The sequence below is a fragment of the Nonomuraea monospora genome (assembly GCF_039531895.1).
GTDB classification, from domain to species: Bacteria; Actinomycetota; Actinomycetes; order Streptosporangiales; family Streptosporangiaceae; genus Nonomuraea; species Nonomuraea monospora.
This window is the reverse complement of the sequence record NZ_BAAAQX010000055.1, coordinates 1-57,671: the sequence shown is the minus strand read 5'-3', so window position 1 is coordinate 57,671 and position 57,671 is coordinate 1. Positions and strand designations below refer to the sequence as shown.

Sequence of the window (57,671 nt, the reverse complement as noted above, 5' to 3'; positions counted from 1 at the left end):
GGTCCGAAGGGCACGTTGTGGGCGTCCGGCACGCCTGCGCCGGTGCGAACGCGCAGGCCGTCTGCCTCCGCCAGCTTCGCCAGTTCGGCCAGGAGCCGGGATTTGCCCGATCCCGGTGCACCTTCGATCAGCACCGTGCCTCCTTGCCCTCGCCGCAGAGCATGCAGGTGGTCGCGGAGCAAAAGCAGTTCTTCGTCACGGCCGCGCAGCGGCGGTGTCAGAAGGCCGCGGCCCGTCCTGGGCACAGAGGATCCGGCGGAGTGGACCGCCGCGGTCATGCCATCACCGTTCATGATTTTCCTAAGGGGCATGTGCGTTACGAGCCGTTCGCCAGAAATCGCAGCAGAGTCCGGTTGAATCGCAGGGGGTGGGTGGCCTGGCAGCCGTGCGGTGCGCCCTGGACGACCTCCAGGGTGCTGCCCGCGATGAGCCGGTGAGCCTTTTCGCCGGTGGACGCGAGCGGGGTGATGACGTCGTGCTCACCGTGAATGAGCAGCGTCGGCAGAGCCGCCGCAGAGATCTCGCTACGCAGATCACTACGCGCCAAGGTGTCCAGTCCGGAGCTCAGCGCCTGTGGCGAGGCGTCCGTGCCCTGCACCCGGTAGTGGTCGCGGTGCGGATCGCTCAGCAGCAGTTCCTCTCCGGCCTGGAACATCCGGTTGACGTACGTGTTCAGCATGGCGAACCTGTCGGTGCTCAAGTGTGACTTCAGATGATCGGCCTGCCCGGAGGTCCAGGGGCCTTCCGGGTTGTCGTAGGAGCGATACAGGTAGGGCAGTGCCGCGCCTACGAGCACGACGGCCCTGATCCCGGCCGTCCCATGCCTGGTGAGGTAACGCACGACCTCCCCCGCGCCCATTCCGGCTCCCACCAGTGTCGCCTCACTCAGCTCCAGCCGCTCCATCACCACACGGAGGTCGTCCGCCAAAGTGTCGTAGTCATGACCGTTCCAGGGCCGTGAGGAGTCGCCGAAGCCTCGCCGGTCATAGGTGATCACCCGGTACCCGCTCTCGACCAGGGCGGGCAACTGAGCCGCCCACATGTGCCTGGACAAGGGCCAGTCATGAAGCAGGACGACCGGCCGGCCGTGGCCGTAGTCCTCGTAGTACAGCTCGACCGGGGTACGGCCGTGGTCGACGCCGACCGGCAGGCAAGCCATGTGACGGTCGCTCCTTTGTCACGTTCTGTTGCGCTCGGGGTTGTATGCAGGAGAATGAAAGCAAGCACAGGGGTTTGTGGCGAGGCAGAACAGGCAGAAGTAGCCAACCGATTCCGCCTCCCGCTGTATGAGGAGGCGCGGGGTTGAGCGAGGAGTCCGCTTTCGGCGTGCTGCTGCGGGACTTCCGGCGGGCGGCGGAGCTGACGATCGAGCAGCTCTCGCACGCCTCCGGGGTGAGCGTGCGGGCGATCGGCGACATGGAGCGCGGCGTGAGCCGTGGCCCGCAGCGCCGCACCGTCGCCGCCCTGGCCGAGGTGCTGCGCCTGTCACCGGAAGAGCACGACAGCCTCCTCGCCGCCGCCCGGGCCGGACGGCCCCGCCCCGCCGCCGCGGGCGGAGCCTGCGCGCTGCCACGCGGGATCGGCGACTTCACCGGCCGTGCGCATGAGCTCGGGCTGATGCGTGAGCTCGCGATCCGGCACTCCGGAGGGGAAGGCCCCGCCGTCACCGCGACCATCTGGGGACCGGCTGGGATGGGCAAGACCGCGCTGGCAGTGCACGCCGCCGACCGGCTGACCGAGCTGTTCCCCGATGGGCAGTTCTTCCTCGACCTGCGAGGACTGGACCCCGCGCCCCTGGCGAGCGGGAACGGCCTGGCACGGCTGCTCAAGGCTTTGGGAGTGGCGGAGCGGCGCATCCCCGCCGACGAGCAGGAGCGCGCCGGCCACTACCGGGATCTGCTACGTGAGCGGCGCTGCCTCATCGTGCTGGACAACGCCGCCAGCGAAACCCAGGTGCGGCCACTGCTGCCGGGTGGCGGGCCGAGCATGACGCTGATCACCAGCCGGCGCCCGCTGGCCGGCCTGGAGGGAGTGCACCCATTCCCGCTCTCGCAACTCACCGAGGCGGAAGCCGCCGGATTGCTGCAGGCCATCATGGGCGAGGCCCGCACCACGGCCGAACCGGACGCGGTTGAGGAACTCGCTCGGCTGTGCGGCCACCTACCGCTGGCCATGCGCATCGCCGGTAACCGGCTATTGAGCCGGCCAGGCTGGACGATCAAGCAACTCACCGGCCGGCTCGACGACGAGGAACGCCGCCTGGACGCGCTCGCCGCCGGGGATCTCCATGTCGCCGCCGCGTTCGCGCTGTCGTACGAACAGCTCAGCCCGACCGCGCGGCAGACCTTCCGGTGGCTCGCGCTGGCCGCCGGGCCGGACTTCGGGGCGCCGCTGGCCGCCGTGCTCGCCCGGCTCGACCTGTACGACGCCGAGGACGCTCTGGAGGAACTGGTCGAACTCGGCCTGCTGTCCTCCCCCTACGCGGGCCGCTACCGCTTCCACGACCTGGTCCGCCTGTTCGCCCGGGCCCGGCTGAGCGAGGAGGAGCCGCCGGCTGGCCGCCAGGAAGGCCTGCGGCGCATGAACCATTGGTTGCTGGAGGTCGCCACCGTGGCGGGCCGCTGGTTCGAGCCTGGCTATGGCGCGCCGGAGGCCGGCTGGAGCTCCCTCGTCCGCCTGGACAGCAAAGAGGAGGCGGTCGGCTGGCTGGAGGCGGAGAGCGCAGCCTGGCTGGCCGCGCTGAAGTGGGCCGCCGCCGAGGGCGAGCACGCGCGCGTGGTAGAGGTGGCGGAGTCGATGCACTGGTTCTCCGACCGCTGGACGCACTGGGGGCACTGGCAGGAGGTGTTCGAGCTTTCTCGCCGGGCCGCACAGGCTCTGAAGGAGCCCGGCCTGGAGGCCACCCACGCGAACTATCTGTCCTGGGCGTTGTCCACCTGCGAAGGCCGCCACGAGGAAGGCATCAGGGCTGCCTTGGAAGCGCTCGAGGTGGCGACGAAGGCCGGCGATGTACGCCAGCAGGGCTGGGCGCTGAACTATGCCGCGTGGGCGGCCAAAACCCTGCCGGACTTCGAGCGCGGAGCCGGCTACGCGAGCCGGGCCGCGACGCTGTTCCAGCAGGCGGGTGACATGGACGGCTATCCCCAGGCCATGGGCATCTGGGGAGAGTGCCTGCATCGCCTGGGCCGGCTGGACGAGGCCCTGTCGCAGCATCTGAAGCTGATCGCCACACTCCGGGATCCCGCCTACGGCGGTTCACCCGACGTGACGGAGTTCAGCCTGGGGCTGACACTGGGCCGGGTGGCCATGGTCCTTGGCGAGCTGAGGCGATGGAGGGAAGCAGTCGACCATCTCCGCGAAGCGCTCACGCTGCTGCGCAAGCACCGGCTGCTCGTCGGCATCAGGAACACGGCGCTGGAACTGGGCCGCGCCCTGGTGCAGCTCGATGCTCAGCTAGGAGGCGGCGCGCATCGTGCCGAGGCGCGGGCTGCCTTCCAGGAGGCGGTGACCCTGTCGGAGACGGTGGGCGACGACGAAGGACTGCTGGTGGCACGCCAGGAACTCGCAGCACTGGACGCCTGACCACATGTCATAGGTTCGCGTGATGTGAACCGTCGAACCCGTTGACAGGGTGTCCCCACCGCCTCCCGCCGGGGGAGGCCGACACCAGGGTGGGACTTCATGGCTGTCTGGTTCGTCACGGGCGCGGAGCGAGGCATCGGCCACCGCGTCGCCCGGGAGGCGCTACGGCGCGGACACCGCGTGGTCGCCACCGGCCGCGACCCGGCCGCGCTCTCGGATGCCTTCGTCCAGGCCCGAGGCGAGGTGCTGCTGCTCTCGTCGCAGCCGGATGAGGCGGTTGAGCGGGCGATGCGCCGCTTCGGTCGCATCGACGTGCTGGTCCACGACGCGGCCAGGACGGTGCGCGGAGCCTTGGCGGAGGCGACCGACGCGGAGGCGCGGGCCCTGTTCGACGACAACGTCTTCGATGTGCTCGCCATGACGAGGGCCGTATTGCCGGTGATGAGCGCGCAACAGGCGGGCCGGATCATCGTGACCGGCTCAGCGGCGGGCTTCGCCGCCCCCGCCGGTGCGGGCCTGTACGGGGCCTCCATGGCGGCCGTCGAAGCGTTGTGCGAGGCGCTCCGCGCCGAACTGGACGGGATCGGCGTCTGCGTGACCGTCGTCGAACTCGGCCGTTTCGCCACCGTGCCGGCCGCCTTCGCCCGCGGCCCACTGCCCGCGGGCGATCCGGGCAAGGCCGCGGCTGCGATCGTCGACCTGCTGGATGTCAACGATCCTCCCCTGCGGCTCCAGCTCGGCGCCGACGCCGTGGCCGTCGTGGAGACCAAGCTCGAACACGTGGCGCAGGAGCTGGACCTGTGGCGGCCGGTCTCGCTCAGCACCGCCTCCGACCATGACGCACCGGGACAGAACGGGCACCTGCCGCCAGGCTGACGTCAGGTGTTCATGTGATGTCGCCACTCCTCCGAGTCGGCACCGTATGCGGCGAAGGAGGAACCGATGAGTGAAGAATTCGACGTGATCGTGATCGGCGCGGGGCCCGCCGGGGAGAACGTGATCGCCCGCGCGGCCAGAGGCGGCCTGACCGCGGCGATCGTGGAGGAGAGCCTGGTGGGCGGCGAATGCTCCTACTTCGCCTGCATCCCCAGCAAGGCCCTGCTCCGGCCGGTCGAGCTGGCCGGCGAGGCCGCCCGCGCCCCGGGTCTGTCCCCCGGGCCCATCGACGCCGCCGCCGTGCTGGCCCGGCGCGACGAGGTCGTCTCCCACCTGGACGACACCCGCGCGGCGGGAGCGCTCAAGACCGTGCCCGCGACGTTGTACCGGGGCCGGGGCAGGATCGCCGGGCCCAAGCAGGTGGAGGTCGCACTGACGGACGGCGGTACCGCCCTGATCCGCGCCCGCCACGCCGTCGTGCTGGCCACCGGCAGCACTCCGATCGTGCCGCCGATTCCCGGGCTGGCCGAGGCCGAGCCGTGGACCAGCCACGAGGTGACCGCCGTGCGTACCGTGCCGCGCCGCTTCGCGGTGCTCGGCGGCGGCGCGGTGGCCTGCGAGATGGCACAGGCCCTGCACGGGCTGGGCGCCACCGAAACCACCATGATCCTGCGCGGCGGGTCACCGCTGCGGCGCATGGAGCCGTTCGCCGGGCGGCTCGTGGCAGATGCCTTCACCGCCTCGGGCATCGGCATGCGGACGAACACCCAGGTGACCAAGGTCGAGCGGCCGGTCCGCAACGGCGAGGTGACCATCCATCTGACCGACGGGCCGCCCGTGGTCGCCGACGAGCTGCTCGTAGCCACCGGCCGGGTAGCGGCCACCGCCGACCTCGGTGTGGAGGCGGCGGGGCTGGTCCCCGGAGAGCCGGTCGAGGTGGACGACAGCATGCGCGCCACCGGCGTCGAGGGCGGCTGGCTGTACGCGGTGAGCGACGTCAGCGGCCGGAACCTGCTCACCCACATGGGCAAGTACCAGGCGCGGCTGTGCGGCGACGTCCTCGTGGCGCGCGCCAAGGGTCAGCCGGAGGACCTGCCCGGCATGCGGGACACGGCCACGCGGTACGGAGCGCCCCAGGTGGTCTTCACCGACCCGCAGATCGGCACCGTGGGCCTCACGGAGGAGGAAGCCCGCTCGGCCGGCTACCACGTCCGGGCCGTGGAGTACGACCTGGGCGCCGTCTCCGGCGCGTACCTGCGCGAGCCCGGCTACCAGGGCCGAGCCAAGGCGGTCGTGGACGAGGCCCGCCAGGTGCTGCTCGGCGTGACCTTCGCCGGCCCAGGAGTGGCCGAGCTGGTGCACTCCGCCACGATCGCGGTCACCGCCGAGGTGCCGCTGGAGCGGCTCTGGCACGCCGTGCCGTCGTTCCCCACGGTCAGCGAGGTGTGGCTGCGGCTGCTGGAGACGTACGGGCTGTAGGACATGAGAACGGCCGGCCCTCATGAAGGGCCGGCCGTTTTCGCGTGCTCTCAGGCGAGGCCGAGCTGCTGCAGCATGCCGAGCTGGTCGCTGCTGCCCCACCGCTCGACGAGCTTGCCGTCGGCGAATCGGCTGATCTGCATGCCCCGGTAGCGCACCTTCTTGCCGGTGGCCGGATGCCCCATCAGGTCGCCCAGGTGGGTGCCGCTGATGGTGTAGGCGAAGGCCAGCTCGTCCTCGGTGCCGAGGAGGTGCTCGATCTCCACGTGCAGGTCCGGGAACGCGGCGCGCATCTCGGCGAACATCGCCTTGTAGCCCTCCGGACCCGGTCCCTGGATCGGAGCCGGGTCGTGGTCCACGGCTTCAGGAGCCACCACCTCGTCGAAGAGGGCGAAGTCGCCGCTCATCACGGCCATGGCGAAGCGCTCCTGCGCGGCGAGATTGGTCTCGTAGGTCATGTCATCTCCTCAGTCAGCGATGCCGAAGGGGCCCATGGAGCCGTAGTCGAGGCGCAGCGCCTCGGCCATCGCCCAGGCGTTGGGCAGGGTGAAGATGTCGGCGCCGCCCAACCGGTCGATCCAGCGCGGCACCAGTTCGTCGGCCGCCATCGCGGCCACCGCGTCCAGGTAGGTGCGGAACGTCATCCAGACGTTGGCAGGGTCGGTTCCGGCCATGATTTTCGGCAGGTCCACGGCCGACAGCGCGTGCTCGGTGGTGGCCTGCAGGTCTGCCATGTACTCCTGCTGCGTCACCACGTCCTGCCGGCTGCCGGGCCGGGTGACGTGCCCGCCGACGAACTTGTCGAAGTCGTAGGCCAGCACCTGGTCGTGGGCTTCGACGTAGCCCGGGATGTTGGCCGAGACGGCGAGGTTGGAGAACGGCACCCAGCCAGGGAAGATCACATCCACGAGCATGAGGACGCGCTGCTCGGGGGCGTGGATGAAGATGTTGCCCTCGGCGTGGTTGGGGCCGTGATAGTCCAGCCGCAGACCGTCGATCGTCAGCGTGTCGTCGAAGACTCGCGTGGGCAGCGGGCGGTTGGGGTCGGCCAGCCCCGCCAGCCGCTCGGCGGTGATGCGGTGGGCGTAGCGGGGCACGTCCCCGGGGTAGACCGAGACGGCCCCGACGTGGTCGGAGTGCTGGTGGCTGTAGACCACGTGGCTGATCTGCTTGCTCGTCACGCCGCGGATGGCGCGCAGGATGTTGTGACCCAGCGTGGGAGGCGCGTCCACGGCGATCACGCCGTCGCCCGTGACGAGGAACATCATCTGGTACGAGCCGTCGCTGACCCAGAAGATCCCGTCGGCGATCTCCTCCACCAGGTAGCCCGTGTCGGGGATCCGCGGTCCTCGGGCGATCTCGGGCACCGGTGCGGTGGGCTGCTCCCGCACCTGGCGGGCGGCTTCGCTGAAGTTCTGCATGCGTCGATCCGTTCTGTGAGGTGTCGGAGCCAACCTCGCAGCACGGTCGTGCGGCGACATCGCACGAAGTCACGATTCCGTGCGATGTCCGTGCGGAGCGGAACGGCTTGGCTGGCTGCGAAACAGCTCATCGAGGTGAGGAGAACACGTGGCCGACAACCAGGCACCGGCGCCGTACACGGGATTCGACCGCATGCCCATGGCGGGGCAATGGCGGCCGGGCTCCGGCTCCGTCATGGACGACGTCAACCCCTACAGCGGCGAGGTGATCACCAAGCTGGCGCTCGCCGACGCCTCCGACGTGGACCGCACCTATGACACCGCTCGTGAGGCGCAACGGGAGTGGGCGCGCACCCCGGCCGAGGAGAAGCGGCCGATCTTCAAGCGGGTGGCGCAGATCATGGGAGAGCGGCACGCCGAGGTGGCCGACTGGCTCGTCCGCGAGGCGGGCGCCACCCACGACCGCGCCGAGGTGGAGATCGGCATCGTCCGCTCCATCATCGCCGCCGCGGCGGCCAAGACCGAGGAGGTCATGCTCACGGTCGGATCCGACGTGCCCGGCAAGGAGAACCGCGTCTACCGGCGCCCGGCCGGCGTGGTCACCGTGATCAGCCCGTGGAACTGGCCGCTGCACCTGTCCAACCGCTCTGTCGCGCCCGCGCTCGCGCTGGGCAACGCGGTGGTGCTGAAGCCGTCGGAGGAGACCCCGGTCACCGGCGGACTGCTCCTGGCCAAGGTCTTCGAGGAGGCCGGGCTGCCCCCAGGCGTGCTGAGCGTGCTCGTGGGCCGCGGCGGTGAGATCGGCGACGCACTGGTCCAGCACCCCGTCCCCCGGGTGATCTCCTTCACCGGCTCCACCAGGGTGGGCCTGGGCATCACCACCAAGGCCGGGATCAAGCGGCTCTCCCTGGAGCTGGGCGGCAACGCCCCGCTGGTCGTACTGGACGACGCGGACCTGGAGCTGGCCGTGGAGCTGGCCGCGTTCGGCAGCTACTACCACCAGGGCCAGATCTGCATGGCGACCAACCGGGTCATTGTCGACGCCACGCTGCACGACGAGTTCGTCGAGCGTTTCGTGGAGACCGCCAGAGGGCTGCGCACCGGCGATCCCGCGCATCCGGCCACCCAGCTCGGCCCCGTGATCAACGACACCCAGCTCCGCACGATCCGCGAGAAGGTGTCGCGGGCGGTCTCCCAGGGCGCGGGCCTGCTGTTGTCCGGCGAGCCGTCCGGGCCGGCCGGGCACGTGCTCCCGCCGCAGGTCCTGCTCGGGAGCAACGAGGTCGCCACCGCCGCCGAGGAGGTGTTCGGCCCGGTCGCGACCATCATCAAGGCCGATGGCGAGGAGGACGCGCTGCGGCTGGCCAACGCCACCGAGTTCGGCCTGGCCAGCGGCGTGATCACGCGTGACGTCGAGCGCGGCGTGCGCTTCGCGCTGCGGGTGGAGGCCGGGATGACGCACGTCAACGACAGCACCGTGCAGGACGACGAGCACATCGCCTTCGGCGGCGAGAAGTCCTCGGGCGTCGGCAGGTTCGGCGGTCACTGGGTGATCGACGAGTTCACCACCCAGCACTGGGTGAGCGTTCAGCACGAGCGGCGCGCGCTCCACTACTGATCCCTCCGCCGCATCTCACGCCTTCGTGCGATGTCGCGCCGGCCCCGGCGGCCGAGGCTTGGAGACCGTCGGCACCCCCCTTTCACGAAGGAGATTCCCATGACCGCCATCCCCGTCCTGTTCATCCACGGCCTGTGGCTGCACGCCACCTCCTGGCAGCCATGGGCGGAGCTGTTCGAGCAGCACGGCTACACGCCCCTCATGCCCGGCTGGCCGGGCGAGCCGCCCACCGTCGAGCAGGCCCGCGCCAACCCGGACGCCGTCGCGGGCGTCGGCATCGACGACGTCGTCGAGCACTACCAGCGGCTCCTGTCCCGCCTGGAGCAGGCGCCGGTCCTGGTCGGCCACTCCTTCGGCGGGCTGATCGCCCAGAAGCTCCTCGGTCTCGGATACGGCCGCGCCGCCGTGGCCATCGACCCCGCCCAGATCAAGGGCGTCAAGCCGCTGCCCTTCGCCCAGCTCCGCTCCGGCTTCCCCGTACTCGGCAACCCCGCCAACCGAGGCCGGGCCGTCTCGCTGACCGCCGCCCAGTTCCGCTACGGCTTCGGCAACGCCATCCCCGAGAAGGAGTCCAACGACCTGTACGACCGCTGGACCATCCCCTCACCCGGACGCCCCCTCTTCGAAGCAGCCTTCGCCAACTTCACCCGCCAATCCCCCGCCGACGTCAACACCGGCAACGCCCGTCGCGGCCCGCTGCTGCTGATCTCCGGACAGCAGGATCACACCGTCCCGGACGTCGTCACCCGCGCCGCCTACAAGCTCTACCGCAACAACCCCGCCGACACTGAGCTCAAGCAGTTCGCCGACCGCGGACACTCGCTGACCATCGACAGCGGCTGGCGCGAGATCGCCGACCACACTCTGGCCTGGCTCGCCCGGCGGGATCTGGCCGGACACCCCGGCCACTGATGGGCGTGATCCGGGGCACCGCCCTGTACGTCGCGGCGATCGTCGGGCCCGGCATCCTGACGCTGCCGGCACTCGCCGCGGCCAAGGCGGGCCCCGCCTCGCTGATCGCCCTGGCCGGTCTGCTGGCGATCTCCGTTCCGATCGCGTTCACCTTCACCGCCCTGCACCGCGTCGTCCCCGGCCCGGGCGGGATCGTCGCCTATGCCCGCCAGGCCTTCGGCGAACGATACGGACTCGTCGTCGGCTACTGGTTCTATCTCGGCGTGCCCATCGGCGTGCCCGCTCTGGGACTGATCGCCGGCTCCTACACGGCCACCGCGCTGGGCGGTGGCAAGGCGGCCGAGGTGACCGTAGGGGCCCTGATCACCTCGGCCGCGTTGCTGCTCAACCGGCGCCGCACGCCCGGCGCCGGGCAGGCACAGCTCCTGCTGACCGGACTGCTCGCCGCGCTGATCCTGATCACGGCGACGGTGTCCCTGCCCCACGCCGACACCGGACATCTCTCGCCCTTCGCGCCGCACGGCTGGCTCGCGCTGGGGCCGGCCGTACTCGTCCTGGTGTGGGTGCTGACCGGCTGGGAGGCGGTCACCGCCTTCGCCCACGGGCTCGGCGACCAGCGCGCCGTCCGCCGGGTGACCGCCTGGACGCTGCTCGTCGTCGCGGTCCTGTACGCCGCGGTGGCCGTGCCGCAGATCCTCGTCCTGGGGCCGGACGCCACTGGGGCACCCGTCGCCGACCTGCTGCGCATCGGCATCGGCCCGGCTGCCGCCACGGTCGCGGCTGGGCTGGCGGTGGTCATCGCGCTGAACAACAGCGCGGCCTACATCGCCAGCCTGGCCGCTCTGAGGTCGGGCACGCCGTGGGCGGCGGCGCTCATCTCGGCGGGCGGATTGCTGGTCGCCGCGGTAACCGATGTGGGCACGGCCGAGTTCGTGGCCCTGTGCGCCGCCTCCCAGATCCCGGTGTATGTCAGTGGCCTGGCCGCGGGGGTCCGGCTGCTGCCGCGATGGAGCGCCTCGTGGTGGTGCGCGCTGGCCGCGACCGCCGCCACGGCGACGTTGCTGGTTCCCGCCGGCCTCTACCTGCTCGCTCCCGCCGTGATCGCCGCGGCCGTTGCGGTCCTCACCCGGACCTGCATTAACCGATAAATCCGGCTGCCAAATACCATATCGACCAAACGGCGCATTTCTCCTCCAAATGACGCCGTCGGCCGAGCGGAGGGCAGCATGAACGCGCGTGGCACGGAGAAGGACACAGCCGCCGAGTTCGGCCGGCACCGGCTGCGCGGGCGACAACCCGAGATCGCCGCTCTGCGGACCCGCCTGGCCGCACTGTCACGGGGGGCGGGCGACACGGTGCTCATCCAAGGCAGCCCCGGAATCGGCAAGACCCGCCTGCTCCACGAGGCCCGCCGCATGGCCGAGGAGACGGGGCTGCGTGTGCTGCACGGCGGAGGCGACCCGGAGGGCCAGACCATCCCCTTCGGCGTGTTGCTGGCAACGCTGCAAGCGATCCTGCCACCTGCCTCGATCCAGACCGTTCCCGCGACCTCCGCGGGCCGCTACTGGCTGTTGCAGGAGCTGCACGAGCAGCTCGAACGCGCCGCGCTGGCCGCACCGCTGGTGATCGTCATCGACGACCTCCAGTGGTGCGACGAGGGCACTCTGCTGGCACTGCGAACGCTGCCGCAGCGCCTGTCGATGCATCCCATCGCGTGGATCGTCTCCGCGCGGACCGGCCCGCTCACCCCGGACGTACGCGCCACGTTCTCCACCCTGGATCGGCCGGCCAGCCACCTTCTCACGCTGGCCCCGCTGTCGGACCAGGCCGTCGCGGCGGTGACCGCCGACCTGCTGGGCGCCACCCCCGACGCTGGGATCCTGCAGCTCGCGCAGCGCGCGGAAGGCCGCCCCCTGCTGCTGACCGAGCTGATCAACGGGGCGCTCGACGAAGGCGCGGTGACCATCGCGGACGGCGTCGCACGGTTGACTCAGCAGCGGATGCCCCTGCGTTTCCACGCCTCGATCCAGCACCGGCTGGATCAGATCTCCCCGCTGGCCAAGAAGGCCGCGCAGATAGCGTCGGTACTGGGCAGGACCGTCTCCATCGACCAGCTCGCCGAGCTCATCGGGGAATCCCCCATCGCCCTGCTGGAGCCGATGGAGGAGCTGCTGTCGGCGGACCTGCTCACCGAAGCCGGCGGCAGGCTCACCTTCAGCCACGACCTGATTCGCGAGGCCATCCAGACGGCCCTTCCCGCGACGCTGCGCAAGGCGCTCCGCCGCCAGGCCGTCGACCTGCGGCTCAACCACGGCGTCCCGGTCGCGCAAGTGGCTGCCGACCTCGCCGAGACCGCGGAGCCGGGCGACGACACGGCCATCGCCCTGCTGCGCCAGGCCGCCCGCGACCTGGCGCCCACCGCACCGTCGGCCGCGGTGGAGATGAACCGCCGCGCGATCGAGCTGTCCGCCCTCGACCCGCTGCGGCAGGCCGGCTTCATCGCCGAAGCTCTGCCGCTGTTCACCCAGACAGGCCGGACGAGCGAGGCACTGGCCCTGGCCGAGACCGCGTTGCGGCAGCCCTTGCCGGCCGAGGTCGAGGCCCGCATCAGGCTGGGCCTGACACTCGTGGCCAACCAGCACTCCTTCACCGAGGCCGTGCGCCAGAGCCGCGCCGGCGTCGCCCTGCCCGGCCTGCAACCCCGCATTCGCGCTCAGCTGATGGCCATGCTGGCCTTCAACCTCGCTCTGGTGGACGCCACGGAGATCGCCGAGGCCGAAGAGCTGCTTCCGGAGGCGCTGGCAGCGGCGGACCTCGCCGGGGATCAGGCCTCGCGGGCCACCTTGCTCAATGTGGCCTCCCTCGTGGCCGATCACCGGCTGGACGTCCGCGGCGCCCTCGACTTCGCCGACCAGGCCGTGGCCACGATGCGCGACATCTCCTACACCGACGTGCTGTGGCTGCCCGGCGTCTGGCAGGCCGTGCTGTTCAGCATGCTCGGGCGGGTGGATGAGGCGCTGACCCAAGCCCATGACGGCGTCCGCGCCGCACAGCACTACGGGCAGGCCAACCTGCTGCGGCTGTGGGGCATGGTGCGCTGCCGCGTCTACCTGGACGCGGGCCGGCTCGGCGACGCCCGGGCCGAGGCCGAAGCGGTCCTGGCCATGTCCGACGAACTCGGCCCCGGTAACTTCGACGACGTCACCGCCCGATACGTGCTCGGCCGCATCGCCCTGCACACCGGCGATCCCGCGGAACTGGCGCGGGGCCGTGCATTCGCCGCCGCCATCATGGAGGACGAGGCCGGCCAGATCCGCCGGGCGGGGGCGTGGCTGGCCGCGCAGTTCGCCGCCGACAGCGGAGACCACACCACCGCCATGGAACTGACCGCCGAGGGAGCCCGCACCTACTACCTGCCGGCCTCGACGCTGTCCTGCCCGGCCGACCCCGCCGACGAGCCCGTCCTCGTCCGCCTGGCACTGCAGGCAGGGGACCGCGCCCGCGCCACGCTGGTCACCGAGTTCGCCGAAACCCGCCACAAACTGAACCCCGACATCCCCCTCTACGCAGCCGCGGCCCTGCACGCCCGCGCCCTCCTCAACGGCGATCCCAGCCTGCTGGCCCAGGCCGTGGAGCTGTATCAGGACATCCCCCGGCCACTGGTCCTCGCCGGCGCGCTGGAGGACGCCGGCACGGTCGCCCACCTGGACACGGCGTTGCGACTGTACGAGCAGGCGGAGGCCGAGCACGACGCGGCCCGCGTGCGGAACCGCCTCAAGGGCATGGGTGAGCGCAGATCCCGGGCCACCTCCAGCAGGCCGACCGCGGGCTGGGACAGCCTCACCACCTCCGAGCTGCAGATCGTCCGGCTGGTCGCCGGCGGCGCCACCAACAAGCAGGTCGCCGACCAGCTCTTCCTGTCACCGCACACGGTCAGCACCCACCTGTGGCACGCCTTCACCAAGCTCGGCATCAGCTCCCGCGTCGAACTCACGCGGCTGGTCCTCGAACACGACTCACAGTGACCCGGCTTCACTCCGGCCAGGGCGACCCGAGGATCGTGTCGACGAAGTTGCCCCGCCAGAAGCCCGGCACGTAGCGTTCCAGCACATCGGCCTTGACGTTGCCGAAAGTGGTCTCCGGCTTGGGCGCGATGCCGTCGGCGAACGCCTGCAGAATCTGGTGCTTGAAGTCCGGCCGCGGATGCAGGGCGGTGATCTCAGCCCGCTGCTCCTCGGTGAGGTCGTGGTAGCCGATGCCCAGCACGTCGTACTCGACCCCGGCCGTGACCAGGGCCACCTCCGGCTCCATGAACTCGGGGATGCCTGGCGTCGTGTGCAGGGCGATCGCCGTCCACACCCGGCGGACGCTGTCCTCGGGCACCTGGTGCTCCTGCATGAACCGGCGGGCCGCGTCGGCTCCGTCCACCTCGAAGCGGCGCCCGCTGCCCCGATACTCCTCGTTCAGCCCGAGATCGTGGAACATCGCGCCGATGTAGAGCAGCTCGGGGTCGAAGCTCAATCCCCGGTTGCGGCCTTGCAGCGCACCCCAGAAGTAGACCCGCCGGGAATGGTGGTAGATCAGGTCGCTGGTCGCCTCGCGGACCAGCGTCGTCGCCTCGGCGGCGAGCTTGGTGTCGGGAACGGCGATCTCCATGGTGGACATCAGACTCTCCTTGCGCTGGTGAACATCATCAGAACCGGCTCGGACGGCGGCCCTGCGACCCGGAGCTTCCTCCGCCGCGGTACGCGGCCTCGCCGTACGGAACCGAGATGGCTCCGGTCGGCGTAGCACCACCCCCACCGGTCACCCGGCTCCAAGGAGGCGGTCACCGGATGCGCGGTGGCCGCCCAGTGAGCGGCGGCGTGCCGGCCGGGAGAGGAATCGCAGCAGCCCACGTGGCCGCAGGTCAGGCATTCACGCAGTTCCACCCACCGGCCCCCGGTCCGCAGGCACTCCTCACAACCGTCGGCGTACCCGGCCGGCACGGGTTGACGTGTTCCATGCACATGGGGACATCGGCCTGTGCGATCGCTGTTCATCACGAACCCCCTCCGCGAATTCGGTTCTGTGCATGAAAGGTTCTCCTTCCGCCTCGTCGCGGACATCGCACAAAGACTTGAGCTGTCCGTACCTCGCCGGCCCCGCGGCTGGCAGGTCCAGCCGACGTCCGCGCAGGGGCTGATCACATATCCATGCGATGTGGCCGCCCGCCGGCGCACGCCATGGTGAGGGCGTGTCCCTCGGCGTCCACGCCGTACCAGTGACCTAGGAGAGTCTGATGAGCATCACAAGTCCGTTGACCGACGACGAGAAGAAGACCACCGCGGACGCGCTGCAGCTGGTCCTCGTCGATCTGATCACCTTGGGGCTGCTGGCCAAACAAGCCCACTGGAACCTGGTCGGCCCCTCCTTCACCAGCCTCCACAGGCAGCTGGACGAACTCGCCGACGCGGCTCGCGAGCAGGCCGACACCATCGCCGAACGAGCGGTCACCATCGGCGCCACCCCGGATGGGCGCGTATCCGCTCTGTCCGGGGCGAAAACGCTTCCCGAACTCGACGGTGGCCATCTGACGGACGCCCAAGTCATCAAGACGTTCTGCGACATTCTCGCCGCAGTGGTGTCCTCGCTGCGTGAAGCCGTGCAGGCCACTGCTGAACCCGACCCGATTTCTCAGGACGTACTGATCACGGCTACAGGGACTCTTGAGAAGCAGTACTGGATGTTCCAAGCCCAGCTTTAGGCTGCGCTACACGCCGGACAACGGCCGGACCAGGCTTTCATAGGTCATGTCAGTCACGTCCCAGCGCAGCCTTGCCGATCTTCCGGTTGGCGGTCCGCAGCACCTTCAGCACCAGCGCGGTCGCCTGGGCGCTGTCATGAGACAACTGCGGCAGCACAGGGACGGGCATGTCGGCATCAGCGCGATGCCGACATGCCCCAGCGCGCCTTGTACCAGGCTGGCAGGAGCAAACGACGCATTTCCGCCGGTGAGGCCCGGGGCTCAAGTCGGCTTACGCTGGTCGGAACGACGACACAGCGAGGCCGGTCCGGATCTCGACGCCTTCTGCCGCGCTGATGAGCAGGGGATCGGGTTTCGTCACGGTTGCCGGCGAGGATCAGACGGCCTTTGACTCCGCCGCCGCCTCCCTGGCCGACCGGGACAACCTCGCTCGGGTGCTGCTGGAGGCCCGGCCGGGTAGGGGTGGGCTCCAACGGGCATTCGGGTCGGCGTCGACGCGCCGTACGAGCAGCCCAAGGCCGTGCTGCTCAACCTCATCGCCGAGGCCAACAGGTGCCGGGTGATCTGGTCGCAGGAGCTGAGGTTCGCCACCGTGCTGGGGTTCGGGGCGGACCTGACCTGGGTGGAAATGTTGTTCACCTCGCTCCTGGTACAGCACAGACCGCTCTGGTGAACACGGGCACCAAGAAGCACGGCACCGGCCGGTCGAAGAACAAGACGTTCCGCCAGTCGTTCCTGTCGGCGTTCGCCTCCAGGATCGGCGAGCGGCCCGCCGACCCCGCGGCGGCCGCGGTCGCGCAGGAGAGCGCCAGCCGGGGCGCCCACCTGGTGCCGGGGCCGGCGGCCCGCGAACAGGAGGTGGGGGCTTCCCCCTTGAACGCGGACACCGATTTCAGGCGGCGGACTTCAGGCAGGGGCGAGGCCACGCCCCCTTGGCAGACCTGCCAAGAAGCTCGCCAAACGGGCAAAACGTCTGCAAGAAGTCCTCGGCCGCCGTCAGGACGCCCTCGTCGCCCGGCAACAGCTCGCCACCCGCCCCAGCCTGATGGCCGACGACGCCTTCAGCCTCGGCCTGTTACCGGCCGAGGAACGCCACGAGACCGCCGAGGCGGACCACCCCCTTCGCCCCGCCTGGAAGCAGGCCGCCAAGCTCGACTCCTGGGCGCTCAACCCTAAGTTGAGCAGCATCGGGCCCTATTCGTAGATGGCGGCCGCGGTGAGCATCTCCCCGATCAGCCACCACGATGGCTGATCGGGTTCGTCTATTCCCTGGTTATGGAAGTAGGCGTCCATACTGCCGATCCAGGCGGCCAGCGACTCGAGAAAGGTCGCCAATGTACGGTTCTCCCAATCAAGGGTCTCCGTTGATCCGGCGGTTTCCGCCATGGCCGCGACGAGCCTGGCGAGGTCTTGACGAGTCACGACCTGGTCGGCCAGCTCGTACAGGTGCGCGTCCATGCGATATCCCATCAGTCGTCAACCGGGCCGGGGGCCGTGCCATTCGCCGCCGAGAATCTGAATGCCGACGCCCTGCGTCCTCGTTGTGAACTTGCGCCTGGTCTCCGCCGTGACTTCCGCGGGCGTCGCCATCCGGTAGGGCACGGACTCCAGCCCGGCCTTCTGGAAGGCGACAAGTCGACGGTGGTCCAAGGTGAACAGCTGGTCACCGCGCTCGTAGAGGCGGATGGTGGGCAGCTCGGCGGGGCTCAGCGTGCCGTTCCGCAAGGCTTCGGCGGTCTCTTCGATAGTCTGTCCGGTGCTGAATCGCGGACTGACGGTGTCCTGCGAGAAGAGTATCTCGTTGGGGTTGATCTCACCGCGAGCCGGATACGGGCTGAGCCCCAGAGGATCGAGCCAGGTTTCCGGGTTGATTACATAGGAGTACGGGTTCCAGCCGCCGGACAGCCCCAGGGGGTCGCTGGAGGTGTAGCGACCGCTCGCAGGGTCGTAATACCGGAACACGTTGTAGTGGAGGCCGGACTCCTCGTCCGCATACTGGCCGGGGAAGCGCAGCGGGCAGGACGCCCCCGCCGACCTGACCTGCGCGACAGAGCCCCACAGGGTGCGCCGGGCGCGCCAGGTGAGCGTGCCCTCGGCGTCGATGAGCTCGGACGGGGTGCCCGCCAAGTCGGTGGTGATGGCGTAGAACTGGCGGTCGATCCACTCCTGGTCGGCGTCCCGTACGCGCTCGGCCTGGGTGAGCGGCCGAACTCCCGCCGGCTCCCACTCCCAGACGGTGGCCCGTCCCGCCGTGCTCTGCTCGGCGAGGCTGAAGCCATCCCAGGTGAACTCGACCCGATCCGTTCCGTCGAGGCGTTCCTTGGCCACGCGGCGGCCGAGGGGATCGTAGACGTAGCGCCACCGGCTGCCGTCCGGGGTGACGAGATCGGTCAGCCGATCGTCGGCGTCCCAGGCGTAGTGCCAGGTCCTGGGCTTGGCGGACAGGCCCTTGCGCCGGCGGAGTACCACGCGCCCCTGCGCGTCGTACTCGTAGCGGAGGTGTCCCGCCCGGCGGAGCTGGGTGCCGGTGTGAGCCCGCGGACCCTGCCCGTCCGTCTGGCCGCCCGTCTGGCCGCCCGTCTGGCCGTCCGAGGGCCACGTGGCGTCGGTGATCTGGCCGGCCGGATCATAGGTGTAGCGCTCGGTCCAGTTGAGACCGTTCAGGGCGGTGACCCGGCCGGCCGGGTCGAGGTCGTAGCGGCGGCGTCCGGCCAGCAGGTCGTCGATGCCGGTGAGCCCGCCGTCCTGGCCGTAGGTGTACGTGCGCCGCTGCAGCACCCGCCCCCTCGCCGTGCGCAGCGTCTCGTCGCGCAGACGGGAGTCGTCGTCCCAGTCCTGGATGAGCGACACGTCGGCGCCGAAGCTTCGCAGGGTCTGCCTGCCTGCCGGATCGTGGGCGAAGTGCATGGTCTGGCCCGCGGTGTGCAGGGCTGCCGGTTGGCCGGCCTCGTCGTACTGCCAGGTGCTCTCGGCTCCGGACGGGGTGCGGCGGAGCACCCGGCGACCGGCACCGTCGTAGACGGAGACCAGCGAGCGGCCGTCGCAGATCTCCTCGGTGATCCGGCCCCGGTCGTCGCGGACGAGGCGCAGGTCGGTCTCGGGGTTGGCGGCGTGCGTGAGCCGGCCCGCCAGGTCGTAGGCGAACGTGGTGACGCGATCGCCGGAGCGCTGCTCGACCACCTGGCCCAGCACGTCACGCTTGTACTGGATGGCCTGGCCCGCGCCGTTGACCCGTTCGACGAGCCGGCCCGCGGCGTCGTGCCGGTAGGTGACGGTGCGGTCGTTGAAGTCGGTCTCGCCGGTGCGGGCTCCCGTGGAGTCGTAGGTGTAGCGCCAGGTGAGGCCGAGCGGATTGGTGACCTGCGTGAGGCGCAACTCTGTGTCGTAGCCGAACTCGATTCGGGCACCGTCAGGGGTGGTCCGGGCCACGGGCAGGTCGAAGGGGCCGATGTCGAGCCGGGTGGTCCGGCCGAGCGGATCGAGGTGCTCGGTCAGGTTGCCTTCAGGGTCGTGCGTCCACTGTTCCGTGGCACCGCCGGGAAGGGTGCGCCCGGCCGGTTTGCCCTCGACCGTCCAGCTCTGGCGGGTGACGTTGCCGAGCGGGTCCGTGATCGCGGTGATCCGGCCGAAGGCGTCGCGGTCCAAGCGGGTGACGGCGCCGAGCGGGTCGGTGACGGCGATGGGCAGCCCGGCCAGGCTGTTCTCCACGGTGGTTGTGTGACCGAGGGCGTTCGTGATCGAGGTCAGGTGGCCATGTACGTCGTAGGTGTAGGTGTTGCCGGAGTCGGCGGTGAGGTTGCCGCGTTCGTCATGGGTGAGCCGCCACTCGTGACCATTGAAGTCGGTGATGGTGCCCGGCAGATCCAGGTCGTCGCGGGTGAACGTGCGGCGGGCGCCGTCCGGGCGGATGATGGCGGTCAGGGTGCGGGAGTCGTAGGTGTAGCGGGTCGTGCGGCCGAGCGGGTCGGTCTCGGCCAGCAACCGGTCATAGGGGTCCCACTCGTAGTGAGTGGTGTTGCCGAGCGCATCCGTCTCTTGAGTGACCTGAAGCAGGTCGTTGTGGTGGTACGTGGTTTCGTGGCCGAGGGAGTCGCGGGCCGCGGTGAAGCTGTCGGCGTAAGAGATGCGGGTGTCGAAGATGCCGTCCGAACCACGGCCTTCGACGCATCTGCCCTGCTCGTCGTAGGTGTAGGCATACCAGGTGCCGATCCGGTCGGTCCAGCGGGTCATCCGGCCGTGCTCGTCGTAGCTGAAGCGCAGCGGCAGGCCGGAGGAGTTGATCACCTCGGTGAGGTTGCGGTGCTCGTCGTAGCGGTAGGCGATCAGCGTCTGCCGGGCCTCGCGCAGCCGGATCGACACGACCAGGCCGGCGTGCGTCTCGATGTCGAGGTGGTACCCACCGCAATGGGCCACCTCGGCGAGGATCCCATCGTTGGTGTAGCGGAGGTCGATGCGGTTGCCGTTGCGGTCGGTGATCGCGATGAGCGGCAGCACGTCGGCCATCCCTGAGGCAGCCCTTCCAGCGGCGGCCGTGCCGGCGTCGCCGTCTTCTTCCTCCACGGCGGCGAAGTGCAGGGTGCGGCCGGTGGCCGGATCCGTCACCTGATAGCCGTCGTCGCCGTCGCGGGCCAGCACCAGCCGCGGCCCCTCCCCCGGCAACAGCGCGTCATCCGGCCCTGGGTGCGCGAAGCTGAGCAGCGCGCCACTGGCCGACGCCAGGCACACGCCCTCATCGTCGACTTCCAGCCGCTGGTCGAAGGTGGAGGCCCAGCCCGGCCCGAACCATCGTCCGACCCGGTAGCCCGACAGATGGGTCCGCTCCAGCACCAGCGGCAACACCCCCGGCAGCTCGAAGTCGGTCTGCGGCAGCAGCACGGTGCCGGTCGGAAAGTGCACCGGGTCCTTGCTGAAGAACTGCTTGGTCTTCTGCCACGCCGTGCCCACCGCCGTGGAGACCCGCCCCGCCCCTGCGGCCATGGCCCCGCGCAGCCCCGCACCCCGCACCGCCGACGCGCCCGCCGGGATCCCGGCCCGGAACAGCCCCACCGCGGTACCGCGTCCGGCCCGCACCCCCGCCGCCAGCCCGCCCAGCGCCGCGACCGCCTTGCCGCCCTGGGCCAGCAACCCGACCTGACGGCCGCCTGGAATCACCCCCAGGCCGTCCAGGACGACCTGACCCAGGCTCGCCTTGCCCTGCCGGTACTTGTTCAGCGTGTCGGCGAACACCACCGCCCCGGCCACCACCGCCGCCCCGAGCAGGATCGCCCCCGCCAGCCCGCCGGTGCCGATGATCAGCACCGCTATCCCGGCCACCATCGCCACGTTGCGGGCCAGGTTGACGAAGTCGTCCCAGGACCGGAACGGCGTGGAGACGGTGTCCCACGCCTTCTCCAGCCACGACTTGTTCTGGATGCCGCTGCCTTCCAGCGCCTGCTCGATCTCCTCGACCGCCCGCGACTCCGCGTCCCCCCGCAGCCCAGCGGCTTCGTCGGCGATCCGCCGCGCCCGGCCCCGGTCGGCCTCGGCGTTCTGGGCCCGCGCCACGGCGGGCCGTACCGCCGCCTGCACCGCCGGATCGGCGGCGCCGACCGCCGCCTCCACCTCCGCCAGACTCCCCGTGGCCGCCGAAGCAGGCAGCTGAGCCCGCACCTCGCGCAACGCGCCCTGATACTGCTCCTCCGCCGCCTGCCCCTGCCGCAACGCGCTACCGGCCTGGGTCTTGGCCTGCTCCAGGCTGCCCGCGTAGGTGCTCAACGCGGAACCCGCCCCGCGATAAGCCTTGCCCAGCTTCGCCAACTCGCCGGGCAGCGTCTGCAACGCCTCGGTGTACTTGACCGCGTAGTCGCCGCGCATGTTCAACGCCGAACTATTGGCCGACACCCCGTTCAGCCGGGCCGTATTGTCCTCAGCCAGCCTCGCCTGCTCCAGCAGGCGCGTCGCCAGCGCCCGCACCTGCGCCGGATCCCCCGGAGCAGGATCGCCCGCCAGCCCGAGAATCTCCCAACCACCCGGCATGCGATCACCCGCCTCGCCAACCCCTGATGAGGTTTCGCGGAGTGGTACGCAACCGGCCACGCGCGGAGTTCAGCAATCAGGCGCTACTGGCATCGAGGCCTCCATGCCGGATGTGTAACCCATCAGCACTGACCCGCCGCACAAGAGAGAGGGACAAATGGCATATCACGCCGATGGTCAAGAACGCATGGGTCGTGGGTTCAAGTCCCACCCGCCCTACCACGCTGACCTGCGGCTTTACCCTGATCGTGAGTCCCTCCTCCAACACCGCAGCCGGCCCGGCATGTGCGCGACGCCCCGCACCTGTGACGGCGCGGGGCAGGGCGGGCGTCACCGGAGCAGGGAGAGATCCACGGCGTCCGCCATCGCGGCGAAGCCGGCGGCGTTGGGGTGGAGGTGGTCGCCCCTGTCGTAGGCGGGTGCCAGGGACTGTGGATCGAGGGGGTCGGCGACGGCGGTGGCGAAGTCGATGACGCCGTCGAACTCGCCGCTGGTGGCGATCCACGCGTTGACGGTCCGGCGGTGGGCTTCGACGGTCCCGGTGTGGCCGGAGCCGCCCTTGCACGGGGTGATGGTGCCGCCGTAGATCTTCGCACCCCGGGCGCGCACCTTGGTGATGATCTCCTTGTAGGCGGTGATGAGCTGGTCGGCGGTGGCGCCGTTGCGCAGGTCGTTGCCACCTTCCAGCAGGATGACGTGCGTCAGCCCCGCCCGGGAGAGCACGTCGCGTTCGAGGCGGTTGAGCAGGCTCTGGCCGTCCTGGGCTGTGTCGGTGAGGACTCGGTTGCCGCCGATGCCGGTGTTCACCACCGCGGGGTGGCGGCCCGGCTGGGCCGCGAGTCTGGCCGCCAGCCGGTCGGGCCAGCGTTCGAAGCCGTCGACCTTGGTGCCCGAGCCGTCGGTGATGGAGTCGCCGACGGCCACCAGCGTGCCGGGGGTGGGGCCGTGGTTCACGGCGACGGCGTCCAGGAAGATCCAGCTTCGCATCGTGGCAGGGAAGGAGCCGCCGTCCGGGTCGCCGGTGTGGTCGCCGGGTTCGGAGACGTAGTTGGTCTGCACGGCCGAACGGTGCCAGGTCGCCGGACCGGTGGCGGTGGGCAGGTAGACGCTGACCGCCAGGTGCCGGCCCGTTCTGACGTGCAGACGGATCGAGTCGCTGCGCACCGTCTGCCCCGCCGGGACGGTCACCGAGGAGGCGCCGGAGAACGTGACCGGGCTCAGCGTCCCCTCCGCCAGGCTCGCGCCGCCTTCGCTGAGCGCGACCGTGACGGCGCCGAACGTGACAGGCTGATCGCCATGGGCGTTGGAGAGCCGGACCCGGACGGCGTTGCCGCTGCCGCGCATGGGCACGACCATGCGGATGGTCTGGTTGTCGTAGACCGGAGGGATGGCGGCGGCCGACGAGCGGTGCAGCGCGGTGGCCCAGGCGTCCACCCAGTGGCCGCCGGGATCCGCGTGTGCGGGGGCGGTGGTCAGCGCCAGGCCGAGGACGGCGGCGAGGAGGGGTCGGAACATGGTGACCGGTCTCACGGCAGCAGGACGTCGGTGACGAGCGGCAGATGGTCGGAGACGTCAGTGCTCACCAGCCAGGCCGAGCGCACATCGGAGCCCTTGGGCACGAAGATGTAGTCGAAGCGCCACGTGTTGGCCGCCGACAGTCCTTCGCCGACTCCGATTCGGGCCCACACGTCGTCATAACGGTCCGTGAAGGTCGTCATGCCGGGGAAGGAGGGCACGGCGTTGGTGTCACCCAGGAAGATGACGGGTTCCGCGGACTGGCCGAGCAGGTTCACGATGGCGTCGGCCTGTTCCTGCCATTCGGCGTCGCTGGTGTGCTGCATGTGGGAGTTGCCCAGCCGGACCCTCTTGCCCTGAATGTTGACGACGGCCTCCAGCAGCCCGCGCGGCTCACTGCCGGAGTATTGCGGAAGGCGGGTGTTGCGCGATTCGAGAATGGGCCAGCGGGACAGGAACGCCGTGCCGTACTGCCGGCGGGGCTGACCCGCCTCCAGCGGGTCGAGGTCGATGTTGGGACCGTACGTCTGGTGCATGCCGAGCATCCTGGCCAGCTCGCTCGCGGTGTCGAGCCAGTTGCTGCGCACGCGGAAGTGCTTGTCGACCTCCTGCAGCCCGACGACGTCGGGATCGATCGCCTCGATGATCTCGGCCGTGTGCTCGAGGTCGAAGACGTTGTCCGGCCCCGCGCCGTAGTGGATGTTGAAGCTGGCCACGCGGAGGACTCCGCGCTTGATCCGGCGCTTGTCCACGGTCGCGGCGGCGCCGGCGGCGGCCAGGCCGACTCCGGCCGCCGCGACCGCGCTCGCGCCGAGCAGACCTCTTCTGCTGATGCTCATGGTGGGGGGTTCCTTCCTGTTCACGGGAAGCCGATGACCGGGAAAACGTGACTACTTGAGCGCGCCGGACGTGAGCCCGGCGACGATCCGCTTCTGAAAGACCAGTACGAGGATGACGAGGGGGATCGTGACGATGACGCCGGCGGCCATCTGGGTGCCGAAGGGCGTGTCGAAGTCCGAGGCGCCGCCGAACTGGGCCACGCGTACGGTGGCCGTCTGCATGTCCGCCTTGCTGATCATGGTGAGGGCGATCATGAATTCGTTCCAGGTGGCGAAGAACGCCAGGATCGCGGTGGTGAACACGCCGGGGGCGGCGACGGGCAGGATCACCCTGCGGAAGGCCCCGAAGCGGGTGCAGCCGTCGATGGTGGCGGCCTGCTCCAGCTCGTGCGGCATCTGGCGGAAGAACGCGGTGAGCGTCCAGACGGCCAGCGGCAGAGCGAACGACATGCTCGGGATGATCATGGCGTGGTAGGTGTTGATCCAGCCCAGCTCGGTGAAGAGCTTGAGCAGGGGAACGATCAGCAGCGCGCCGGGGAACATCGAGGTGCCGATGATCAGCCCGAGCACCAGGTTCTTGCCGCGGAAGCTGAGCCGGGCCAGTGCGTAGGCACAGCAGATGCCGAACAGCAGCGTCAGCACGGTGGTGGCGGCCGACACGATGAGGCTGTTGAGCAGCGCTCGGCCGAAGTCGCTGTGCCCGGAGAAGACCGCGGCGTAGTTCTCCAGTGACGGTGGCGACGGCCAGGGCGTGGTGCTGAAGATGTCCCCGGTGCGGCGCAGGCTGGAGACGATCATCCAGTAGAACGGCGCCAGGCAGTACACCACGATGACTCCGGCGGCCAGGGCCTTCTTCATGCCGCTCGCTTCCTTGATCGCGCGTCGGCGAGCAGGTCGGCGCCGAGCAACCGGACGAAGATCAGCACGATGACGGACACGTAGGTGATGAGCACGATCCCGTACGCGGCCGCGGGCCCGTATCTGAGCTGGGTGGCCTCGTCCCAGACCAGGGCCGGCAGGGTCTCCACCGAGAGCTTGCCGCGGCCGATCATCACGAACGGCAGGTCGAACATGGCCAGCGCGTCCAGGACGCGGAACAGCACCGCCACCACCAGCGCGGGCTTGACCAGCGGCAGCGTGATCCGCCAGAACGTCTGCCAGGCCGAGGCCCCGTCCACCTTCGCGGCCTCGTACACCATGGCCGGGATGATCTGCAGCCCAGCCAGCACCAGCAGCCCGACGAACGGCGCGGTCTTCCAGACGTCGGCGATGATGACGGCGAGCTTGGCCTGCACGCCTTCGGTCGTCCACAGGATCTTCTGGCCGATGATGGCGTTGGCCACGCCGTCGGCCTGGAACACCCACCGCCACATCAGCCCGGAGATGGCCGTGGGCACCGCCCAGGGGATCAGGATGCTGGCCCGGATCAGGCCCTTGCCACGCAGGACACTGTGCATGACCAGCGCCATGGCGACGCCGAGCAAGGTCTCGAGCACGACGGTGGTGAGGGTGAACACCGTCGTGTTGGCCAGGGCGTTGACGAAGCGCTCGCCGAGCAGCCCGGCGTAGTGTGCCAGGCCGACGAACCGCTCGCCCTCGACGACGAAGCCGTCGGCGTCCAGGCCCTCCCCGCTGACGTACATCGACTCGCGGACCACGGCGAGCAGGGGGTAGAACACCACCAGGGCCAGCACGAGGAGGGTGGGAGAGATCATCAGTGCGGTGAACCACCGCGCGCCGCGCATCATTGCTTGAGCAGCCCCGACAGTTGCTGCTGCAGCCCGGCCAGCGCCTGGTCGATGGCCACCTCGCCGGACAGCGCCGGGTAGACGGCGTTCTGGATCGCGGCCGTCACGTCGCCGTACTTCACGGCGACCGGCCGGGGCTTGGCGGCGAGCACGCCCTCCTTCAGGGAAGGGAGGTAAGGGTACTTCGCGACGAGTTCCTGGTCGTCGTAGAGAGCCGTGCGCGAGACCGGGGTGCTGTTGATCGTGGCCCAGATCTTCATCTGCTCGGCCGAGGTGAAGAACGCGATGAAGTCTTGGGCGGTCGCCTTGTTCTTGGAGAAGGCGGAGATCGCCAGGTTGGCGCCACCCAGGGTGCCGCTGCCCAGACCGTCGAGACCGGGGATGGGGGCGACGTCGACCTTGCCGGCGAGCGGGCTGTCGGGGGCGTTCACGGTGCCGTAGAGGGAGGCCCAGCTCCGCGCGAACAGCACCTTGCCCGACTGCAGGGCGTTCTTGACCTCTTCCTCCTTGAACGTGATGCCCTCCTTGGGGATGAGGCCGCTCTTGAATCCGTCGACGAGGAAGCTCAGGCCCGCCTTGGCGGCGTCGGTGTTCACCGTGGGATTGCCGGAGGCGTCGACCACGGTGCCGCCGGCGGACTGCACGGCTTCGGAGAAGGAGACCGTCAGGCCCTCGTACTTGTCCAGCAGACCGGCGTAACACGACATGCCCTGCTGCTTGGGGAGCACCTGGTCGCAGCTCTTCTTCAGCTCCGCCCAGGTCTTGGGAGCCTCGCTGAGCAGATCCTTGCGGTAGTAGAGCAGCCCGGTGCCGGTCAGCCAGGGGGTGGCGTACAGTTTGCCGCGGTAGCGGGCCGTCTCCAGGGTGGGCGCGAGGAACTCCTCGGTCTTGAGTGTGCCGTCGGGCACCGGGTCGATCCACCGGTTGGCGGCGAACTCCGCCGTCCACACCGCGTCCAGCATCATGACGTCCATCGCGTCGGACTTGGTCTGCGCGTTGTTGATGAGGCGCTGCCGCTGGCTGTCGGCGTCCTTGGGCTGGATGTCGAGGGTCACCTTCTCGTCGGGGTGCGCGGCGTTCCAGGCGTCGATGACCTTCCTGGTGGCCTCCTCGTGGCTCTGGGTGTCGGTGAGCGTGATGGGACCGCGCCCGTCGGCGCCTCCCGGCTCCTCGCTGGTGCCGCAGGCCGCCGTGGCGGCGAGCGCCAGTGCGCAGGTGAGCGCGAGCGCTCTGGTCATTGCTGCTCCTTCAGGGTGACGACGGTTCCGGTGAGGCGGGCCTCCTCGGCCGCCCACGCGATCTCGTGGCTGTGCAGGCTCTCGCGGGGATGGGACAGGATGGCGGACGGGTTGTCGCCGGTGATCGCGTCGAGGAAGGCCGTGACCAGGCCCTCGTCACCGCCGCTGTGCCCATCCTTCGGTGTCTGCGGGTCGATGACCTCGGTGGCTCCGGTCACGAAATCGGTCACGGTGAGTAGGTTGCCGTCCCCGTCGATCGAGCCGCGGGTGCCGAAGATCCGGGTCTTGCGCGGCGCCTTCGGGGAGAACGCCGTCATGGTGAACGAGGCGGTCGCCCCGCCGTCGAACTCCAGGTCCACCACCTGGTGATCGACCACGTCGTTGTCGCAGGTGTAGACGCAGCGGCCGTAGGGGCCCTCGCGCAGCGCCCGCAGGACGCCTTCCTCGCTGGTGTCCTCGCTCAGGACCGACAGCGGCCAGCGCTCGCCGCCGCCCACGAAGGGCAGATAGATGCGCTGGGCGGCGTACGGGCAGTCAGCCGCCACAGCGCAATCCAGGCAGCGGTCCGCGGCGCCGGCGGGCTGATTGGCGGCCGTGAAATGCTTGAGCCCGCCGAAGGACGACACCCGGGAGACCCTGCGGCCGGTCACGTACGCGAGCCAGTCCAGGTCGTGGCACGATTTGGCGAGCAGCATGAACGTCGCCTGGTCCGTACGCCGCCAGTTGCCCCGCACATACGAGTGGGCGTGGTGCCACCAGCCGACCGGTTCCAGGTGTTCGATGGTGACGATCTCGCCGATCCGCCCGCTGTCGAGCACCGCCTTCATCGCCCGTGTGTAGGGGGTGTAACGCAGCACGTGACAGACGGCGAAGAGCACCCCCGCCTTCTCGGCGGCCTCGACGATCCGCAGGCAGTCCTCCAGCCGGATGGCCATCGGCTTCTCCAGCAGAATGTGGTAGCCGAGCTCGGCGAAGCGCACCGCGGGCTCCACGTGCTGGGCGTCCAGCGTGGCGATGACCACCGCGTCGGCGATCCGCGGGCGGGCGGCCAGTTCCTGCCAGCTGTCGAAGCCGAGCGCGCCCGGGTGCTCGGCGAGCATGGCGTTGCGACGCCGGACGTCCGGCTCGGCCACCGCGGCCAGCCTGGCCCGGCCGCCCATCGTCGCATACCTGGTGTACCTGGTCCCCCGATCGCCTGCACCCACAAGGGCGAGGCCAACTTGCGACATGTTCCGACTCCAATTATGAGAAGATGCGACGTAAAGCTAGAGTTCGACCACTTAAACCGTCAAGGGGGATTATGAGAACATCTGACGTAACTCATGACACCGCCCTGCTTCGCCGCCTCAACACCCGCGCCACGCTGCACGCTCTTCGCCAGGGCGGCGCCCAGACACTGACCCAGCTCGCCCGCGCCGCCGGCCTGTCGCGGCAGACCGCCGAGGTGGCTCTCGCCGACCTGGTCGAGCGCGGCCTGGCGGAGGAGGCCGCGCCGACCGAAGGCGGTGCGGGCAGGCCGGCCAGGCGGTTCAGGTTCCGGGCGGACGCGGGCCATGTCGTCGGCGTCGACGTCGGCCCTCGCAGAATCCTGGCGATGCTCGCCGACCTCAACGGCGATGTGCTCGCCGAGCAGCGGCTCGACATAGACGAGCGTCTGCCCGCCGCCGAGCGTCTCGCGCTCGCCGAACGAGCCGCCACCGCCTGCGCCGATGCCGCCGCGGTCGCACGCGGCGGGGTGTGGGCGGCCACGGCGGGCACCTCGGGCGTGGTCGACCGCTCCGGCATGGTGACGGTCTCCCACCTGATCCCCGGCTGGACGGGGCTCGATCTCGGGGGCCAGGTGGGCCGGTGGTTCGGCTGCCAGGGATTCGCGGCCAACGACGCCAACCTCGCGGCCGTCGCCGAGCACTGGCGGGGCAGCGCCCGCCACGTGGACGACGTGGTCTACGTCCTGTCCGGCTACCGGGCCGGCCACGGCCTGCTGCTCGACGGGCGGTTGCGCGCCGGGCGGACGGGCAGCGCGGGCGAGCTCGGCAGACTGCCCCTCACCGGCTGGGAGGACCCGTCCGTCGTGCTCGGCAGGGAAGGGCGCGGCGCGGAGGAGATCTTCGAGGCGGCGCGCGCGGGTGAGGAGCGGGCGCTCGGCGTGCTCGACAGGATCGCCCACGGCCTGGCCCGCGGCGCTTCCGCGCTCGTCCTCGTGGTGGATCCCGAACTGGTCGTGGTCGGTGGCGGATTCTCCCGCGCGGGCGAGTTGCTGCTCGAACCCATGCGCGCCCACCTGGCGGCGATGTGCCTGAACCCGCCCGAGGTCGCCCTGTCCACGTTCGGCGAGGAGAGCATCGCCCTCGGCGCGGTGCGCCTCGCCCTGGACCACGTGGATCGCGAACGGCTCGATCTGTGACCCGGCCGGACAGGCGGCGCGCGTGACCTCGGAGTTACTGCTCGCGGGCGTCTTCGCCCTCGTCACCGGCATGAACGACGGCGGCGCGTTGCTCGCCACCGGGCACAAACTGCCCACCGCACGACCTCTCGCCGGCCTCGCCGTGCTGGTCGCGGCGGTCGCGCTGGTACCGCTGGCGACGCACGAGGTGGCGCAGACGTTCACCCTGCGGCTGGCCGTACTCCATGGGCCGGAAGGCAGGAGCGCGATGACCGTCGCCGTGATCGCGGCGCTGGCGGTCGTCCTGACGCTCAGCCACCAAGGCCGGCCGACCAGCCTGACCCTGGCCATCGTCGGAGGACTGACCGGAGCCGGACTCGGCTGGGGGCTCCCGGTCAACGGCGGTTCGGTGGCGCTCGTGCTCGCTGTCGGGCTCGCGGCTCCGTTCGCCGGCGCGCTGGCCGCGCCGCTGATGTCCCGCCTGCTGGCCGCGCTGACCACCACCATCGGGCTGCGGCGCTGGCACTGGGCTGGGCTCGCGCTGCTGTGTGTCGCCTACGCCGCCAACGACGGCCAGAAGATGCTGGCCGTCTTCACCCTCGCGCTGGGCATGACGGGTGCGCCACTGCCCGTCACCTGCGTGGTGGCCGTTCTGTTCGGCATCGGCGCTCTGCGTGGCATGCCCCGGGCGGGCCGCACCCTCAGCCGCGAGATCATCGCCTCCCGCCCCCTGGACGGCGTCGCGGCCGAGACGGGGTCGGCCGTCACCGTGATCGGCTGCGCGGCGACCGGCCTGCCGGTGAGCATGACCCAGTCCATCGCAGGCGGCCTGATCGGCCTGGGCGCCGCGCGCGGTGGCGGCAGGGTCCGCTGGCACACGGCGGCCAGGATCGCGCTGGCCTGGGTGCTGACCCTGCCCGCGAGCACCGCGCTGGCCGCCGTCGCCGCATTCGCGCTGAGGGAGCTGACAAGCCGGTGAGGCGACTGGCCCGGGTACGGGATCTGCTGGCCGGACGGATGGACAGCGCACTGACGCAGGCGCTGCTCAACCAGCTCCAAGCCACCAAGCAGGGCGTCTGGCTGGCCCTGGCGATGACCGGCGGGGAGGTGGACAGAGCCAGGGCGCACGAACGGATGCGCTCCATCGAGCACCTGGGCGACACCGAGCGAGCCCGGGTGGTGGCGCAATTGGAACACGCCCTGATCACCCCGATCGACCGCGAGGACCTGTTCCGGTTGTCGCGGGCCATCGACGACGTGCTCGACGCGCTGCGGGACTTCGTCCGGGAGTCTTGTCTGTATCGAGTGCCGGAGCAGACGCAGTTCGTTCCGCTGCTCGACCAGCTCCTCGTCGGCGTCGAGGCGCTGGAGGGCGCGGTACGCGCCCTGGCCGCGCTACGCGCCCTGGCCGCGCGCGCTCCGGCGGTGGCGCACGACGCCCTGGAGGCCAAGAAGGCCGGCGGCGCGGTACGCCGGATGTACCAGTACGAGATCGCCCGTATCTTCTCCGGCGAACTGTCGGCCGAGGCGATGAAGGAACGTGAGCTCGTACGCCGATTGGAGATCGCCGGTATGGCGATCGCCAACGCGGCCGACGCCGCGGCCGACGGTGCGATGAAGCGATGAACGCGGCGCGGACGGAAGTGGTCGCTGGCCTTCCCCTCGTGGCGTGCGCCAGTCTCCTCGTCGCCGCGGAAGGCGGGCGATGACGTGCGCTCAGCGTGCCGTCATGGCGCCGTCCACGGCCATCGGCAGGCCGGTCACGAAGGACGCGGCGTCGGAGCAGAGCCAGGCGATCGCCTCGCCGATCTCCGAGGGGTTGGCGTAGCGGCCGAGCGGGTGGTAGGCCGCCGTTTGCTCCAGCGTCATGATGCCCTGCGCGATGAGGCCGTCCACCATCTCGGTACGCACCGCGCCCGGGCATACGGCGTTCACCCGGATCCCGGAGGTGGCGTACTCAAGGGCGGCCGCCTTGGTCAGCCCGACCACGCCGTGCTTGGCCGCGATGTACGGCGAGACGAGCGGCGCCTCGATGCCGACCAGACCGGCCACCGAGGCCACGTTGACGATCGAGCCCGAGCCCTGCTCCAGCATCTGGGCGAGCTCGTACTTCATGCACCACCAGACGCCCTTGAGGTTGACCTCGAACGAGGCGTCCCAGGACTCCTCGCTCACCTCGTGGAAGCGGCCGTCGCCCGCGGTGTCCACGCCCGCGTTGTTGACCGCGCAGTCGAGGCGGCCGAACCGCCGCACCGTGAAGGCGATCATGTCTCTGACGGCGTCGGCCCGCCGTACGTCCGCCCAGACGAAGTCGGCCTCGCCGCCCGCCTTCTCCACTTCGGCGACCGTACGCCTGCCGCCTTCCTCGTTGATGTCGGCGACCACGACCTTGGCCCCGTGCCGCGCGAAGACCAGCGCCGTCGCGGCTCCGATGCCCGACGCCGCACCTGTGATCAGCGCCGCTCTACCTTCAAGAAGAGAACTTGCCATGTGCGGTCAACTCCAAAGATCGCCTGAAAGAGGACAAGAGGCGACCGTACTTCGAGATGATCACTATGTCGAGAGTATGCGCAACCTAATGACTACATCGCGTGAATTGTCGTAAGATCCAGAGTCACCCGCCCCGCGATCATGGAGATCGGCCGGAACAGGTCGTCACTACGCGTTCGGCCCCGTGACGTCCGCGGTGACCGTGATCCACTCGCCGACGAGGAACCCAAGATGTCAGCATCGGTACGTACTCGCCATCGCGCGACTCCATCACGGGTGGGCGAACCCCTGATCGTCCTGGCGGCCACGGCCGCCGTGACAGGGGCCGCGGCGCTGGCGACCGTGCTCCTCGCCCCGCCCGCCACGCGCACCCTTCTGACCTGGGCCCTCGGCGTCGCGGCCGTCCTGGTGTGCGGCGCGCTCACGTTCGCGGCGTCGAGCAGGCAGCAGGTGCGGCAGCTACGGGGCCGGCTCGCCGCCGGCGACGCCGAGCTCGCCAGGCTGGCCGGTGAGACGCTGCCGGAAGCGGTGCGGCTCATCCACGACGGGGTGTCGGCCGAGTCGGTCCTCGCCCGGGTCCCGCGGCCCGCCGGCAGGGCTCAGCAGCACATTCTGAGCGCCTTCGTCAGCGAGGTCAGCAGGCAGGGGCGGATCCGCGCCGCCACGACCGCGGCCTGCGCCAGCGCCGCCGGCCGGGTGCAGGCCCTGGCCACGAGCATGCTGGCCGATCTGCGCGAGCTGGAGGACCGGCACGACCGGATCACCCTCGGCGACCTGCTGAAGCTGGACCACTCGACGGCCCAGGCCGGACGGCTCGCCGACAGCATCGCCGTACTGACCGGGGCCCGTTCGGGACGGCGCTGGACCAAGCCGATCGTGATGGAGAGCATCCTGCGCGGAGCAATCGGCCGGATCAGCGCCTACCAGCGGGTCCGGGTCCACAACTCCAGCACGTTCGCGATCGCGGGGCACGCCGCGGAGGGCGTCATGCACTCGCTCGCGGAGTTGATGGACAACGCCACCAGCTTCTCCCCGCCCACCGAAGAGGTCCACGTGTACGTGGAGGAGATCACCGCGGGCGCCGTGATCACGATCGAGGACTGCGGGCTGGTGATGAGCCCGGCCGCGCTGGCCAGGGCCGAACGGGCCGTCTCCGCCGAACCGCTGGACTTCACCACGCTGTCCGGCTCCCGGCTCGGCCTGGCGGTCGTCGGCTGCCTGGCCCGCAAGCACGGGCTCACCGTCTCCTTCCGTCCCTCCTCACGTGGCGGCACCGGCGTGGTGGTCATGATCCCGCAGCGGATCATCAGCCAGCACGCTTCGGTCCCGCAGGCACCAGCTCCCCGGCAGGCCCCGCCCAGGCAGGAGGCCCCCGCGCCGGTGGCCCCCGAGGGCGACGGGGAGCTGCACGGCCTGCCGCGCCGCCGCCGCGGGCAGACGTTCGCGGCCGCCTCGTCCGCGCAGACGCGGCCCCAGCCCGCATCTCAGCCCGCCGTAGGGCCGGAACCGAGCCCCACGCGGACGCCGTCGGACACCGGAAGCAAGTTCAGCGCCTTCCACCAAGCAAGCAGGGCACGCAAGAATCCGGCGAACCAAGCACGTCACATGGGTGAGGAAGAAACTCGATGAGAACATCGGATCAGGAACTCGCCTGGTTGCTCGAGAGCCTCCTGGAGAGGACTCCGCAGGCCAGGTACGCCGTGGTGCTGTCGCGAGACGGCCTGCGGCTCTCCCACACCGCCGCGTTGTCCGTGGACCGCGCCGACCAGCTCGCCGCGATCGCGTCCGGGATCCAGAGCCTGTCGTACGGCGCCTCCATCGAGTTCGGCGACGGCACGGGCGGCCTGCGTCAGTCCATGACCGAGTTCCACGGCGGGTTGCTGTTCATCGTGGAGGCGGGGGAGGGAGCGCACCTCGCCGTGGTGGCCGGGGACGACGCCGACCCTGGCGTCATCGGCCACAACATGAACGAGCTGGTCGAGCAGATCGGCGAACATCTGACCGCGCCACCTCGCGCGCCGCAGACGAGCAGCCGGCCCTGATGGCACCGCGCTTGGAGGACGAGAACCCGGACCGCCTCTACATGGTGACCGGCGGACGCAGCAGCGTGGCCGACGACGGCCTCGACCTGGTCACGATCATCGTGAGCGAGTGCGACCCGACTCCGGGCATGCAGTCCGAGCATGTCCGGATCCTCCGGCTCTGCGTGAGCCCGATGGCCGTCGTGGAGATCGCGTCCGAGCTGCGGCTGCCGGTCAGCGTGGTGCGCATACTGCTCTGCGACCTGCTCGACACGGGACGCGTCACCGCCAGGAACCCGCGCCCGGCGCCGGCCGAATCGCCCCTCCCCGACCCCGAACTTCTCAGACAGGTGCTCGTTGGACTCGAACAGCTTTGAACCGGTCGCGCGGGCTCCCTTGGCGAGTTCCGCGACCACCGGACTCAAGATCGTGATCGTCGGCGGGTTCGGGGTGGGCAAGACGACCATGGTCAAGTCCGTCAGCGAGATCCGTCCGCTGAGCACCGAGGAGACGCTGAGCCGGGCGGGCGAGCAGATCGACGACGCGCGCGGCGTGGAGGGGAAGTCCACCACCACGGTGGCGTTCGACTTCGGCCGGATCAGCCTCAACCCCGAGATGGTGCTCTACCTGTTCGGGGCGCCGGGCCAGGAAAGGTTCTGGTTCCTGTGGGACCGCCTGTTCACCGGCACGCTCGGCGCCGTCGTGCTGGTGGACACTCGTCGCCTGGCCGACTCCTGGTACGCCATCGACCGGCTCGAACACCACCGCATGCCGTTCGTCGTGGCCCACAACCGGTTCGGCGAGCCCACGCACTCCCTCGACCAGGTACGCGACGCGCTCGACCTGTCCTCTGACGTGCCGCTCGTCGCGTGCGACGCGCGGCGGCGGGAGTCCAGCAAGGCCGTGCTGATCACGCTCGTCAACCACCTCTATGCCCTGTCCTCCCGGTAGGTGACCTCATGACTGATTTCCGGCAATCCTCCGACGCCGCCTCCTGGTTCGCCGCACCGGCAGAAGGGCCGGACCGGAGCGCGTTCAACGGCGCCTTCCGCATGTACGGCAGGACCTACCACCAGGATCCCGCCGCCGCCTTCACGGAGATGCGCCGGCACGGACCCGTGGTGCCTGTCCTGCTGGAGGGCGACGTTCCCGGCTGGCTGGTGCTCGGGTACCGCGAACTGCGTTACGTGCTCAGCAACCCCACGCTGTTCGTCCGGGACTCCCGTTACTGGAACCAGTGGGACAACATCCCGCCCGACTGGCCTCTCATGGCGTACGTCGGCTACCAGCCCTCCATGCTGTTCGAGATGGGCGCGGCCCACGAACGCCGGGCGGGGGCGGTCAGCGACGCGCTGGCGGCGGCCGACCAGTTCGAGCTGCGCGCGAACTGTGAGCGGGTCGCGGAGGGGCTGATCAACTCCTTCATCGGCTCCGGCCGGGCGGACCTGACGGCGCAGTACGCGAACCCGATCCCGTTGCTCGTCCTGGCGTCCATGCTGGGCCTGCCGGACTCCGACACGCGCGCCCTGGTCGGCGAGGTCGCCACGACGCTGAACGGCGGCCCGGCCGCCATGCAGGCCTACAACCGGGTGCAGGCCATCATGACCGGCCTGCTCGAACTGAAGCGCCGCAACCCCGGCCCCGACCTGCCCTCCCGGCTGCTCGCCCATCCCGCCGGGCTGAGCGACGAGGAGCTCATCCAGGACCTGCTGCTGACCATGACCGCGGGCTCCGACCCGACCGCCACCTGGATCAGCAACACGCTGCAGCTCATGCTGACCGACGACCGGTTCGCCATGACCCTGTCGGGCGGGCGGCGCAGCGTCGGCCAGGCCCTCAACGAGGTGCTGTGGAAGGAAGCCCCGGGGCAGATCGCCATCGGACGGTGGCCGATCATGGACACCCAGGTCGGCGGGCGCCTCATCAAGGCCGGCGACCTGCTCATCTCCGGCCTGGCGGCCGCCAACCTCGACCCGAAGGTCCACCCCGACTTCCACCAGGGCTCGGCGGGCAACCACGCCCACATGTCGTTCGGGTACGGCGCGCACGGCTGCCCGCATCCCGCGCCGGAGATCGCCGAGATCATCGCGCACATCGCGGTGGAGACGCTGCTCGACCGGCTGCCCGACGTGATTTTGGCGGTGCCGCCGGAGTCGCTGGAGTGGCGGTCGTCGATCCAGATGCGCAGCCTGGAGTCCCTGCCGGTCGAGTTCACCCCTGGGTATCAGAGCTGACGAGGGCACTGACGGTCGGCGCGCCGTCCGCCGGCCCAGCGAGCAGACCCTCGCCTGCTCGTTGTACGGGCGGCTCACGTCAGATGCTGCTGACCGCGACCGCGGCTTCTACAGCTTCCCCGCCTGGCAGTACGCGTCCTCGAGCGGCGCAGCCCTGCTCTGGCGTGTCCAGGCCAACGCCCGCCGCGGCAGGGTCCCGCGGTCTCGGACCTGGTCCATCTGAACGGCACTGAACAAAGGCGACATGCCTCCACGATTCCGACACAAGAGAACCGCCGGTCCATACGCGTTCTTGAGGTCGTCCAGTATTCCGCCGACGTGCGGGCCTTGCACGCGCGCGTCCGAGACCGGGCTGCTGGGCCTCGCCACCGACGCGGCTACGATAGGCGGTCATGCCCCCCGTCCCGCCGCGCTTCTCCAAGTCCGGAGATCGAGGTTTGGAGCGCCCTTACCGGACCCGCCGCGTGCCGGCACGCCCGTGATGCCGTTCATCTCCCTTCTCGACCTGCTCGAACGGCAGTGGGCCGGGCAACTGCGCCAAGTGTCGCTGGTGTCGGAGGCCGGCGTTCCCGAGGAGATGGCGACGGCGGCGGCTGAAGCGCTCGGCCACGTCTACGGCCACGAGGAGGTCGCCGTCCGCTGGCCCGCCTGCGTGGCGATCTCGCTCACCCGCATGGCGGCGGCCGGCGAGGCGTTCTGGCCCCGCTGGAGGGCGGCCACCGGACGCCGGGGCAACGCGGCCGGCTGGGGCAGGGCGTTCCTGGCCGCGCTGGACGTCTTCGGGCTGCCGCGTGCGGCCACCGCCGCTCAGTCGATCATGCTGCATGCCGGACGGCCGGCGCCTGAGCCGCCCCGGCGCCTGCTCGACCCGTTCGGCGGGGGTATCTCCGGGCCGGAGGGAGCGGACCTGCTCGTCTTCGCCGAGGACGGCCGCGAGCTGACCGGAGACCTGCCTCCCGGTCCGGTCTGGGTCGCTCATCGCCGCGATGGCGTGCTGACCTCCGATGGCCCGCTGCGCACGATCGCCGAGGGCGTACTGCCCTTCGGCTGGGAACACTGGCGGCTGGCGCTGATCTCACTGGAGGGCGGGAGCTGGCTGGCCGCGGCCTCATCCGGGGCCGGCAGCCGCAGGAGGCCGGTGCGGGGCAGGGCCGGGCCACGGCTGCTGCCAGGGGAGGCCGTCGGCGGCGTCAGCGCACCGGACGGCTCCGCGGTACTGGCCGGACCGCCTGCCCTGTGGCTGCCGCGGGGAGACTGGCGAGTCACGGTCGGACATGCCGGCGACACCGTACGGCGAGCCGACCCCGCCGACCCGTGGGCTCTCCTGCCCAGGCCCTTGCTCGGAACCTTCACCGTCACGAGCTCGGATGCGGACGGCCGGACCGGACGGCACACCGTCACCATCGCCGAAGGGCTGCGGGTCCGCTACGACCCGCCGATCCGGCTGTTCGAGGGAGACGGGCTGGCTCCGGCTGACGTGTCCTTCCACACCGGGCCCGGGCTGACGGCGACGCCGCAGGCGCTCACTCTCACCGCCGCGCAGACGACGCGCGCGCTGACCTGCGTGGCGTCCGGTCGCACGCTGGTGCTCACCGTGCGGCCACCGCACATGCGGGTACGCGTGGATCGGCAGTGGCACACGGCGCCGCCCCGTCTGACGCCGGAGCACCGGTGGCTGCGGCTGGACCTGCCGGGCCTGGCGAACCCGCCCATCGAGGTGATCGCGGGTGGCCGCGCCGTACAGGAGCTGACCGCGCACTCCCGCGGCGATTATCCGCTCGTACGCCTGCGGGACACCGTGCTGGCGCACGGTGAAATCACTCTCAGGGTACGAGATATCACTCTGGCGACCATGTCCGCTCCGCTGGGAACCACGTCAGATCCCTGGCTCTGCAACGATTGACCCATGGATCCCCTCGCCACCAGCGCGCTCATCGCCGGCACCTACCGCCGGTACCTGCGCTCTCTGCTGCCCGTGCGCGAGCCCGCGATCGCCGAGGCGCTCGCGGAGCAGATCGAGGCCAGCCCGCTGCTGACCAAGGGGCCCCTGCTCGAAGCCACCCCGCCTTATCGGACGGGCGCGACCTTGCGCGAGCTGATCGGCCAGGGGGTGCTCGATCCCGCCTTCGCCGCGCTCGGCAGCAGGGCGCTCCCACTGGACCGGCCGCTCTATCTGCACCAGGAGCAGGCGCTGCGCAAGGCGGCGGCGGGCCGCAACCTGGTGGTGGCGACCGGAACCGGCTCGGGCAAGACGGAGAGCTTCCTGCTGCCGATCCTGTCCGCGCTGGCCGCCGAGGGCGACCCGCCGCCAGGGGTGCGGGCGCTGCTGCTCTACCCGATGAACGCGCTCGCCAACGACCAGCTCAAACGGCTGCGGGAGCTGCTCGCCGCCGCGCCGCGGATCACGTTCGGCCGCTACACGGGCGACACCCCTGAGCGGGCCCAGCAGGGTGCCGCGCTGTTCGAGGAGCTCAACCCCGGCCGGCCCCGGCTGCCCAACGAGTTGCTCAGCCGCGAGCAGATGCGGGCCGCTCCCCCGCATCTGCTGCTCACCAACTACGCGATGCTGGAGTACCTGCTGCTCCGCCCCGACGACTTGGAGCTCTTCGAGCACGCCGAGCGGTGGCGGTTCGTGGTGCTGGACGAAGCGCATGTGTACGACGGCGCCAGGGCCGAGGAGCTCGGGATGCTGCTGCGCCGGTTGCGTGACCGGGTGGCGCCCGGCCGCAGGCTGCAGGCCATCGCGACCAGCGCCACGGTCGGTGACGAGGGCCCTGCCGTTCTGGATTTCGCCGCGCGGCTGTTCGACGCGCCGTTCGACGAAGCCGACCTGGTGACCGCCACCCGGGTGGAGATGCCGTCCGGGCCGTTCTGGGGGCCGCTCACCGCGGCCGACTACCGCAAGCTGGCCGTGAGCGAGGAGCCGGCGGCCGAGCTGGTCCGCCGCTCCGGCATGTCGCACGCGGGCACGGCTCTCGCCCACGAGCACGCGATGGCCACCCTTCGCGCCGCCCTCGCGGCCGGGCCGAAGCCCGTCACCGAACTGGCGAGGCTGATCTTCGGAGGGCAGGAGGAGCCGGACGAGGCGCTGGCCGCGCTGGTGGCGGTGGGCGCGGGGATCACCGACGGCGCGGGCAGCCCTGTGCTGTCGGCTCGCTATCACCTGTTCGCCCGGGCCACCGAGGGCGCCTTCACCTGCCTGACCGGCCCGCACGTCGCACTCGGCCGTCATGAGAGCTGTCCTGCCTGCTCCAGTGCCGTCTTCGAGTTCGGCGCGTGCAAGCGCTGCGGCGCGGTCCATCTGATGGGCGCGGTCGAGCCGGCCGGCCGGCGGTTCACCCCCAGGGTGAGCGGGATGGAGTCCAGGGTCTGGCTGCTGCTCGGCGACACGCCCGAGCTGGCCGACGAGGACGACGAGACCCTGGAGGAGGGGCCGGAGACCGAGGCGCAGGACGCCTTTCTGTGCGCCAGGTGCGGCGCCCTCCACACGAGCGCGCAGAGCCCCTGCTGCGCCGATGGCGCGCTGCGTCCGGTACGCCGGCTGAAGACGAAGGCCAGCTCGCCCAGCGGCTGCCTGGCCTGCGGGGCGCGCGGCGCCGGGATGATCCGCCTGTTCGAGAGCGGTAACGAGGCCGCGGCCGCGGTCCTGGCCACCACGCTCTACCAGGCGCTGCCACCCATGCCGGAGCAGGAGGACCGGCCGGGCGGCGGGCGCAAGCTGCTGACCTTCAGCGACAGCCGTCAGGCCGCCGCCTACTTCGCTCCCTACCTGGAGTCGAGTCATGCCCAGATCCAGCAGCGCAAGCTGATCCTCGACGGTCTGCGCCGCGCCGTACGCCACGATGACGACGCCACCGTCGACGACCTGGTGGACGAGGTGGTCGGGGCGGCCGGGGACGCGGGCGTGTTCGAGCGCCGCGCCTCGCGCCAGCAGCGGCGGCGCACGGTGGCGCTGTGGGTGATGCGCGAGCTGGTGGCCATCGACGAGCGCCAGTCGCTGGAGGGGCTCGGGTTGCTGCGGGTCGAGCTCGACAGGGAGCCGGGCTGGCGGCTGCCCGCACCCCTGCTGGAGCTGGGGCTGAACCCGGAGGAATGCTGGTCCCTGCTGGGCGAGCTGGCCCGCTCGCTGCGCCGGCAGGGCGCGCTGACCATGCCGGAGGAGGTCGATCCGCGCGACGAGCTGTTCGATCCCCGCCGTGGCCCGATCTACGTGCGCGGCGACGGCGCCGAGGCCAGGCTGAAGGTGCTCAGCTGGCTGCCGACGCGGGGTGTCAACCGCCGGCTCGACTACCTGCGCAGGGTGCTGGCCGTGCTCGGGTCCGAGGCGGACGCGCGGGAGATCCTCGACGGCTGCTGGAGGCTGCTCACCTCGCTGCGCGACGGCTGGCTGAGCTCGGCGGCTCTGCCCAGGCTCGGCCAGGTCTTCCAGCTCGATCACACCTGGCTGAAGCTGTCGGCGGCCGGGGCGATCCACCGGTGCGGCCTGTGCCGCAGGATCAGCGCCGTCACCGTGCGCGGGGTCTGCCCGACGCTCGGCTGCGCGGGCACGTCGGCGCCTGCGGAACCCGATCTCGACGATCACCATCGGGTGCTGTACCGGTCCATGGCGCCGGTGCCGCTGCTGGCCAGGGAGCACACCGCCCAGTGGACCGGGCTGGAGGCCGCCGACATCCAGCAGCGGTTCCTGCGCGGCGAAGTCAACGTCCTGTCCTGCTCGACCACCTTCGAGCTGGGCGTCGACGTGGGCGAGCTGCAGGCGGTCATGCTGCGCAACATGCCGCCGACCACCGCCAACTACATCCAGCGGGCCGGGCGAGCGGGACGGCGCACCGGCTCGGCGGCGCTGGTGCTGACCTACGCCCAGCGGCGCTCGCACGATCTGTCCCGCTACCAGGAGCCGGAGGCGATGATCGCCGGGCGGGTGCGCGCGCCGTACGTACCGCTCGGCAACGACCGCATCGACCGGCGGCACGCGCACTCCGTGGCGCTGGCCGCCTTCTTCAGGCACGCCAAGGAGACCTCAGGCGCGGTGTGGAAGACGGCGGGCGACTTCTTCCTGTCCGGCGCGAGCGCGCAGGTCGAGGCCTTTCTCACGCCGGTGCCCGACGGGGTGCTCCACTCGCTGCGCCGGGTGCTGCCCGCGCCCGTGCAGGCGCAGCTCGGGGTCGGCTCGGGCGCGTGGGTGCGCGACCTCGCAGACCTGCTCGAGCAGGTACGGCTGGAGCTCGCGGCGGACATCGACGCCTTCGAGGAACGCAGGAGGGAGGCCTTCGACAAGCGCCGCAGCGATCTGGCCGCCCGCTATGAACGAACGGTCAACACGCTGACCCGCCGATCGCTGATCGGTTACCTCGCCAACAGGAACGTGCTGCCCAAGTACGGCTTCCCCGTCGACAGCGTCGAGCTGCGTACCGCGCACTGCGACAGCCAGGTGGGCGCCAGGCTGGAGCTGAGCAGGGACCTGTCCACGGCGATCTACGAGTACGCCCCGGGTTCCGAGGTGGTGGCGGGCGGCGTGCTCTGGCGCTCCGCGGGTGTCTACCGGCTGCCGGGGCGGGAGCTGATCAGCCGCACCTACGCGGTCTGCCGTACCTGCCAGCACTACCGCGAGGGCGACGAGACGCTGGAGCCGGCCTGCCCGGCGTGCGGCAGCGTCGGCGAGGGCGCGCCGCGCCAGTACTACGTGCCCGAGTTCGGCTTCGTCGCCGACCACCGGACCGCGAAACCGGGGACGGCGCCGCCGAGGAGCGCCTGGCACGGCTCCACCCACATCGTCTCCCTCGGCGAGGAACTCGCCGAGAGCCGGTGGACCTCCGCCGGCGGGGCGTCGGTGTGGTGCCGCTCGGGGTCGCGCGGACGGCTGGTCATGTTGTCGGAAGGACCGGCCGGAAGCGGCTTCCTGATCTGCGACTGGTGCGGCTGGGGCACGCCGAACCGGGGCAAGACGGCCAAGTCGCACGTCAACCCGCTGCGTCAAAGCGAGTGCACGGGGCCGCTGCGCTGGCGGTCCCTGGCTCACAGCTTCGAGACCGACCTGGCCGAGCTGCGCTTCGACGCGCTCAGCTCAATGCCGCCGAGCCCGCGACCAGACCCAACGTCGCCGAGCCCGCGACCAGACTCGACGTCGCCGAGCCCGCGACCAGACTCGACGTCGCCGAGCCCGCGACCAGGGCTGACCTCTGCCGCTCACTGGCGTTCCTCTCTGTACGCCCTGCTCGAAGGGGCGGCCGACGGGATGGAGATCAGCAGGAACGACCTCGACGGTGCGGTCAACCCCGGCTCCGACGGGCGCATCGGGCTGGTCCTCTTCGACACGGTGCCCGGCGGGGCCGGCGCGGCGCTGCGCGTGGCCGGTGCGCTCGACGTGGTCGTCGAGGCGGCGCTGCGGCGGGTCGCCTCCTGCGACTGCGGCGCCGAGACCTCCTGCTACGGCTGCCTGCGTACGCGCCGCAACGAACGCCACCACGACGAGCTGAGCCGCGGCGCGGCCCTGCACGTCCTGGGCGCGCTGCGCGACCTGAGCGCCGCGTCGCCCTGAAGCGATGTGCGGAGTTGTCAGTCGTGTACGCCATGCTGGTTGAGACTCGAGAACCTCTGAGAGCCGGATGAGATCTGTGAACCTCGAAGACGCACCTGGCGCGTTCGGGATCGACGCGTTCACGCTCGACGACCGGATGCGCCTGTTCCACTTCGCCGCGGCGGAGAAGCGCCTGGAATATCTGTGGGTGCTGCGTGCCTTCGACCGCGGGCGGGCCAACTACCAGGTGCTGCTGCACGCCTCCGGCGTACGCGATCTGCTCGACGAGCTCGGCGCCCCGGAAGTGGGCGACGTGCAGTCGCTGCTCGACTCGCTGAACGACTGGCAGCTGCTCGACCGCAGCTACGACGGCACCAGGGCGGCCAACCTGGCCGAATACCGCAACAGGCACTACATCTACCAGTTCACCCAGGCGGGCTATCGCGCTTATCGCGCGGTGGAGGAGGTGCTCGGCGCCAGGCTGGAGGACGCCCAGCTGTCCAGGCTGATCTTCCCCGACCTCCTGGCCGACCTGGAGGCGCTGGCCGAGGCCAACAGGAGCGGCGACGGCGACGAGGTCTACCGCAAGCTCAGCCGCCTGGACCAGGTCCTCGGCGACATGGCGCAGCGGGCCGCCCGCTTCTACCTGATGCTGGGCGACCTGGCCCGCACGAACGACACCAGGCCAGAGGTGTTCCTGTCGCACAAGGACTCGTTGCTCACCCATATGCGCGAGTTCACCGCCGAGCTGGCCAGGTTCACGCCCCGGCTGGCGCGAGCCGTCCAGGAGGTGGCGGACACCGGAGTGGATCGGCTGATCGCGCACGCGGCCGCAGCCGACGACCGGCTCTTCCGCACGCCCGGCGAGCGGGAGGACGACTGGCGGCAGCGCTGGGCCGGCCTGACCCACTGGTTCGGCGACGGCGCGCACAGCGAGGCCGAGCGGCTGCAGAGCGCGACCGTCACCGCGATCGCCAACGTGCTCGCGCTGCTGCGCCGGGTGACCGAGGCGCGCAGAGGCGGAGTGAGCAGGGAGAGCCAGCTGCGGCACCTGGCGCAGTGGTTCACCTCGTGTCCCGACGACGACGCGGCGCACGGCCTGTTCCAGGCCGTCTTCGATCTGGGCGGCCCGCGGCACCTGTCGGTCACGCACGAGGATCCCGAGCTGATCCCGGCGCGGCGGTCCTGGTGGGACGCGGAGCCTGTGCGCCTGGCCAGAGGGCTGGTCGAGGCGGGCAGGGAGCCGCGCGTGTCCGGGGCCACCGCCAGGATCGAGCGCAACGACGCCCAGCGGCAGTGGCTGCGCGCCGAGCAGCTCAAGCTGGCCAGGCAGCGGCGCGACGCGGCCGCCTCACTGGCCGGGGACGGCGTCTACGAGCGGGTGCTCGACGAGCCTGAGACCGTCACCCTGCTGAGCCTGCTCGATCACGCGCTCAGTGCCCGGGTGGCGACCAGCCGCCGCGTCACGGCGGGCGGCTCCGCCCACGGCGTACGGCTGACGCTGCATCCCTGCGAGGGGTCCACCACCGTACGGACCGTTCGCGGGCGCCTGCATCTGAACGGCATGCGGCTGGAGGTGTCGAAGTGAGTGTCGCCGAGCAGGTGAGCCCGCTCGAGCTGGCCGACTACCAGCGGGCGGTCCGGCTGCTGCTGGCCCACCCGCTGATCACCGAGGTCCATCCGAACAGGGCGGCGCTGCCGCTGGTCCGCCGGTGGGCCGCCCAGCTTCGCTCCGACCTGCACGAGCTGCTCGGCTACCGCCTGGTGACCACGGCCAACACCGCGCGGCTGCTGCGGGTGCAGGACGATCTCGATCTCACCCGTCCGGCCGTGACCAGGACCGACCGGCCCTTCGACCGGCGCAGATACGCCTACCTGGTGCTCACGCTGGCGGCTCTGGGCCGATCAGGCACCCAGATCGCGCTCAGCGAGCTGGCCGAGGCCGTCGCCGCCGACGCGACCAGGATCGACGGCCTGGGCCTCGACACCGAGCGCAAACCCGACAGAGACGCCTTCGTCGACGCGGTGACCTGGCTGACCGAGCGCGGCGCGCTGGCGCTGGCCGACGGCTCCGCCGCCGACTGGGCCAGCAGTCCCGACGCGGCCGAGGCGCTCTACGACATCGACCGCGAGGTCGTCTTCGCGATCTACCGGCCGAGCCGGGTGCTGCAGCATCTGGGCTCGGTGACCGGGCTGCTGGAGACCGATCGCGGCCTCGCGCAGGGCGTGCACCGCGTCCGCGAGGCCGCCGCGCGCAGGGCCAGGCGGCTGGTGCTCGAGCGTCCTGTCGTCTACTACGCCGACGTGAGCGAGTCGCTGCGCGGCCAACTGCGCCACCCCGGCCTGGCCGACGACCTCGAGCGGCTGACCGGGCAGGCGGTGGAGCGCCGCGCGGAGGGCTTGGCCCTGATCGACACCTCGGGCCGCCTGTCCGACCTCCGCTTCCCCAGCGGCGGGACCCCTTCCCAGGCCGCGCTGCTCCTGTCCACGCGCATCGCCGCGCAGGTCGCCAAGGGAAGGCTGCCGACGATGCCCGCGCCGACCGCGGCCGAGCGCACTCAGGCCGGCGCCGCGAGGATCGACGCGGGTCTGCCCCTTCGCGGGGTGGTGGCCGAGCTCGCAGCGGAGGAGCCTCGCACCGAACCCGAACCCGAACCCGAACCCGCTGAGAGCGCCCTCTACCCCTTCCTCACCGACGCGTGGCTGAAGGGCGCGATGAAAGAGCTCATGAGCACCTATGGCTCCGCCTTCGCCGTCGCCTGGCGCGGCGACCCCGACCGGCTGCTGCATGAGGCTCTACGCCTGCTGTCTGCGCTCGGGCTCGTCGCCCGCGTCGAGGGCGGCGCGCTCGCGCTCCCCTTGCTGGCCCGCTACCGGGCCACGACCGCCGAGATCAAGCCACGACCCGCCAAGGAACAGACGTGACGCGCTACGTGCCCACCCGGGCCGGGATCATCAACCTGTGGGACTACCGCGATGAGGAGTTCACCTTCGCCAACGGCTGGCTGATCCTGCGCGGCCCCAACGGCTCCGGCAAGACCAAGGCGCTGGAGGTGCTCTTCCCGTTCGTGCTCGACGGGCGGATCGACCCCAAACGGCTCAACCCGTTCGCCTCCGAGGACCGGACGATGAAGTCCAACCTGCTCTTCCGCGGGCAGGACACCGCGCTCGGCTACGTCTGGCTCGAGCTGCGCCACCGCGACACCGGCCAGGCCGTCACCGTGGGCATCGGCCTGCACGCCCAGCGCCACCGCGACGCCCCGGTGCGCTGGCACTTCGTCGCCGAGGGCCGCGTCGGCGAGGACTTCTCGCTGCTCACACCCGACGACCGGCCGATGACCAGGAAGCAGCTCGTCGAGGAGCTGGGCGAGCACGCGCTCACCGCCTCACCGACCGACTACCGGCACGCGATCGATCAGCGGCTGTTCGGCCTGGGCAGAGAGCGCTACGAGCAGCTGATCACGCTGATCCTGACGCTGCGCCGCCCGCAGCTGGCCAAGAACCTCGACCCGGGCAAGCTGTCCGACACCCTCACCGACGGGTTGCGTCCCGTCGACGACGAGCTGATCGCCGAGGCGTCCCGCTCGTTCGACGACATGGAGAGCGTGGCGCGGACCCTGGAGGGGTTGGTCGCCGCCGACGAGGCGACGCAGGCGTTCCTGTCCAGCTACACCACCTACCTGCGCACGCACTCGCGCTGGGCGGCCGACGCGCTGACCCGCCGCCGCGACGACGTCGCGACTCACCGGGGAGCGCTCGAGACCGCCACGCGCGCGCTGACCGCGGCCGAGCGGGAGCAGGCGGAGGCAGAGGCGGCCATGGTGGCGGCCGATGAGGCGCTGGCCGGCCTGCGCGCCCGGCTGGAGCAGCTCAAGAGCAGCGCCGCCTACCAGGCCGTCGAGCAGCTCGCCGACCTCGAACGGCTGGTCAGGACCTGCGCGGAGACGGCCGCCACCGCCGTCACCGAGCTGGAACGCCGGGCCGCCACCACGCAGAAGGCCCGCGTCCAGCTGTCCTCGGCCCAGCGCGAGCTGGCAGAGCTGGCGGCGGCGGTCTCCCGCACCTCAGCCGACCTGGCGGCCGAGGCAGCCGCCGCCGGGATCGCCTGGAGTCCCGGCGACGCCGAGCGCGGCGGCTTCGCCGATCGGGTGGGCGGCAGGGTCGCCGCCAGGGCAGGCGACCTGCGGGCGATCCGCGAGGCACTCGCCACGGTGCAGAAGGCCGAGCAGGCACGCGACCTGGCCAAGGTGACCCTCGACCAGGCCATGACCGCGCTCGCCAGGGCGGAGGCCGCCGAGGCCGAGGCGGCGCAGGCGGTGGCCGAGGCGCGCGATCACGCCAGGGAGCAGCTCGCCTCCTGGGCCGAGCACCACCGCTTCGACGTCGCGCCCCTGGAGGCGGCGCTCGATCAGGTGGGTGAGCCGGACGCGCCCGGCCTTGACACGGTGTTCGCTGGACTGACGGCGGCTGCCGTCCAGGATCTGCGTGACACCCTCGCGCGGCTGCGCGCGGAGCGGTCCGCTGCCGAGGCCGAGCGTGCCCGGGTCGGCGCCGAGCGGGCGCGGATCGCGGCGGAGCACGATGACGCGCCACCTCCCTTCGCAGCTCGTACGACTTCGCGCGAGGCCAGGGCGGGTGCACCGCTGTGGCGGCTGGTCAGGTTCGCCGACCAGGTGCCGCCCGAGCGGGCGGCGGCGGTCGAGGCGGCGCTGGAGGCGGCCAACCTGCTCGACGCGTGGGTGACGCCGGCGCCCGTGAGCGTGGCGGCCGGGGATTCCGAGGGCTACCTGGAGCCCGGTGACCCGGTCACGCCCAGCCTCGCCGAGTTGCTGGTTCCCGAGGAGGGCACGCCGGTCGCCCCTGAGCGGATCACCGCGATCCTGCGTTCCGTCTCGCTCGGCGGGCAGAGCCCGGCGATCACTCCCGACGGGCGGTTCGCGCAGGGTGTCCAGGTCGGCGCCCATCACAAGGAGCACGCCGAGTATGTCGGGGCCACCGCCCGGGCGCGGCGCCGTGCCGTACGTCTCGCGGAATGTGACGCCAAGCTGGCTGAGCTGAGCGACACCATCACGGGTCTTGACCGGCAGCGGGCAGGCGCCGAGTCGGCGCTGGAGGCCATCGACGCGGCGCGCGCCGCGCTGCCCAGGACCGGACCGATCGCGGCCGCCCTGCACGAGCACCAGGGGGCAGCCGGTCGCCTGCGGGCCACCAGGGAGAACGCCGATGCGGCGCAGAGCGGCTATGACGCGGCCGTGGCCGCGTGCGGCGTGACCGAGCGTGCCCTGCGCAGGGCCGGCGCCGAGCACGCGCTCGACCCCGAGCGGGTCGAGGAGGTGGCGCAGGCCCTGCGGCGCTTCGAGAGCACGGCGTCCGCGCTGTCCGGCCGGTGGCGCGAGGAGGCGCGGCAGCGCGAGGCCGTCGGGGATGCCACCGAGCGGCTGGAGTCGGCGGCCGACGACGAGGCGGCCGCTGAGCGGAGCGCTGCGACGGCGCGGCTGCGGCACACCGAGGAGGCCGCCAAGCTGGAAGCACTCCAGCAGACCATGGGCGCGGAGGCGCGCCAGGTGCTGGCCGAGATCGAGGCGGCGGAAGGCGGCATCGTCGCCGCGTCCCGTACGGTCGAGTCGGCCAGGAACGCCGAGCGGACGGCGCTCACCGCGACCGCCACGGCCCGCGCCCGGCTGACGGCGGCACAGGAATCCCTTCAGGTGGCGGTGGGTGAAGAGCGCCAGACGGCCAGAGGGCTCGCGCCCTTCGCCCAGCGTGAGCTGCTCGACGTGCTCAAGTGCCCGCCGGGCCTGACCTGGCCCGCGCAGGAGGCCGACTGGCTGGGCGAGAGGCTGCCGGACGCCGTGAGCGCCGTGCATGAGGCGATCCTGCTCGTGACCCGCGACCTGACACCGACCGAGATCTCGCTCAAGCAGTCGACCACCCGCCTGACCAAGGCGCTGGACGACCTCCAGGCCCAGCTCACCGCGGCCGGACAGGACTACCGCCCCGAGTGGGACGGCGCCGACGGGGTGATCGTGGTCAGGGTCGCCGACGAGGACGGCCTGCTGCCGGTGGGCGCCTTCGCCGCGAAGATGACCGAGGCCCGCCGCGACCAGCAGCAGCTGCTCAGCGACTCCGAGCAGCGCATCCTGGAGGACGCGCTGCTCACCCGGCTGGCCCAGCAGATTCACGACCGCACGATCGACGCCCGAGACCTGATCAGGCGGATGAACACCGAGATGCGTGCGCGCAGGATGTCCTCCGGCACCACGGTCGGGGTGAGCTGGCAACTCGCCGACAACCTGGAGGAGGAGCAGCGGGCGGTCTGCGGGCTGCTCGACGCCGACGCGGCCAGGCTCGGCCCCGACGAGCTGAGCCGGATGCGCGCCCACTTCGCCACCCAGATCAAGAACGCCAGGGCGCGCGAGCGCGAGCTGCCCTACCGCGAACTGCTCACCAAGGTTCTCGACTACCGCCGCTGGCGGCAGTTCACCTTCCAGCTCGTACGGCCCGGCGGCGCGGAAGAGCGGCTCACCCGCGCCAAGCACAGCCGCCTGTCCGGAGGCGAGCAGTCGGTCTCACTGCACCTGCCCCTGTTCGCCGCCGCCCACGCCATGCTCAACTCGGCCAGACCCGACGCTCCGCGGCTGCTCGCACTGGACGAGGCGTTCGCCGGGGTCGACGACACCGGCCGCAGCGAGCTGATGGGCCTGGCCGCCCAGTTCGATCTCGACCTGTTCATGACGGGCTACGACCTGTGGGCCACGCACGCGGCCGTGCCCGCCGCGGCCCACTACGACCTGGCCCACTCGCCCGTCGAGCATACGGTCAGCGCTCTGCTGCTGGTGTGGGACGGTGCCGAGCTGCTGGCCGACGACGCCGGAGAGCTGACCGTCGCGCTCGGCTCCCCCGGAGTGCGGCGGGTGCCCGTTGGCTGACCTCCCCGGCGGAGTGCGGCGGGTGCCCGTTGGCTGACCTCCCCAGCCGCCTCCTGGCGGCTGCCCGCCGTCGCCTGGAGCGCACCGGAGGAGCGCTGGAAGGCTCCATCGGGCTGAACGCGCCCACCGACGACGAGCGGCGCGCCATCATCGGCATCACCGGGATCTACCGCCCTGAAGGCGTCAAACGGCTCACCGTGTCGCTGGCCGAGCTCGACGCCGCGATCCCCGGCGGGCTGCTCCAGGCGCTGGGCGGCCGCATCAGGGACAGGGCGGCGGAACGCGCCGCCGAAGAGGCGACCAGGGAGCAGTTGCTGGCTACTCCCTCCAGACACGCGGAAACCCCCTGGTTCGCCGGATGGCTGGCCGCGATGAGCGCCGACGGCACCCTCACCCGGCTGATCCGGCGCGGCGACGGCCACCTGATCCGCCAGGCGTGCGCCGTGCTCGACCTGCTTCCCGCATCCTTCGTCCCGCTACCGGTGCTGGCCGAGGCCGCCACCGGCGACACCAAAGCACTCGGCCGCGGCAGCCCGCTGGCCACGCTGGTGCTGCGCGCGCTCGCCCTGCGCGCGTACGGGGAGCCGGAGCGCGAAAGCTCGCGACGAACGAGCGGCGAGGGAGGCGACCATGAGCCTTCGCCGCGCGAGCTGTGGGAGTCGGCCGGGGTGGTCCTCGACGACCTGGCCAGCCAGGTGCTCGTGCTCAACCTCAGGACCCGCGGCGGCACTGTCGTGTCGCGCTGGCTCAACGACGCCGCCACACACGGCATCCCGTTCCGTCTCACCCTTCAGCAGCAGACCGAGTACGAGATCGTGCCGGACGTCGAGGAGATCTTCGTCTGCGAGAACCCCGCGGTCCTCCGCGCCGCCGCCGCCGAACTCGGCACGGCGTCGGCCGCCCTGGTCTGCACCGAGGGGATCCCCTCGGCGGCGTGCCACAAGCTGCTCACGGGTTGCCCCCGGCCGCGCTGGCGCGCCGACTTCGACTGGACCGGGCTGCGTATCCTCGCCTCCGCCCGGCAGCGGCATGGCGCGATTCCGTGGCGGATGGGAGCGGCCGACTACTCGACCGGGCTGGAGCTGGGTGAATCCACGCCGCTCACCGGCAGCCCGGCGGTCAGTCTGTGGGATCCGGCTCTTGCCGACAGGATGGGCGCGGCCGGGCGCGCGGTCATGGAGGAACGCCTCATACCTGCTCTTCTTGCCGACCTGCGGAGCACCAGGTAAGCGGGCAGGGCCGGTCAAGAGGAAAGTGTGAGGACCGCTGGCCGTGCCCGCGGGCCTGATACCCCACGCGTCCCGACCTTCGAGTCAGCCGAACTCGCCGTCCTTGACACCCATGACGAACGCGTTCCACTCAGCAACCGTGAACGTCAGAACCAGCCCACCTGGATTCTTCGAATCTCGTACGGCTCGTCCTCCGTCAGGAAGCGTCGCTACCTCGACGCAGTTCTGCCCCTCCGCAGAGCTATAGGAGGCTTTGCGCCAGCTAAGACCAGCTTGCGGGAAATCCATGCCTTGCGCCCTTACTTGAGGTGTTTGGCCAGATCTTCAATGTACGCCACCGACGCGTCCGCGCTCAGCGCGGATGCACGGAGGTGGCTGTAACTCTTCCGATAGTGAGCCACGTCCTCCGGCTTCTCAAGGAAGAGATCACCGGCTGCGCCTACCTCCACGTAGACGATGCTCGGATCCTCAGGAGCTTGGTAGTCGAGGATCGTGAACCCTCCGGTCATCGAGGTGTGCGCGCCGACCGCGTCCTGAAGCACTTGAATGCCGATGTTCTGGCGTTCGGCCATGCTGCACAGGTGATGGAGTTGGTCACGCATCACGGCGGCCCCACCTATCCGCTTGCGAAGGGCGGCTTCATCGATCACGGCCCACAAGCTCGGAGAACCATCGCGATCAAGCAAGCGCTGACGGGCCAAGCGCGCCCCGGTAAGGCGTTCGATGTCGCCTCGTTCCATGACGCGTCCGCCTTTGAACACCGCCCTCGCGTAGTCGGCGGTCTGCAGCAAGCCAGGGATGAGCAGCGCCTCGAAGGTCTGGATCTCTGACGCCTCCCACTCCAAGCCGACCAGCGCGCCTCCCAGAATGTCCTTGAACTCCTCTTCCCACCACCCGCGCCTACGGCTCTCCCGCGCTAGGGTGATCATGGCCTGACGTTTGACGTCATCCGTAACGCCGTAGACATCGAGCAGGTCCATCACGTCGTTGATGCTTGGGCGACGCCACTCGTCCCGCTCGATGCGGGTTACCTTGCTGGGCTGCCAGCCAAGGCGCCGCGCGACCTCCTTGGAGTCAAGGCCGGCCGTTTCACGGAACTGACGTAGAGCGCTGGAAAGGCGCTTTCTACGCACAGTCGGGCTATATGCCATACGCAGCTCACTCCTCGCGAATCTGACACGCCAAACATATTTGGGTATTGCAATTTCGGGATGGCAGGGAGCATCTTGAGGCTAGCTGCTTTCGTAACCGACAGTATGCGGCGCAGAACAGAAAGCTAATAAATGCCGTAAAGGTCGGGATCTGGCCGTACAGCCGGGCTACGGGAGCGGCCACGGCGAGTGCCGATCCACTGCGATTGCAGGCGTCGCGATCATCCTCATTCTGCTCAAGGAGTGATCAGCGAGTAGAGACAACCAAGCGTCCTCGGGCGCGGTGACGCAACCACCCGCCCGAGGACTGAGCCAGGAATTGGAGCTTCCTGACCTATGAGGAACCTTAATCCCCTTGCACCAGAGCCCCTACAAGACGACCGAGGATCCTGTTGGGATCTGCCCACCCATCCCGAAGAAGCGGGGAGCATCGCACGCCAACTCGTCCGCGAAGCCCTTGCCAAGTGGCGGTCGGCATGAGCGTCGAGGACTTCCACAGCGAACACCCCGAACCACTCAAGGACGGCCACACCAAGATCACCTGGTCTCCGTCCACGAACAGAGCCGTCTCCATCAGGGTCAGGCGTCACACCTGCGGCTGCGTCCCCACCTCATACGAGCTGTGCGCGGCAGCGGGCCTGGCCTTCATCCGCCGCATCGTACGCTCGTCCGCAGGCGCCCACGTCAGCGAGAGCCCCTGGCTGCCAAGGGCAGAGGCGGACAAGCTCTGGACAGCCCTGCTGGAGGGATGGGCGCGGTGAACAAGCACGCTCACGCTCCCGATCGAGGGGCACGCCATCCGGCCACGGAACAGCTTGACGACTCTTCGCGCGGAGACCCGCCGACACTCGCTCCACCACCCCCCGCACGGGACGGCGGGGAGGCCTGCTGGGACCTGCCCGCCGTACCCGAAACGGTGGGCGCGGCGCGTCGGCTCGTGCGCGAAGCCCTCACCGCATGGGGCCTGTCCGCCCTGGCCGACGACCTGACCGTGGTCGTCTCGGAGGTCGTCACCAACGCGGTCATGCACGCGAGATCCCCGATGACCCTCTCCCTGCACCGGCAGGGCCGAAGCGTCCGCGGCGAAGTGACCGACCACAGCCCCGCCTGGCCCGCCCCGCTGCCGGCCGGACCGGACGAGGAGCACGGACGCGGACTGGCCATCGTCGCGGCCTGCACCGAACGATGGGGCGTCGATCCAACACCCGGCGGCAAGACCGTCTGGTTCGTCTGCAGAGAACGGCACGTGTGATCTTTGGATCCTCAACTCGGAACGGTGGCAGAATGTGACCATGCCAGCACCCCCAGCGAAGTTCTTCAACACCACCGGTCCCTGCGACCCGCAGCGCCACTACATGCTGCCCCCCGCACCACGGCTTCCCGAGGCACGCACGCTCATCGAGATGGACCGCTACTTCGTGCTGCACGCGCCCCGCCAGACCGGCAAGACGACCATACTGCGCACGCTGGCCTCCGACCTGACCGCCGAGGGCGACATCGCCGCCCTGTCGTTCTCCTGCGAGCGCGCCAAGATTTTCAGCGACGACGTCGCCGCTGCGGAGACGATCCTGCTGGACTCGCTCCGCAGGGCCGCCGTCTTGTCGGGATGGCCCGAAGAGCTGCTGCCGCCGGACTCCTACCCGGAGGAGCAGGCGGGCACCCGGTTCTATAATGCGCTGAGCGCGTGGTGCAGCCGCTGCCCGCGCCGGGTGGTGCTGTTCATGGACGAGATCGACGCTCTGCAGGGCGCCAGCCTGGTCAGCGTCCTCAGCCAGCTCCGCGACGGCCACAACATACGGCCGGACGGCTATCCGTTCCCCGCGTCGGTGGTGCTGTGCGGGCTGCGTGACCTGCGGGACTACAAGGTCGCCTCGGGCGGCGCCCCTGACCGGTACAACGCGGCCAGCCCGTTCAACATCATCGCCGAGTCGCTGCGCCTGGGCGACTTCACCACCGACCAGATCGCCGGACTCTACGACCAGCACACCCAGGCCACCGGCCAGGAGTTCACCAAGGACGCCATCGACCGCGTCTTCGAGCTGACCCAGGGACAACCCTGGCTGGTCAACGCCCTCGCCCACGAGATCACTGTCAAAATGGGGGTAACCGGCACCATCTCCGCCTGCCAGGTCGACGACGGCAAGGAGCGGCTCATCCGGGCCCGCGCCACCCACCTGGACTCCCTGGCGGCCCGCCTGCACGACCCCCGCGTCAAGCAAGTGATCGAACCGATCGTGGCCGGCACGTCCCCGGGCACGGACATCGCTTTCGACCACGCCGCCTCCTACGTGCACGACCTCGGCCTCATCCGCGGCACCAGAGACCTGGAAATCGCCAACCCCATCTACCGTGAGGTCCTGCTCCGGGTCCTGGGCGACCGCACCGAACGATTCGTCCGCGCCGACCCGCACAGCTTCGTCCTGCCCGACGGCCGCTTCGACCTGCCCCGGCTGCTGGAGGAGTTCGTCGTGTTCTGGCGCGAACACGGCGAAGTCCTCATCCAGCAGGAGGGCTACCACGAAGCCGCCTGCCAGATCATCCTCATGGCCTTCCTGCACCGCCTCGTCAACGGCGGCGGCCACCTCGACCGCGAGTACGCCGCCGGCACCAAACGCCTCGACGTGCTCGCCCGCTGGCCCTACCCCGGCCCCGACGGCCGACGGCTCATCCAGCGCGAAGCCATGGAACTCAAAGTCTGGCGGCCAGGAGCCCAGGACCCTCAGCCCGAGGGCCTCACCCAACTCGATCGCTACCTCGACCGCCTCACCCTGCCCACCGGCGTCCTGGTCATCTTCGACCGCCGCCCCGAAGCCCCGCCATGGCAGGAACGAGGCGGCTTCGACCAGGCCACCACCCCATCCGGCCGCCAGGTGACCGTCCTGAGGGTGTGAAGAGTGTCGTCGTCAGCCGATGAGCGTGTGCTGTCAAGTCAGCTCCTACAGCCTATGACCGTCCTGGACGCGTATACCCTCATAATAGTTTCGCAAGGAGCAGGCACATGACCTTTTTATTACGGGCGCAGGCTGAATTCAGCGCTGGCCATCGCCTGATCGGATACGGAGGCAAATGCGCTTCTCCGCATGGACACACCTATAAGGCGGAGTTGCTTCTGTCCGGAACAGCGCTCGATTCATTGGGGATGATTCGCGATTTCGGTGATTTGAAGAACATCCTGCGGGCATGGATTCAAGAGCACTGGGGGGCGAGCAGCGACCGTGGAACAAAGTATTGACCCCAGTCCTGGCTCAGCCAACCACACCGGAGCGGGAGGGCGGTCACCGCGCATCGGCCCCACCGCTCCATCCGGCAGGGTGCGCCGAGGTGGCGGCCCGGCCCTGCCCTAAACTCGTCGCCACCATGGAAGTACCGCGCGACCTCCCCTCTCCCCTCCTCACCGCGTTCCAGGTCGTCGGGCTGCCCTGGCCGGACGTGCGGATCGCCCACTTCGACGGTGTGCTGGCCGAACTCGGCGAGCATCCGGAAGCACAGCGGCTGCGTGAGCACGTCGGCAAGCTGCGGAAGATCCAGGACACGTTCTTCGAGCACCTGCGCGAGCTGGCCGACGATCACGACGACGACCGCATGCTCCTGGCCCGGCACAAGGACGAGCCCTGCGTGACCGGGATACGGGAAGCCTGGGCGGAGACCGCGGCGTTGATGCCCGAGTTCCACGCGGCCCTCACGACGTTCGCCCGGGAGCTGCTGGGCGGCCCGCCCGCAGTCCCCGATTACCTGGCCGCCGTGCCCGCCTGGGTGGAGGCGCACCCTGGGCGTGGCATTCGCGACGAGCCCACCGCCGGTCGCGCGCCCGCCGCGGACGCGCTGCTGCGCTGGCGGGAGGACCCCTACGGGCCGCGGATCTGCGTGGTCACCGGCTCGCCCGCGGCCGGCAAGACGCGGCTGCTGTCCTGGTTCAGCTACTCCGGCGTCTGGGACTGGTCGGGCTACCCTGGCCCGGCCGAGGCGGCGATCTGCCTGCGCGGCATGGACGTGGACGACGCCGTGGGCGAGCTGGCCGGGCAGTTCAAGCTCGACGGCGCCGGCCTGGCCGCTCTCGACCGGCCCGTGCTCGTCACCGTGGCCGACGCCCATCGGAGCAACGACCCCGAGCGCGCGTTCGCCGGCCTCGTCCTTCCGCTGGCCGTCAACCCGCACGTCCGCCTGCTCGTGGAGCTCAGCCGCGCGGACGCCGCGGAAGGTCTCGGCCCGCCGGCGTACGTCCTGGACCTGGACGACCCGCGGGCCACCGACCGCGCCGCCTTCACCGCCTGGTACGACGCCGAGCGGGCGGCGCGGTCGCCGTTCACCGCCGGCCAGGTCTATCCCTCGCCGGGGCTGGCCGCGCTCGCCGCCCGGGCCGAGGGCGCCGACCCGGGCCCTGACCTGCCGATGGACGTACGGGTGGCGCGTGCCTGGCTGGACGCCTTGTCAGCGGACGCCCGCGCCGCCGCCGGCACGCTGGCTCTGGCCTTCGACTCGATCGGCCCGTACACGTGGCGGTTGCTGCACTGCGGCCGGCACCGCGACGCCCCGGAGGCCGCCGCCCGCGGCGTGGCGGAGGCCGCGTCCCGGCTGCCGCCGGCCGAGCCGCGCCTGCCCGCGTACGCCATCGGTCTGCCCGCCCTGGCCGAGGCCGTCGCCCCGCCTGCGGCGGCGCACGGGGAGCTGGCCGCCGTCATGCGCGGCTGGCCGGTCTCGGCCGAGCTGTCCCCGCCCGCGTACGTCAGCAACCACCTCGCCCATCACGAACGCCTGGCGGGCGGACCCGGCGCCATCACCCCGCTTCCGCTCCGCCGCCCTCCGACCAGGGTCACGCGCGAACTGCTGGAAGACCTGTACGGCCCGGACGGCGTCACCCCGCCGCACGACGACGAGATCCACCCCGCGATCACGCACGCGCCCACCCGCCGCTTCCTGACCGAGGTCGGCCTGTCCGTGGACGGCCTCAACCAGCCCGGCTGGACGGGCGAGAATCGCCGCTTCGTCGAGCCCCTGACCGAGTACTGGCCCGACAGCGTGGACGAGCTGCGCGCCTGCGCGGGCCTGCCGGACGACCTCGGCGCGCTGTTCATGCTCGACGGGCTGGACTCCTGGTACCTCTTCCTCGACGGCCGCACCGGTGTGGTGTACGAGGTGCACGAAGCGTTGGAAAGCGCCCGTGTCGCGCACCGCGGCGTCGAGTCGTACGCCTACTTCGTGTACGTCATCCATCGGGAGCGCCGGCTTTGGTGCGAGGGCCGTGACACGCATCGCGAGGCGGCCTACTGGTGTGCCGATGACCTCACGCTGGAGCTGCACACGTACGAGCCGGAGGCCATGGCAGGCGACGACGCTCTCTGGCCGCCGACGCTGGAGGACTACACGCTCCTTACCTAGGTGACTGGTGTTTTTTGATCTCTCTCGCGCTGGTCTGTCCTCTTGTGCCAGGGTGATCGGTGTTGGTCACCGGGCGTGGGGAGAGATCGAGCGATGGCAGTGGGCCAGACTCCGATGCAGCCGGGGTTGCTGTCCTCCACGGTGAGTTTCGTCGAGGGGCGGATTGCGCCGAACTCGATCTACGCGGTGCTGCACCGTGAGTGCCGGAGTTTGTTCCCGGATGGAATGTTCGCCGACCTGTTCGCCGAGGACGGCCGCAGGTCGGTGCCGCCGATGATCGTGGCGGTGGTGATGGTGCTGCAACGTCTGGAGGGGTTGTCGGATCGGGAGGCGGTGGATCGGTTCGCCTTCG

General features: G+C 70.7%; 47 protein-coding genes and 1 pseudogene (1 of these 48 running past the window's edge). 31 read left to right on the top strand and 17 right to left on the bottom strand.

Annotation, left to right across the window (positions count from 1 at the left end; genetic code table 11):
• Nucleotides 1–278, bottom strand: partial view of an ATP-binding protein gene (locus ABD331_RS55905; protein ID WP_344494892.1) — the 5' portion only. It extends 2,518 nt beyond the left edge of the window; only the first 278 of its 2,796 coding nucleotides appear in the window; the start codon lies at nt 276–278; the stop codon falls past the left edge of the window.
• 38 nt (nt 279–316) lie between these two features.
• Complete coding sequence (locus ABD331_RS55900; protein ID WP_344494890.1) at nt 317–1,159, bottom strand: alpha/beta fold hydrolase; 843 nt, start codon at nt 1,157–1,159, stop codon at nt 317–319.
• Between the two features lie 143 nt (nt 1,160–1,302).
• Here ABD331_RS55900 and ABD331_RS55895 point away from each other — a divergent pair, with 143 nt between their 5' ends.
• The 3 genes from ABD331_RS55895 to ABD331_RS55885 all read left to right on the top strand — a co-directional run bounded on the left by ABD331_RS55895 (nt 1,303) and on the right by ABD331_RS55885 (nt 5,937).
• The gene (locus ABD331_RS55895; protein WP_344494888.1) at nt 1,303–3,582 is read left to right on the top strand and encodes an ATP-binding protein; all 2,280 of its coding nucleotides are present in this window, start codon (nt 1,303–1,305) and stop codon (nt 3,580–3,582) included.
• A 99-nt stretch (nt 3,583–3,681) separates the two neighbouring features.
• Nucleotides 3,682–4,458 carry an SDR family NAD(P)-dependent oxidoreductase gene (locus tag ABD331_RS55890; RefSeq protein ID WP_344494886.1) on the top strand — a complete coding sequence of 259 codons (777 nt, stop codon included), beginning with the start codon at nt 3,682–3,684 and terminating at the stop codon, nt 4,456–4,458.
• Between the two features lie 66 nt (nt 4,459–4,524).
• Complete coding sequence (locus ABD331_RS55885) at nt 4,525–5,937, top strand: dihydrolipoyl dehydrogenase family protein (protein ID WP_344494884.1); 1,413 nt, start codon at nt 4,525–4,527, stop codon at nt 5,935–5,937.
• 50 nt (nt 5,938–5,987) lie between these two features.
• On the opposite strand, the gene ABD331_RS55880 is transcribed toward ABD331_RS55885, so the two are convergent.
• A complete protein-coding gene (locus tag ABD331_RS55880) occupies nt 5,988–6,395 on the bottom strand; it encodes an ester cyclase (protein ID WP_344494882.1) in 408 nt (135 codons plus the stop codon).
• A gap of 9 nt (nt 6,396–6,404) precedes the next feature.
• Nucleotides 6,405–7,358: an MBL fold metallo-hydrolase gene (locus tag ABD331_RS55875; RefSeq protein WP_344494880.1), complete on the bottom strand. Its 954-nt coding sequence runs from the start codon at nt 7,356–7,358 to the stop codon at nt 6,405–6,407.
• Nucleotides 7,359–7,506: 148 nt separating this feature from the next.
• On the opposite strand from ABD331_RS55875, the gene ABD331_RS55870 reads away from it, so the two are divergent.
• The 4 genes from ABD331_RS55870 to ABD331_RS55855 all read left to right on the top strand — a co-directional run bounded on the left by ABD331_RS55870 (nt 7,507) and on the right by ABD331_RS55855 (nt 13,913).
• A complete protein-coding gene (locus ABD331_RS55870; protein WP_344494878.1) occupies nt 7,507–8,976 on the top strand; it encodes an aldehyde dehydrogenase family protein in 1,470 nt (489 codons plus the stop codon).
• Between the two features lie 99 nt (nt 8,977–9,075).
• Nucleotides 9,076–9,888 carry an alpha/beta hydrolase gene (locus tag ABD331_RS55865; protein ID WP_344494876.1) on the top strand — a complete coding sequence of 271 codons (813 nt, stop codon included), beginning with the start codon at nt 9,076–9,078 and terminating at the stop codon, nt 9,886–9,888.
• On the top strand, nt 9,888–11,036 hold the full coding sequence (locus tag ABD331_RS55860; protein WP_344494874.1) for an amino acid permease: 1,149 nt from the start codon (nt 9,888–9,890) through the stop codon (nt 11,034–11,036). Before ABD331_RS55865 ends, ABD331_RS55860 begins: the two co-directional genes overlap by 1 nt.
• Before the next feature lie 78 nt (nt 11,037–11,114).
• Complete coding sequence (locus ABD331_RS55855) at nt 11,115–13,913, top strand: helix-turn-helix transcriptional regulator (protein WP_344494872.1); 2,799 nt, start codon at nt 11,115–11,117, stop codon at nt 13,911–13,913.
• A 7-nt stretch (nt 13,914–13,920) separates the two neighbouring features.
• Here ABD331_RS55855 and ABD331_RS55850 read toward each other — a convergent pair whose 3' ends face one another.
• Together ABD331_RS55850 and ABD331_RS55845 are read right to left on the bottom strand one after the other, a co-directional pair.
• Complete coding sequence (locus tag ABD331_RS55850) at nt 13,921–14,553, bottom strand: HD domain-containing protein (protein WP_344494870.1); 633 nt, start codon at nt 14,551–14,553, stop codon at nt 13,921–13,923.
• A complete protein-coding gene (locus tag ABD331_RS55845) occupies nt 14,553–14,930 on the bottom strand; it encodes a UBP-type zinc finger domain-containing protein (RefSeq protein ID WP_344494868.1) in 378 nt (125 codons plus the stop codon). The genes ABD331_RS55850 and ABD331_RS55845 overlap by 1 nt, the downstream gene beginning before the upstream one ends.
• 239 nt (nt 14,931–15,169) lie before the next feature.
• On the opposite strand from ABD331_RS55845, the gene ABD331_RS55840 reads away from it, so the two are divergent.
• The 4 genes and pseudogenes from ABD331_RS55840 to ABD331_RS55830 all read left to right on the top strand — a co-directional run bounded on the left by ABD331_RS55840 (nt 15,170) and on the right by ABD331_RS55830 (nt 16,838).
• Nucleotides 15,170–15,634, top strand: coding sequence for a Dps family protein (locus ABD331_RS55840; RefSeq protein ID WP_344494866.1), 465 nt, complete (start codon nt 15,170–15,172; stop codon nt 15,632–15,634).
• Nucleotides 15,635–16,154: 520 nt separating this feature from the next.
• Nucleotides 16,155–16,307 carry a hypothetical protein gene (locus tag ABD331_RS55835; RefSeq protein ID WP_344494864.1) on the top strand — a complete coding sequence of 51 codons (153 nt, stop codon included), beginning with the start codon at nt 16,155–16,157 and terminating at the stop codon, nt 16,305–16,307.
• 216 nt (nt 16,308–16,523) lie between these two features.
• Nucleotides 16,524–16,649, top strand: a pseudogene (locus tag ABD331_RS61290) (hypothetical protein); the annotation flags it as partial.
• Nucleotides 16,650–16,679: 30 nt separating this feature from the next.
• The gene (locus ABD331_RS55830) at nt 16,680–16,838 is read left to right on the top strand and encodes a hypothetical protein (RefSeq protein WP_344494862.1); all 159 of its coding nucleotides are present in this window, start codon (nt 16,680–16,682) and stop codon (nt 16,836–16,838) included.
• Here the strand turns inward: ABD331_RS55830 and ABD331_RS55825 are convergent.
• From ABD331_RS55825 to ABD331_RS55790, 8 genes are all read right to left on the bottom strand, one after another.
• Nucleotides 16,829–17,092, bottom strand: a complete 264-nt coding sequence (locus ABD331_RS55825; RefSeq protein WP_344494860.1) for a DUF7660 family protein — start codon at nt 17,090–17,092, stop codon at nt 16,829–16,831. The genes ABD331_RS55830 and ABD331_RS55825 overlap by 10 nt on opposite strands.
• A gap of 18 nt (nt 17,093–17,110) precedes the next feature.
• Nucleotides 17,111–21,649, bottom strand: a complete 4,539-nt coding sequence (locus ABD331_RS55820) for an RHS repeat-associated core domain-containing protein (RefSeq protein ID WP_344494858.1) — start codon at nt 21,647–21,649, stop codon at nt 17,111–17,113.
• Between the two features lie 330 nt (nt 21,650–21,979).
• Entirely contained in the window at nt 21,980–23,164 is a 1,185-nt protein-coding gene (locus tag ABD331_RS55815) for an SGNH/GDSL hydrolase family protein (protein WP_344494856.1), read from the bottom strand.
• A gap of 11 nt (nt 23,165–23,175) precedes the next feature.
• On the bottom strand, nt 23,176–24,003 hold the full coding sequence (locus ABD331_RS55810; protein ID WP_344494854.1) for an endonuclease/exonuclease/phosphatase family protein: 828 nt from the start codon (nt 24,001–24,003) through the stop codon (nt 23,176–23,178).
• Between the two features lie 51 nt (nt 24,004–24,054).
• Nucleotides 24,055–24,861, bottom strand: a complete 807-nt coding sequence (locus tag ABD331_RS55805; RefSeq protein ID WP_344494852.1) for a carbohydrate ABC transporter permease — start codon at nt 24,859–24,861, stop codon at nt 24,055–24,057.
• Complete coding sequence (locus tag ABD331_RS55800) at nt 24,858–25,718, bottom strand: carbohydrate ABC transporter permease (protein WP_344494850.1); 861 nt, start codon at nt 25,716–25,718, stop codon at nt 24,858–24,860. Before ABD331_RS55800 ends, ABD331_RS55805 begins: the two co-directional genes overlap by 4 nt.
• A 29-nt stretch (nt 25,719–25,747) precedes the next feature.
• The gene (locus tag ABD331_RS55795; protein ID WP_344494848.1) at nt 25,748–26,989 is read right to left on the bottom strand and encodes an ABC transporter substrate-binding protein; all 1,242 of its coding nucleotides are present in this window, start codon (nt 26,987–26,989) and stop codon (nt 25,748–25,750) included.
• The gene (locus ABD331_RS55790) at nt 26,986–28,218 is read right to left on the bottom strand and encodes a Gfo/Idh/MocA family protein (protein ID WP_344494846.1); all 1,233 of its coding nucleotides are present in this window, start codon (nt 28,216–28,218) and stop codon (nt 26,986–26,988) included. Before ABD331_RS55790 ends, ABD331_RS55795 begins: the two co-directional genes overlap by 4 nt.
• 71 nt (nt 28,219–28,289) lie before the next feature.
• On the opposite strand from ABD331_RS55790, the gene ABD331_RS55785 reads away from it, so the two are divergent.
• From ABD331_RS55785 to ABD331_RS55775, 3 genes are read left to right on the top strand one after another with little or no spacing between them, the layout of a single operon-like run.
• A complete protein-coding gene (locus ABD331_RS55785; RefSeq protein ID WP_344494844.1) occupies nt 28,290–29,393 on the top strand; it encodes an ROK family transcriptional regulator in 1,104 nt (367 codons plus the stop codon).
• 22 nt (nt 29,394–29,415) lie between these two features.
• Nucleotides 29,416–30,351 (top strand): inorganic phosphate transporter, encoded by a 936-nt coding sequence (locus tag ABD331_RS55780; protein ID WP_344494842.1) that lies wholly within the window; start codon nt 29,416–29,418, stop codon nt 30,349–30,351.
• Complete coding sequence (locus tag ABD331_RS55775; RefSeq protein ID WP_344494840.1) at nt 30,348–30,998, top strand: DUF47 domain-containing protein; 651 nt, start codon at nt 30,348–30,350, stop codon at nt 30,996–30,998. Before ABD331_RS55780 ends, ABD331_RS55775 begins: the two co-directional genes overlap by 4 nt.
• Before the next feature lie 90 nt (nt 30,999–31,088).
• Here the strand turns inward: ABD331_RS55775 and ABD331_RS55770 are convergent, their stop codons facing one another.
• Nucleotides 31,089–31,862 (bottom strand): glucose 1-dehydrogenase, encoded by a 774-nt coding sequence (locus tag ABD331_RS55770; RefSeq protein ID WP_344494838.1) that lies wholly within the window; start codon nt 31,860–31,862, stop codon nt 31,089–31,091.
• A gap of 276 nt (nt 31,863–32,138) precedes the next feature.
• Between ABD331_RS55770 and ABD331_RS55765 the strand changes: the two genes are divergently transcribed.
• The 11 genes from ABD331_RS55765 (at nt 32,139) to ABD331_RS55715 (ending at nt 50,792) form a co-directional block, all read left to right on the top strand.
• Entirely contained in the window at nt 32,139–33,491 is a 1,353-nt protein-coding gene (locus ABD331_RS55765; protein ID WP_344494836.1) for a sensor histidine kinase, read from the top strand.
• A complete protein-coding gene (locus tag ABD331_RS55760) occupies nt 33,488–33,904 on the top strand; it encodes a roadblock/LC7 domain-containing protein (RefSeq protein WP_344494834.1) in 417 nt (138 codons plus the stop codon). The genes ABD331_RS55765 and ABD331_RS55760 overlap by 4 nt, the downstream gene beginning before the upstream one ends.
• On the top strand, nt 33,904–34,260 hold the full coding sequence (locus ABD331_RS55755; protein WP_344494832.1) for a DUF742 domain-containing protein: 357 nt from the start codon (nt 33,904–33,906) through the stop codon (nt 34,258–34,260). Before ABD331_RS55760 ends, ABD331_RS55755 begins: the two co-directional genes overlap by 1 nt.
• Nucleotides 34,241–34,834 (top strand): GTP-binding protein, encoded by a 594-nt coding sequence (locus tag ABD331_RS55750; protein WP_344494830.1) that lies wholly within the window; start codon nt 34,241–34,243, stop codon nt 34,832–34,834. Before ABD331_RS55755 ends, ABD331_RS55750 begins: the two co-directional genes overlap by 20 nt.
• Before the next feature lie 8 nt (nt 34,835–34,842).
• Entirely contained in the window at nt 34,843–36,117 is a 1,275-nt protein-coding gene (locus tag ABD331_RS55745; protein ID WP_344494828.1) for a cytochrome P450, read from the top strand.
• 481 nt (nt 36,118–36,598) lie between these two features.
• On the top strand, nt 36,599–38,020 hold the full coding sequence (locus ABD331_RS55740) for a hypothetical protein (protein ID WP_344494826.1): 1,422 nt from the start codon (nt 36,599–36,601) through the stop codon (nt 38,018–38,020).
• Nucleotides 38,021–38,023: 3 nt separating this feature from the next.
• A complete protein-coding gene (locus ABD331_RS55735) occupies nt 38,024–42,655 on the top strand; it encodes a DEAD/DEAH box helicase (protein WP_344494824.1) in 4,632 nt (1,543 codons plus the stop codon).
• A 76-nt stretch (nt 42,656–42,731) separates the two neighbouring features.
• Nucleotides 42,732–44,222: a TIGR02677 family protein gene (locus ABD331_RS55730; RefSeq protein ID WP_344494822.1), complete on the top strand. Its 1,491-nt coding sequence runs from the start codon at nt 42,732–42,734 to the stop codon at nt 44,220–44,222.
• The gene (locus tag ABD331_RS55725) at nt 44,219–45,559 is read left to right on the top strand and encodes a TIGR02678 family protein (RefSeq protein ID WP_344494820.1); all 1,341 of its coding nucleotides are present in this window, start codon (nt 44,219–44,221) and stop codon (nt 45,557–45,559) included. Before ABD331_RS55730 ends, ABD331_RS55725 begins: the two co-directional genes overlap by 4 nt.
• Nucleotides 45,556–49,563: a TIGR02680 family protein gene (locus tag ABD331_RS55720; protein ID WP_344494818.1), complete on the top strand. Its 4,008-nt coding sequence runs from the start codon at nt 45,556–45,558 to the stop codon at nt 49,561–49,563. Before ABD331_RS55725 ends, ABD331_RS55720 begins: the two co-directional genes overlap by 4 nt.
• A 29-nt stretch (nt 49,564–49,592) precedes the next feature.
• Nucleotides 49,593–50,792: a TIGR02679 family protein gene (locus ABD331_RS55715; RefSeq protein WP_344494816.1), complete on the top strand. Its 1,200-nt coding sequence runs from the start codon at nt 49,593–49,595 to the stop codon at nt 50,790–50,792.
• Nucleotides 50,793–50,876: 84 nt separating this feature from the next.
• Here the strand turns inward: ABD331_RS55715 and ABD331_RS55710 are convergent, their stop codons facing one another.
• Nucleotides 50,877–51,080 (bottom strand): DUF397 domain-containing protein, encoded by a 204-nt coding sequence (locus ABD331_RS55710; protein ID WP_344494814.1) that lies wholly within the window; start codon nt 51,078–51,080, stop codon nt 50,877–50,879.
• Nucleotides 51,081–51,091: 11 nt separating this feature from the next.
• On the bottom strand, nt 51,092–51,925 hold the full coding sequence (locus ABD331_RS55705; RefSeq protein ID WP_344494812.1) for a helix-turn-helix domain-containing protein: 834 nt from the start codon (nt 51,923–51,925) through the stop codon (nt 51,092–51,094).
• A 494-nt stretch (nt 51,926–52,419) separates the two neighbouring features.
• On the opposite strand from ABD331_RS55705, the gene ABD331_RS55700 reads away from it, so the two are divergent.
• The 6 genes from ABD331_RS55700 to ABD331_RS61210 form a co-directional block, all read left to right on the top strand.
• Nucleotides 52,420–52,704: a hypothetical protein gene (locus tag ABD331_RS55700; RefSeq protein WP_344494810.1), complete on the top strand. Its 285-nt coding sequence runs from the start codon at nt 52,420–52,422 to the stop codon at nt 52,702–52,704.
• Nucleotides 52,692–53,195, top strand: coding sequence for an ATP-binding protein (locus tag ABD331_RS55695; protein WP_344494808.1), 504 nt, complete (start codon nt 52,692–52,694; stop codon nt 53,193–53,195). Before ABD331_RS55700 ends, ABD331_RS55695 begins: the two co-directional genes overlap by 13 nt.
• Before the next feature lie 40 nt (nt 53,196–53,235).
• Nucleotides 53,236–54,834: an AAA family ATPase gene (locus ABD331_RS55690; RefSeq protein ID WP_344494806.1), complete on the top strand. Its 1,599-nt coding sequence runs from the start codon at nt 53,236–53,238 to the stop codon at nt 54,832–54,834.
• 107 nt (nt 54,835–54,941) lie between these two features.
• Complete coding sequence (locus tag ABD331_RS55685; protein ID WP_344494804.1) at nt 54,942–55,175, top strand: 6-pyruvoyl trahydropterin synthase family protein; 234 nt, start codon at nt 54,942–54,944, stop codon at nt 55,173–55,175.
• A gap of 125 nt (nt 55,176–55,300) precedes the next feature.
• Nucleotides 55,301–57,319: an SUKH-4 family immunity protein gene (locus tag ABD331_RS55680; RefSeq protein WP_344494802.1), complete on the top strand. Its 2,019-nt coding sequence runs from the start codon at nt 55,301–55,303 to the stop codon at nt 57,317–57,319.
• 93 nt (nt 57,320–57,412) lie between these two features.
• Nucleotides 57,413–57,671 (top strand): transposase (locus ABD331_RS61210; RefSeq protein ID WP_486348514.1); only part of this gene is annotated, 259 nt, incomplete at its 3' end.

Coding starts and splice junctions, on each gene's coding strand:
- ABD331_RS55900 (WP_344494890.1), bottom strand. CDS start 1,159: ATGGCTTGCCTGCCGGTCGGCGTCGACCACGGCCGTACCCCGGTCGAG.
- ABD331_RS55890 (WP_344494886.1), top strand. CDS start 3,682: ATGGCTGTCTGGTTCGTCACGGGCGCGGAGCGAGGCATCGGCCACCGC.
- ABD331_RS55885 (WP_344494884.1), top strand. CDS start 4,525: ATGAGTGAAGAATTCGACGTGATCGTGATCGGCGCGGGGCCCGCCGGG.
- ABD331_RS55880 (WP_344494882.1), bottom strand. CDS start 6,395: ATGACCTACGAGACCAATCTCGCCGCGCAGGAGCGCTTCGCCATGGCC.
- ABD331_RS55875 (WP_344494880.1), bottom strand. CDS start 7,358: ATGCAGAACTTCAGCGAAGCCGCCCGCCAGGTGCGGGAGCAGCCCACC.
- ABD331_RS55865 (WP_344494876.1), top strand. CDS start 9,076: ATGACCGCCATCCCCGTCCTGTTCATCCACGGCCTGTGGCTGCACGCC.
- ABD331_RS55860 (WP_344494874.1), top strand. CDS start 9,888: ATGGGCGTGATCCGGGGCACCGCCCTGTACGTCGCGGCGATCGTCGGG.
- ABD331_RS55855 (WP_344494872.1), top strand. CDS start 11,115: ATGAACGCGCGTGGCACGGAGAAGGACACAGCCGCCGAGTTCGGCCGG.
- ABD331_RS55850 (WP_344494870.1), bottom strand. CDS start 14,553: ATGTCCACCATGGAGATCGCCGTTCCCGACACCAAGCTCGCCGCCGAG.
- ABD331_RS55845 (WP_344494868.1), bottom strand. CDS start 14,930: ATGAACAGCGATCGCACAGGCCGATGTCCCCATGTGCATGGAACACGT.
- ABD331_RS55840 (WP_344494866.1), top strand. CDS start 15,170: ATGAGCATCACAAGTCCGTTGACCGACGACGAGAAGAAGACCACCGCG.
- ABD331_RS55830 (WP_344494862.1), top strand. CDS start 16,680: ATGGCCGACGACGCCTTCAGCCTCGGCCTGTTACCGGCCGAGGAACGC.
- ABD331_RS55825 (WP_344494860.1), bottom strand. CDS start 17,092: ATGGACGCGCACCTGTACGAGCTGGCCGACCAGGTCGTGACTCGTCAA.
- ABD331_RS55820 (WP_344494858.1), bottom strand. CDS start 21,649: ATGCCGGGTGGTTGGGAGATTCTCGGGCTGGCGGGCGATCCTGCTCCG.
- ABD331_RS55815 (WP_344494856.1), bottom strand. CDS start 23,164: ATGTTCCGACCCCTCCTCGCCGCCGTCCTCGGCCTGGCGCTGACCACC.
- ABD331_RS55810 (WP_344494854.1), bottom strand. CDS start 24,003: ATGAGCATCAGCAGAAGAGGTCTGCTCGGCGCGAGCGCGGTCGCGGCG.
- ABD331_RS55805 (WP_344494852.1), bottom strand. CDS start 24,861: ATGAAGAAGGCCCTGGCCGCCGGAGTCATCGTGGTGTACTGCCTGGCG.
- ABD331_RS55800 (WP_344494850.1), bottom strand. CDS start 25,718: ATGATCTCTCCCACCCTCCTCGTGCTGGCCCTGGTGGTGTTCTACCCC.
- ABD331_RS55795 (WP_344494848.1), bottom strand. CDS start 26,989: ATGACCAGAGCGCTCGCGCTCACCTGCGCACTGGCGCTCGCCGCCACG.
- ABD331_RS55790 (WP_344494846.1), bottom strand. CDS start 28,218: ATGTCGCAAGTTGGCCTCGCCCTTGTGGGTGCAGGCGATCGGGGGACC.
- ABD331_RS55785 (WP_344494844.1), top strand. CDS start 28,290: ATGAGAACATCTGACGTAACTCATGACACCGCCCTGCTTCGCCGCCTC.
- ABD331_RS55770 (WP_344494838.1), bottom strand. CDS start 31,862: ATGGCAAGTTCTCTTCTTGAAGGTAGAGCGGCGCTGATCACAGGTGCG.
- ABD331_RS55760 (WP_344494834.1), top strand. CDS start 33,488: ATGAGAACATCGGATCAGGAACTCGCCTGGTTGCTCGAGAGCCTCCTG.
- ABD331_RS55755 (WP_344494832.1), top strand. CDS start 33,904: ATGGCACCGCGCTTGGAGGACGAGAACCCGGACCGCCTCTACATGGTG.
- ABD331_RS55745 (WP_344494828.1), top strand. CDS start 34,843: ATGACTGATTTCCGGCAATCCTCCGACGCCGCCTCCTGGTTCGCCGCA.
- ABD331_RS55740 (WP_344494826.1), top strand. CDS start 36,599: ATGCCGTTCATCTCCCTTCTCGACCTGCTCGAACGGCAGTGGGCCGGG.
- ABD331_RS55735 (WP_344494824.1), top strand. CDS start 38,024: ATGGATCCCCTCGCCACCAGCGCGCTCATCGCCGGCACCTACCGCCGG.
- ABD331_RS55710 (WP_344494814.1), bottom strand. CDS start 51,080: ATGGATTTCCCGCAAGCTGGTCTTAGCTGGCGCAAAGCCTCCTATAGC.
- ABD331_RS55700 (WP_344494810.1), top strand. CDS start 52,420: ATGAGCGTCGAGGACTTCCACAGCGAACACCCCGAACCACTCAAGGAC.
- ABD331_RS55695 (WP_344494808.1), top strand. CDS start 52,692: ATGGGCGCGGTGAACAAGCACGCTCACGCTCCCGATCGAGGGGCACGC.
- ABD331_RS55690 (WP_344494806.1), top strand. CDS start 53,236: ATGCCAGCACCCCCAGCGAAGTTCTTCAACACCACCGGTCCCTGCGAC.
- ABD331_RS55685 (WP_344494804.1), top strand. CDS start 54,942: ATGACCTTTTTATTACGGGCGCAGGCTGAATTCAGCGCTGGCCATCGC.
- ABD331_RS55680 (WP_344494802.1), top strand. CDS start 55,301: ATGGAAGTACCGCGCGACCTCCCCTCTCCCCTCCTCACCGCGTTCCAG.